General features: G+C 58.8%; 58 protein-coding genes and 1 pseudogene (1 of these 59 only partly in view). 26 read left to right on the top strand and 33 right to left on the bottom strand.

What is annotated here, in order from left to right; genetic code table 11:
- Positions 1-183 (top strand): annotated as a pseudogene (locus N5D22_RS21650) (hypothetical protein); the annotation flags it as partial.
- A 40-nt stretch (positions 184-223) separates the two neighbouring features.
- On the opposite strand, the gene N5D22_RS21655 reads toward N5D22_RS21650, so the two are convergent.
- Both N5D22_RS21655 and N5D22_RS21660 read right to left on the bottom strand, forming a co-directional pair.
- Positions 224-568: a thermonuclease family protein gene (locus N5D22_RS21655; RefSeq protein ID WP_151686695.1), complete on the bottom strand. Its 345-nt coding sequence runs from the start codon at positions 566-568 to the stop codon at positions 224-226.
- 171 nt (positions 569-739) lie between these two features.
- Positions 740-1015: a WGR domain-containing protein gene (locus N5D22_RS21660; protein ID WP_279658007.1), complete on the bottom strand. Its 276-nt coding sequence runs from the start codon at positions 1013-1015 to the stop codon at positions 740-742.
- A 252-nt stretch (positions 1016-1267) separates the two neighbouring features.
- Between N5D22_RS21660 and tnpB the strand changes: the two genes are divergently transcribed.
- The 9 genes from tnpB (at position 1268) to N5D22_RS21705 (ending at position 9712) form a co-directional block, all read left to right on the top strand.
- Positions 1268-1462 (top strand): IS66 family insertion sequence element accessory protein TnpB, encoded by a 195-nt coding sequence (gene tnpB / locus N5D22_RS21665; RefSeq protein ID WP_006473174.1) that lies wholly within the window; start codon positions 1268-1270, stop codon positions 1460-1462.
- A gap of 208 nt (positions 1463-1670) precedes the next feature.
- The gene (gene phnC, locus N5D22_RS21670; protein WP_006473175.1) at positions 1671-2480 is read left to right on the top strand and encodes a phosphonate ABC transporter ATP-binding protein; all 810 of its coding nucleotides are present in this window, start codon (positions 1671-1673) and stop codon (positions 2478-2480) included.
- A complete protein-coding gene (gene phnD, locus N5D22_RS21675) occupies positions 2477-3325 on the top strand; it encodes a phosphate/phosphite/phosphonate ABC transporter substrate-binding protein (protein ID WP_003501103.1) in 849 nt (282 codons plus the stop codon). Before phnC ends, phnD begins: the two co-directional genes overlap by 4 nt.
- Positions 3326-3395: 70 nt before the next feature.
- Positions 3396-4202, top strand: a complete 807-nt coding sequence (phnE, locus tag N5D22_RS21680) for a phosphonate ABC transporter, permease protein PhnE (protein WP_006473411.1) — start codon at positions 3396-3398, stop codon at positions 4200-4202.
- A gap of 13 nt (positions 4203-4215) precedes the next feature.
- On the top strand, positions 4216-5214 hold the full coding sequence (locus tag N5D22_RS21685) for a phosphonate dehydrogenase (RefSeq protein WP_003501101.1): 999 nt from the start codon (positions 4216-4218) through the stop codon (positions 5212-5214).
- 12 nt (positions 5215-5226) lie between these two features.
- A complete protein-coding gene (locus N5D22_RS21690; RefSeq protein ID WP_003501100.1) occupies positions 5227-6147 on the top strand; it encodes a LysR family transcriptional regulator in 921 nt (306 codons plus the stop codon).
- A gap of 346 nt (positions 6148-6493) precedes the next feature.
- Positions 6494-7090 (top strand): recombinase family protein, encoded by a 597-nt coding sequence (locus N5D22_RS21695; protein ID WP_024710158.1) that lies wholly within the window; start codon positions 6494-6496, stop codon positions 7088-7090.
- Entirely contained in the window at positions 7083-8735 is a 1653-nt protein-coding gene (locus tag N5D22_RS21700) for an IS481 family transposase (RefSeq protein WP_003501095.1), read from the top strand. The genes N5D22_RS21695 and N5D22_RS21700 overlap by 8 nt, the downstream gene beginning before the upstream one ends.
- Positions 8732-9712, top strand: coding sequence for an AAA family ATPase (locus tag N5D22_RS21705; RefSeq protein ID WP_003501092.1), 981 nt, complete (start codon positions 8732-8734; stop codon positions 9710-9712). Before N5D22_RS21700 ends, N5D22_RS21705 begins: the two co-directional genes overlap by 4 nt.
- A 109-nt stretch (positions 9713-9821) precedes the next feature.
- Here N5D22_RS21705 and N5D22_RS21710 read toward each other — a convergent pair whose 3' ends face one another.
- Positions 9822-11378, bottom strand: coding sequence for a transposase (locus tag N5D22_RS21710; protein ID WP_279658005.1), 1557 nt, complete (start codon positions 11376-11378; stop codon positions 9822-9824).
- A 344-nt stretch (positions 11379-11722) separates the two neighbouring features.
- On the opposite strand from N5D22_RS21710, the gene N5D22_RS21715 reads away from it, so the two are divergent.
- The 4 genes from N5D22_RS21715 to N5D22_RS21730 all read left to right on the top strand — a co-directional run bounded on the left by N5D22_RS21715 (position 11723) and on the right by N5D22_RS21730 (position 15059).
- A complete protein-coding gene (locus N5D22_RS21715) occupies positions 11723-12727 on the top strand; it encodes an IS30 family transposase (protein ID WP_107341211.1) in 1005 nt (334 codons plus the stop codon).
- A gap of 172 nt (positions 12728-12899) precedes the next feature.
- Positions 12900-13640 (top strand): autoinducer binding domain-containing protein, encoded by a 741-nt coding sequence (locus tag N5D22_RS21720; RefSeq protein WP_072492875.1) that lies wholly within the window; start codon positions 12900-12902, stop codon positions 13638-13640.
- Between the two features lie 74 nt (positions 13641-13714).
- The gene (locus tag N5D22_RS21725; protein ID WP_072492874.1) at positions 13715-14380 is read left to right on the top strand and encodes an acyl-homoserine-lactone synthase; all 666 of its coding nucleotides are present in this window, start codon (positions 13715-13717) and stop codon (positions 14378-14380) included.
- A 100-nt stretch (positions 14381-14480) separates the two neighbouring features.
- The gene (locus N5D22_RS21730; protein WP_072492873.1) at positions 14481-15059 is read left to right on the top strand and encodes a hypothetical protein; all 579 of its coding nucleotides are present in this window, start codon (positions 14481-14483) and stop codon (positions 15057-15059) included.
- A gap of 33 nt (positions 15060-15092) precedes the next feature.
- Here the strand turns inward: N5D22_RS21730 and N5D22_RS21735 are convergent, their stop codons facing one another.
- The 5 genes from N5D22_RS21735 to N5D22_RS21755 all read right to left on the bottom strand — a co-directional run bounded on the left by N5D22_RS21735 (position 15093) and on the right by N5D22_RS21755 (position 19074).
- A complete protein-coding gene (locus N5D22_RS21735; RefSeq protein ID WP_072492872.1) occupies positions 15093-17108 on the bottom strand; it encodes a hypothetical protein in 2016 nt (671 codons plus the stop codon).
- A complete protein-coding gene (locus tag N5D22_RS21740) occupies positions 17074-17466 on the bottom strand; it encodes a hypothetical protein (protein ID WP_072492871.1) in 393 nt (130 codons plus the stop codon). The genes N5D22_RS21735 and N5D22_RS21740 overlap by 35 nt, the downstream gene beginning before the upstream one ends.
- A gap of 5 nt (positions 17467-17471) precedes the next feature.
- Positions 17472-17873: a hypothetical protein gene (locus N5D22_RS21745; RefSeq protein WP_036588673.1), complete on the bottom strand. Its 402-nt coding sequence runs from the start codon at positions 17871-17873 to the stop codon at positions 17472-17474.
- Between the two features lie 3 nt (positions 17874-17876).
- On the bottom strand, positions 17877-18626 hold the full coding sequence (locus N5D22_RS21750; protein WP_036588675.1) for a ParA family protein: 750 nt from the start codon (positions 18624-18626) through the stop codon (positions 17877-17879).
- Positions 18627-18690: 64 nt separating this feature from the next.
- Positions 18691-19074 (bottom strand): hypothetical protein, encoded by a 384-nt coding sequence (locus tag N5D22_RS21755; protein ID WP_234905336.1) that lies wholly within the window; start codon positions 19072-19074, stop codon positions 18691-18693.
- 124 nt (positions 19075-19198) lie between these two features.
- Here N5D22_RS21755 and N5D22_RS21760 point away from each other — a divergent pair, with 124 nt between their 5' ends.
- From N5D22_RS21760 to N5D22_RS21785, 6 genes are read left to right on the top strand one after another with little or no spacing between them, the layout of a single operon-like run.
- Positions 19199-19879, top strand: coding sequence for a nuclease (locus N5D22_RS21760; RefSeq protein WP_036588678.1), 681 nt, complete (start codon positions 19199-19201; stop codon positions 19877-19879).
- Between the two features lie 17 nt (positions 19880-19896).
- Entirely contained in the window at positions 19897-20532 is a 636-nt protein-coding gene (locus N5D22_RS21765) for a nuclease (RefSeq protein WP_036588681.1), read from the top strand.
- On the top strand, positions 20529-21152 hold the full coding sequence (locus N5D22_RS21770; protein ID WP_036588684.1) for a thermonuclease family protein: 624 nt from the start codon (positions 20529-20531) through the stop codon (positions 21150-21152). Before N5D22_RS21765 ends, N5D22_RS21770 begins: the two co-directional genes overlap by 4 nt.
- Complete coding sequence (locus tag N5D22_RS21775) at positions 21153-21467, top strand: hypothetical protein (protein WP_036588687.1); 315 nt, start codon at positions 21153-21155, stop codon at positions 21465-21467.
- Between the two features lie 8 nt (positions 21468-21475).
- Positions 21476-21847 (top strand): hypothetical protein, encoded by a 372-nt coding sequence (locus tag N5D22_RS21780; RefSeq protein ID WP_036588689.1) that lies wholly within the window; start codon positions 21476-21478, stop codon positions 21845-21847.
- A gap of 32 nt (positions 21848-21879) precedes the next feature.
- The gene (locus N5D22_RS21785; protein WP_080692112.1) at positions 21880-22371 is read left to right on the top strand and encodes a hypothetical protein; all 492 of its coding nucleotides are present in this window, start codon (positions 21880-21882) and stop codon (positions 22369-22371) included.
- A gap of 2 nt (positions 22372-22373) precedes the next feature.
- Here N5D22_RS21785 and N5D22_RS21790 read toward each other — a convergent pair whose 3' ends face one another.
- Positions 22374-22715, bottom strand: a complete 342-nt coding sequence (locus N5D22_RS21790) for a helix-turn-helix transcriptional regulator (protein ID WP_036588693.1) — start codon at positions 22713-22715, stop codon at positions 22374-22376.
- 303 nt (positions 22716-23018) lie between these two features.
- Here N5D22_RS21790 and N5D22_RS21795 point away from each other — a divergent pair, with 303 nt between their 5' ends.
- Positions 23019-24365: a hypothetical protein gene (locus N5D22_RS21795; protein ID WP_279658009.1), complete on the top strand. Its 1347-nt coding sequence runs from the start codon at positions 23019-23021 to the stop codon at positions 24363-24365.
- Between the two features lie 185 nt (positions 24366-24550).
- On the opposite strand, the gene N5D22_RS21800 is transcribed toward N5D22_RS21795, so the two are convergent.
- The 4 genes from N5D22_RS21800 to N5D22_RS21815 form a co-directional block, all read right to left on the bottom strand.
- Positions 24551-24982 (bottom strand): type II toxin-antitoxin system VapC family toxin, encoded by a 432-nt coding sequence (locus tag N5D22_RS21800; RefSeq protein ID WP_036588695.1) that lies wholly within the window; start codon positions 24980-24982, stop codon positions 24551-24553.
- The gene (locus tag N5D22_RS21805; RefSeq protein ID WP_036588700.1) at positions 24979-25233 is read right to left on the bottom strand and encodes a type II toxin-antitoxin system Phd/YefM family antitoxin; all 255 of its coding nucleotides are present in this window, start codon (positions 25231-25233) and stop codon (positions 24979-24981) included. The genes N5D22_RS21800 and N5D22_RS21805 overlap by 4 nt, the downstream gene beginning before the upstream one ends.
- Positions 25234-25337: 104 nt before the next feature.
- Complete coding sequence (locus tag N5D22_RS21810; protein ID WP_080692113.1) at positions 25338-26561, bottom strand: glycosyltransferase; 1224 nt, start codon at positions 26559-26561, stop codon at positions 25338-25340.
- Entirely contained in the window at positions 26488-27399 is a 912-nt protein-coding gene (locus N5D22_RS21815) for an ATP-grasp fold amidoligase family protein (RefSeq protein WP_187306673.1), read from the bottom strand. Before N5D22_RS21815 ends, N5D22_RS21810 begins: the two co-directional genes overlap by 74 nt.
- Before the next feature lie 294 nt (positions 27400-27693).
- On the opposite strand from N5D22_RS21815, the gene N5D22_RS21820 reads away from it, so the two are divergent.
- Positions 27694-29139 carry an oligosaccharide flippase family protein gene (locus N5D22_RS21820; protein ID WP_036588702.1) on the top strand — a complete coding sequence of 482 codons (1446 nt, stop codon included), beginning with the start codon at positions 27694-27696 and terminating at the stop codon, positions 29137-29139.
- 283 nt (positions 29140-29422) lie between these two features.
- Complete coding sequence (locus N5D22_RS21825) at positions 29423-30529, top strand: hypothetical protein (protein ID WP_155269260.1); 1107 nt, start codon at positions 29423-29425, stop codon at positions 30527-30529.
- On the opposite strand, the gene nadE is transcribed toward N5D22_RS21825, so the two are convergent.
- From nadE to N5D22_RS21925, 20 genes are all read right to left on the bottom strand, one after another.
- Positions 30522-31493 carry an NAD(+) synthase gene (gene nadE / locus N5D22_RS21830; RefSeq protein ID WP_036588707.1) on the bottom strand — a complete coding sequence of 324 codons (972 nt, stop codon included), beginning with the start codon at positions 31491-31493 and terminating at the stop codon, positions 30522-30524. The two genes, N5D22_RS21825 and nadE, sit on opposite strands and share 8 nt — an antisense overlap.
- Positions 31483-33042, bottom strand: coding sequence for a class I adenylate-forming enzyme family protein (locus tag N5D22_RS21835; RefSeq protein ID WP_036588711.1), 1560 nt, complete (start codon positions 33040-33042; stop codon positions 31483-31485). The genes nadE and N5D22_RS21835 overlap by 11 nt, the downstream gene beginning before the upstream one ends.
- A 15-nt stretch (positions 33043-33057) precedes the next feature.
- A complete protein-coding gene (locus tag N5D22_RS21840; protein ID WP_318282853.1) occupies positions 33058-33315 on the bottom strand; it encodes an acyl carrier protein in 258 nt (85 codons plus the stop codon).
- Positions 33312-35264 (bottom strand): asparagine synthase (glutamine-hydrolyzing), encoded by a 1953-nt coding sequence (gene asnB / locus N5D22_RS21845; RefSeq protein WP_036588713.1) that lies wholly within the window; start codon positions 35262-35264, stop codon positions 33312-33314. Before asnB ends, N5D22_RS21840 begins: the two co-directional genes overlap by 4 nt.
- 302 nt (positions 35265-35566) lie before the next feature.
- Positions 35567-38422, bottom strand: a complete 2856-nt coding sequence (locus tag N5D22_RS21850; RefSeq protein WP_279681069.1) for a type IV secretory system conjugative DNA transfer family protein — start codon at positions 38420-38422, stop codon at positions 35567-35569.
- Positions 38334-39383, bottom strand: a complete 1050-nt coding sequence (virB11, locus tag N5D22_RS21855) for a P-type DNA transfer ATPase VirB11 (protein ID WP_279658001.1) — start codon at positions 39381-39383, stop codon at positions 38334-38336. The genes N5D22_RS21850 and virB11 overlap by 89 nt, the downstream gene beginning before the upstream one ends.
- Positions 39380-40714, bottom strand: coding sequence for a type IV secretion system protein VirB10 (gene virB10 / locus N5D22_RS21860; RefSeq protein ID WP_036588719.1), 1335 nt, complete (start codon positions 40712-40714; stop codon positions 39380-39382). Before virB10 ends, virB11 begins: the two co-directional genes overlap by 4 nt.
- A 10-nt stretch (positions 40715-40724) precedes the next feature.
- A complete protein-coding gene (locus N5D22_RS21865) occupies positions 40725-41546 on the bottom strand; it encodes a TrbG/VirB9 family P-type conjugative transfer protein (RefSeq protein WP_234797306.1) in 822 nt (273 codons plus the stop codon).
- Positions 41547-41554: 8 nt separating this feature from the next.
- Complete coding sequence (locus N5D22_RS21870; protein ID WP_036588721.1) at positions 41555-42289, bottom strand: type IV secretion system protein; 735 nt, start codon at positions 42287-42289, stop codon at positions 41555-41557.
- A gap of 105 nt (positions 42290-42394) precedes the next feature.
- Positions 42395-43468, bottom strand: coding sequence for a type IV secretion system protein (locus tag N5D22_RS21875; RefSeq protein ID WP_036588777.1), 1074 nt, complete (start codon positions 43466-43468; stop codon positions 42395-42397).
- Positions 43468-43686, bottom strand: coding sequence for a hypothetical protein (locus N5D22_RS21880; protein ID WP_036588724.1), 219 nt, complete (start codon positions 43684-43686; stop codon positions 43468-43470). Before N5D22_RS21880 ends, N5D22_RS21875 begins: the two co-directional genes overlap by 1 nt.
- A complete protein-coding gene (locus tag N5D22_RS21885) occupies positions 43683-44474 on the bottom strand; it encodes a hypothetical protein (RefSeq protein ID WP_036588726.1) in 792 nt (263 codons plus the stop codon). Before N5D22_RS21885 ends, N5D22_RS21880 begins: the two co-directional genes overlap by 4 nt.
- 25 nt (positions 44475-44499) lie before the next feature.
- Positions 44500-45672, bottom strand: coding sequence for a lytic transglycosylase domain-containing protein (locus tag N5D22_RS21890; RefSeq protein ID WP_036588781.1), 1173 nt, complete (start codon positions 45670-45672; stop codon positions 44500-44502).
- Positions 45650-48169 carry a VirB4 family type IV secretion/conjugal transfer ATPase gene (locus N5D22_RS21895; RefSeq protein ID WP_036588729.1) on the bottom strand — a complete coding sequence of 840 codons (2520 nt, stop codon included), beginning with the start codon at positions 48167-48169 and terminating at the stop codon, positions 45650-45652. Before N5D22_RS21895 ends, N5D22_RS21890 begins: the two co-directional genes overlap by 23 nt.
- 3 nt (positions 48170-48172) lie before the next feature.
- A complete protein-coding gene (locus tag N5D22_RS21900; protein ID WP_036588732.1) occupies positions 48173-48499 on the bottom strand; it encodes a VirB3 family type IV secretion system protein in 327 nt (108 codons plus the stop codon).
- Positions 48500-48501: 2 nt separating this feature from the next.
- The gene (locus N5D22_RS21905) at positions 48502-48861 is read right to left on the bottom strand and encodes a TrbC/VirB2 family protein (RefSeq protein ID WP_051517880.1); all 360 of its coding nucleotides are present in this window, start codon (positions 48859-48861) and stop codon (positions 48502-48504) included.
- Positions 48858-49916 (bottom strand): lytic transglycosylase domain-containing protein, encoded by a 1059-nt coding sequence (locus N5D22_RS21910; protein WP_051517881.1) that lies wholly within the window; start codon positions 49914-49916, stop codon positions 48858-48860. Before N5D22_RS21910 ends, N5D22_RS21905 begins: the two co-directional genes overlap by 4 nt.
- 216 nt (positions 49917-50132) lie before the next feature.
- Positions 50133-50594, bottom strand: a complete 462-nt coding sequence (locus N5D22_RS21915) for a hypothetical protein (protein WP_125269948.1) — start codon at positions 50592-50594, stop codon at positions 50133-50135.
- A 10-nt stretch (positions 50595-50604) separates the two neighbouring features.
- On the bottom strand, positions 50605-51336 hold the full coding sequence (locus N5D22_RS21920) for a hypothetical protein (RefSeq protein WP_234797305.1): 732 nt from the start codon (positions 51334-51336) through the stop codon (positions 50605-50607).
- A gap of 510 nt (positions 51337-51846) precedes the next feature.
- Entirely contained in the window at positions 51847-52911 is a 1065-nt protein-coding gene (locus tag N5D22_RS21925; RefSeq protein WP_062653253.1) for an XRE family transcriptional regulator, read from the bottom strand.
- Between the two features lie 193 nt (positions 52912-53104).
- On the opposite strand from N5D22_RS21925, the gene N5D22_RS21930 reads away from it, so the two are divergent.
- The 3 genes in view from N5D22_RS21930 to N5D22_RS21940 are tightly spaced (each overlapping or abutting the next) and all read left to right on the top strand, a layout consistent with a single transcriptional unit that may run on beyond the window.
- Positions 53105-54337, top strand: a complete 1233-nt coding sequence (locus N5D22_RS21930; RefSeq protein WP_279703370.1) for a nucleotidyltransferase — start codon at positions 53105-53107, stop codon at positions 54335-54337.
- Positions 54334-56043 (top strand): ThiF family adenylyltransferase, encoded by a 1710-nt coding sequence (locus N5D22_RS21935; RefSeq protein WP_062653229.1) that lies wholly within the window; start codon positions 54334-54336, stop codon positions 56041-56043. Before N5D22_RS21930 ends, N5D22_RS21935 begins: the two co-directional genes overlap by 4 nt.
- Positions 56040-56361: the 5' portion of a Mov34/MPN/PAD-1 family protein gene (locus N5D22_RS21940; protein ID WP_107341216.1), read on the top strand. It continues 140 nt past the right edge of the window; only the first 322 of its 462 coding nucleotides appear in the window; it begins with the start codon at positions 56040-56042; the stop codon falls past the right edge of the window. Before N5D22_RS21935 ends, N5D22_RS21940 begins: the two co-directional genes overlap by 4 nt.

Consider the following 56361-nt stretch of genomic DNA (forward strand, 5'->3'; position numbering starts at 1 on the left):
AGAAATCACATGCAACAGCTCGCTAAGTTCCTCAGAGCTACCGGCCGCCGGCTCCGTATCCTCGCCAAGGTGATCTGTCACTTCTTCCGCAAGGGCAAGCTCGGTATGAAGATCGCGATCAAGATCCCGTTCTTCGTCGAAGTCGAGGTCAATTTCGAGACCGACTGGAACCGACGGCGGTAACCGCCGTGCTGGCCCGGCTCGCCGGGCCAATTTTCCTACCTCAGCACCATGGCTCCCGTCGGCCGCTCCATGTCCTGGCGAGGCCTTCCGACACGAGAACATCGCCCAGACTGCGGCCGTCTCTGATCAGGACACGAAGCTTGCGGCCATACCGGTCGGCATCTCGGCCGGGCCACGCTTTGATCTCGAAGGGACCCTCGTTGATCAGCTCAAGCATCCTGTCCGTGGCGCGGTTACCAAGTGCCAGCTCCGACGAGCACTTCGGTTCGCCCACCTCCGGCGTGTCGATATCGGCGATGCGGATCTTCTGGCGGTTCAGCCAGATCGTGTCTCCGTCGACGACGCAAGCCTCGCGCGAGCCCGTGGCGCATTTCTGGAATTGCATGCCTACCTTGGATCTGTTGTCGCTCGCGTAGGCTGAAATGCTGGTTGACGCGTTGAAGGCTGGAAAAGCTGCGAACAACGCCAACAGTGTCAACCGGATTGATCTCGACGTTCGCCTATCAGCACCAATTCTGATCTCGTCTTCATTCTTGCCCTTCAAATTCACAAGCCCTTAAATCAGTTGCCGGCACGCTTTACGCGCCACGGCTGAGTAGCCACGACGCTTTTTCTGGCGGAGGAGTTCGAGAAACAGAACGACGGCTTCACGTTCGGTTTTGAAATGATGGCTCATCGTCTGGCCGCTCGTTCCGATACGACCCCAACATCGCATCAGGCAAATTTCCCCGAACAGGTTTGGCTCGATGGACATCGCATAGAAGCGGGCCATGTTTTTCGTGAGGTCTGTCCTCTCGACATAAAGATGATAGGTGTAGCGGCTTGCCAACATAAGCGCCTCTGCTCGCAAACATCGGCATTTTCTGCTCGAATTATCTGACAATGGAGCGGGCGTCGTGCTCACGCTCTTTGCCAATGTGCTCGCAAACATCCGGGTCTGCTTGCAAACATCCGCCACGTGCTCAGATTAATTGCCAGCGACGGCATGGTCAAACCGGGACGCCTGCCTGTCGTAGTTGCTCGGTCAGCTGACGGGAATATTCGGGATCAAGGGTGCCCGCCAGGAAGGCGCGGATATACGGACATGCGCTGTGGCTTTCCCTCCTTGGCGCTTCGGGTGCAGGAGGTTCTGCAGCATGATCCGTTGTCAGGGCATCTCTTCGTCTTCAGGGGCCGCAGATCGGATATTTTGAAGATCATCTGGCATGATGGTCTGGGCGCCTGCCTTTTTACCCGGCGGCTGGAGAAGGGCCGGTTTATCTGGCCGAATATGGGATAGCATCCGTCAAGGTGGTGTAGAATTGGGACCGGGCCGTCATGATCAGGCGGCTCTGGGTGAAATTTCTCCATCGCAGCTACGCGAGGAGGTAGAGCTGAGTTTAAGTGCTGTCATTGAAGTTTCACGAGCCTGATAAACGGACGTCATATGTCGCCCATAGTGATGCAAATATTCAATCGATGCACCACTAACGATCAGGATTATTGTGATGCTGGCTCTGAACGGAGTTGCCGTGACCTATGCCAACGGCACCCAAGCTTTGAAGACAACGACATTGACGTTCAACCAGGGTCAGTTCGTCGTGCTCCTCGGTAGATCCGGCGCAGGCAAATCTACCCTCATCCGGACACTCAACGGCTTGGTTGCGCCGACGTCTGGTTCGATCACTTCTAACGATATTGGTGCTCTGGATGCGGAAACTAAGCTTCGCATTCACCGAAGGCGAACTGGGATGATATTCCAGCAGCACCAACTCATAGGGCGCTTGAGCGCGCTCGACAACGTCATGACGGGCCGCCTGGGCTACCACTCTGGCTGGCGTACGTTGTTCCCTATGCCGCGTTCGGATCGAAGGCTGGGGTTGGAATGCCTTGAACGCGTAGGCCTTCTTGATAAGGCTCTCGTCAGGGCGGATCAACTATCCGGCGGTCAGCAGCAACGGGTGGGCATTGCGCGCGCGCTGGTCCAGAAGCCCCAACTGGTCCTTGCAGATGAGCCCGTTGCAAGTCTGGACCCTGAAACGGCTGTCGAGGTCCTGTCGCAGCTTCGCGAAATATGCACAGCCGACGGCATCACTGCTGTGATCAGCCTTCATCAGATCGATCTAGCTCGCCGGTTCGGCGACCGGGTCATTGCTATGCGCGACGGGGAAGTGGTTGCGGACGCCGCTGTCGACGAACTGACCGATCAAATGTGTGCGTCGATCTACCGCAGCGCCCCAAGAAATCCGACCACAACACAAGATTTGTCCAACTACGAGTATGATCAACCTTTAGCTGCCATGGAGGCCGCATTATGAAGAAGCTTCTGTCCCTCGCATTCCTCGCCGTTCTTGGCTGGAGTTCGTTGGCGCATGCTGGCTCAAATCCAGAGACATTGCGCGTCGCGTTGCTACCGGACGAGAACGCCGCCACTGTCATCAAAAACAATCGTCCTCTCGAGGAGTATCTTGAGAAGACACTCGGTCGGGAGATTGAACTGATCGTAACGACCGACTACTCGTCAATGATCGAAGCGATGCGTTTCGGCCGGCTTGAGTTGGCTTATTTCGGGCCGCTCTCTTACACGCTCGCGAAAACCAAGGCTGATATCGAGCCTTTCGCAGCACTTATGAAGGATGGCGAAACTACCTATCGCGCTGTAGTTGTCGCCAATGCAGAGGCTGGCATCGAAAGCCTTGAAGATGCAAAAGGGAAAAAGGTCGCGTTTGGGGACGTGGCTTCCACCTCAAGCCACCTTATCCCGAAATCTATGCTGCTTAAGGCCGGAGTTGAGGCTGGAAAAGACTATAGCGAGAACTTCGTAGGGTCGCATGATGCCGTGGCTATTGCAGTGCAGAATGGCAATGCTCAGATTGGCGGACTTTCGTTGCCCATCTACAATTCAATGGTCGCTCGTGGCACCATTGATCCTAAGAAAGTTATCGCCCTCGCCGAGTCCGATCCGTTCCCGCAGTACCCCTGGACCATGCGGTCGGATCTTGACACTTCGTTGAAAGAGGCGATCACCAAAGCCTTCATCGACCTTAAAGACGAAAAGGTATTGGCATCCTTCAAAGCCGATGGGTTCGCTCCGATCGATGACAAAGCCTACGACGTCGTCCGTGAGCTCGGTAAAGTGCTGAACTTGGACCTGAGTCAGTAAGGCGCGTTCGAGACAGTTTCTCACCTTTCGACGCAGGCGCTGGCCTGCGTCCTTTCTTCCAGGATATGTGATGACACAGCCGTCGGCCGACTACGACTCTATCCTTCAACATCAAAACAAAGCTTGGACCAGAGCTGGCGTGATCGCGTTGGCAATTGCGTGTGTGATCATTGTTAGCAGTTATCACTCCGGTCTTCTTGATCTGGAGCGTCTGGGATCTGGGTTTCCTGCGCTCTGGCAGCTCGGTACGGAAATGTTTCCCCCGGATTTCAACCGAGGCTTGGAGTGGATCAGCCCTCTCATCGACACTCTGGCGATGAGTATAGCTGGGACTGCGATCGCGGTACTGATATCACTTCCAGTTGGCTTTTTCGCCTCAGGGAAAACAGCACCCAACGCTGTCATCTATATGATCTCGCGTGGATTGTTGAATGGTCTACGGTCGATCCCGGAGCTGATTATGGGCATCGTCTTCGTGGCGGCAGTGGGATTTGGAGCGCTCCCAGGCGTGCTGGCTCTTGGTCTTCACTCGGTTGGCATGGTGGGCAAGTTCTTTGCGGAGGCGATCGAGCATTGCGATAATGCGCCTATAGAAGCCGCACGCGCAGCTGGTGCGTCGCCGTTCCAGATCGTGACGCGGGCGATCTTGCCACAAGTTCTACCGCAATTGGCCGATGTGACCATCTATCGGTGGGAGTACAACTTCCGCGCCTCGACAATCCTGGGCACTGTGGGAGCTGGTGGTATCGGTTTCGAGTTGATGACATCCCTCCGGATCATGAATTATCAGGAGGTTCTTGCGATCATGCTCGTTGTCCTTCTGATGGTCACCATCGTTGACCAGGTCGGCGCTCTCCTCCGCCGCCAGCTGCAATAGAAGGATAAATTAAATGCTCCCAAAGGTAGTAATCACCCATCGCGTCCACGAGGAGATTATCTCAAAGCTATCTCCCCACGCTCGTTTAGTTTGCAACGATACTGATGATACATGGCCCCGCGAGAAACTGCTCGCAGAATTGAGCGACGCCAAGGCGATGATGGCGTTCATGCCGGACATGATCGACGCGTCTGTACTCGCGCACGCTCCCGATCTTCAACTTGTGGCATGTGCGCTGAAAGGCTTCGATAACTTCGACATCGAAGCCTGCACGCAGCGTGGAGTCCACGTCACGATAGTGTCCGATCTTCTCACTGACCCGACAGCCGAACTTACAATCGGTCTGATGATTGCTCTTGGGCGGCACATTCTGCCAGGCGACAAGAGCGTCAGGAGGGATTACAAAGGTTGGCGCCCTCGGTTTTACGGCCTTGGGCTGCAGGGCACAGCAATCGGCATTTTAGGGATGGGAGCGATCGGAAAAGCTATAGCACAGCGCCTAAGTACCTTCGGCGCCATTGTGTCGTACTGGGATCGTCAATCCCTGGACAAAGCCGATGAGATCAGACTGAACGTAAAGCCTCTTGAATTTGACCAGTTGATCTCGTCGTCTACCTTTCTTGTGTGTGCACTCCCGCTTTCGGCCGAAACGAAGCATCTCCTCGGCGCTGAACAACTCGCCAAAATGCCCAAAGGAGCACTTCTTATTAATCCTGCACGCGGAAGCGTGGTTGATGAAGAGGCTGTTGTCGCTGCATTGCAGGCGGGGCGCTTGGGAGGCTACGCCGCTGATGTTTATGAGATGGAGGACTGGGCCAGACCCGACCGGCCTGACAAGGTCCACGGGGGTCTCCTCAATCGCGAACATGATTCGATCTTGACACCCCACATAGGCTCAGCAGTGGCGAAGTCGCGTTTGGCTATCGAGCACGAGGCTGCTGACAACATTATAGATTTTGTCCAAGGCCGAAGACCTCGTGCGGCAATTAACGAGGTTCAACTAATTCCTTGATTAGAGAAAGTAATGTTTAGCCTTTCGCATGTCGCAGCATTCATAGAGGTAATCGAAACTGGCAGCTTTCACGAGGCGTCGCGACGGCTTCAGATATCCCAACCGACTGTCTCACATAATGTGAAACGATTGGAGGATATACTAGGGGTGCGGCTGGTCGAGAGGAGGAAGGACAAGTGTGTGCCGACTCGGCAAGGGCTCGTATTCTTGCCATTCGCACGCAGCCTTTTGACCGTCACGAAGAGATCTCTGGACCGCCTGCACAGCGGCCGGATTACGTTGGGTGCCAGTACTAACATCGGTACCTATATTTTGCCAGTCCACTTGAAGCGTTTACAGGATGCTCAAGGCCGGCCACCTGAGGTGGCCGTTGCCTCAAATCCTGAAATCATCGAAAAGCTCTTGAGGAAGGAGATTGATCTAGCCTTTACCGAATGGTGGGACGATCGAAAAGGATATCAAGCCCGCCTTTGGCGGAAGGAAAAGCTGGTAATAATCGTATCCCCACAGCATAATTGGAGGACGCGAAAAACAATTGAAGCGGCAGAGTTATTTCAAGAGTCCCTCATTGGCGGAGAACGTGGAACCGGTACCGGATCCGTGCTCCGCGAGGCCTTCGGCCAAGCGGCAGAGCAATTCCCAATCTCATTCAATGTCGGGAGCACTGAGGCTGTGAAGCATGCAGTTCGAGCTGGTCTCGGCATTTCGATCGTGATGAGGAGCACTGTCCTCGATGAGCTCGCGTCGGGTAGGCTTTATGAGGTTTCTGTTGAGAATGTGGTTCTCGAAAAGTCTGTGTGGGCTGTACATCCCGTACATATGGAGGATGGTTCACCGGAAGCAATCGCGCTTAAGGTTATACTCGATGCGAGCGCCCCTCTGGGTGACCTAGAGCACGTCCACATTACTCGGGGTCATATCCGCAAGATTTGAAGTAGTTGGCGCATTCCTGCGGCTCGAACATGGTAACGGCCTGGCCGACCGCATCCTTTGGTATCGCCGCCTCAATTCCCGGAGTATCCCATACAAGGGGGACAAGATCGGGGACCGCCCGATTTTCGATGCGTAAGGTTCCCTGCTCCATGTCGCGAATATTCGGCCGTCAGACACATAGTTGGTTTCCATGGATCGTTTGTCATAAACGAGGGTTTTTGAGCATGCCATAGCGCATGCCGTCACGCCCCTTGAATGGCGCGATGGAATCTTCTCAAAACTGTTATAGAAACGGTTGTCGCAAAATGCTATGTGTCCAACGACTTTCAAGAACATTTGGATGGCTATGCGGGTCGGGTACGCCAGGGTCAGCACGATCGATCAAAATCCGGAGCTTCAGCTTGAGGCGCTGAGACGCGCCGGTTGCGAGAAGGTGTTTACCGAGCGCGGGTCAGGCGCTCGCGATGACCGCCCGGAATTGGGCCGAATTCTCTCCGACGTGCTTCGCACTGGTGACACGCTCGTTGTCTGGAAACTCGATCGGTTGGCGCGATCGCTAAAGAAGCTCATCGCGACGGCGGAAGAGTTGGAGCGCGCGAAGATCGGGCTCGTGTCCTTGACCGAGAGCATTGATACGACGACGCCGGGCGGCATGCTGACCTTCCATGTCTTCGGTGCGATCGCCCAGTTCGAACGTGCTCTGATCCGCGAACGCACGACGGCTGGACTGGTCGAGGCGCGGCAACGTGGCCGCAAGGGTGGCCGCCCGCCCGCGATGCGCCCGGGCGATATTGCCGCGGCGCGCGCCCTGATGAAGGAAGGCAGCATACCGGTACGCAATATTGCGCAGCGCATGGGGGTTTCTGTTGCAACCCTCTATCGTCATATCGGCAAGAAGGGTGGCTCTCCCAAAACAGTGGAATCCGAGGACGTCCATGGCTGAGCGGAGAAAGCGGCCGCCCGGAGAGGCTCTTGTCGATCTTCGACGCCGATTGTCGCTGCTTTCTCCCCGTGATCCAGGCCGTACCGAGATTGTTGCTCGTGCCGCCGATGCCTACGGCATCTCGATCTGGACCCTGTATCGGGCGCTGCGGGAGTTGAACCGCCCGAAATCCGTACGGCGCGCCGATCACGGAACCTCCCGGATCGCCCCGCAGCCGGAGATGGAAACCTATGCCGAAATCATCGCGGCCCTGAAGATCAGAACGGCGAACCGGAAGGGGCGGCATATCTCCACGGCGCGCGCCATCAAGCTGCTTGAGGAAGACGGCGTGGTGACGCCCGATGGCCTGGTCCGTGCACCGCCCGGCATCTTGAAACGCGCAACGGTCGATCGGCTGCTGCGTGTTTCCGGCCTGGATTATGCGCGCGTCACCCGCCCGGTGGCTGCCGTCCGATTCCAGGCGCGGCGTTCCAACGAACTCTGGCACTTCGACATGAGCCCGTCCGACCTGAAGCAGGTGGAAGCGCCGCTTTGGGTCGAGGAAGGGCGCGGCCGGCCGACGCTGATGCTGTTCTCCGTGGTCGATGATCGCTCCGGCGCGAGCTATCAGGAATACCGCTCCGTCTACGGCGAGGACGCGGAGTCCGCCTTGCGCTTTCTCTACAATGCCTTCGCCGCCAAGCCTGAACCGGAACTGCCGCTTCAGGGGATTCCAACGACCATCCATATGGATAACGGGCCGGTGAGCCGCTCGCGCGTTTTCCAGTCCGTCATGGGTAGCCTTGGTGTCCGGGTTCTCACGCATATGCCCCCGTCGGACAGCGAGCGGCGCACGCCGGCGCGAGCGAAAGGCAAGGTCGAGCGGCCGTTTCGCACGATCAAGGAAGTGCACGAGACCCTCTATCATTTCCACAAGCCGAAGGACGAAGAGGAAGCCAACCTTTGGCTCAGGCGCGCCTTGGTCACCTACAATAACGGCGACCATCGCACAGAGTCTCATGCACGCATCGAGGATTGGCTGCGGCATCTTCCTCCTGACGGGGTGCGGGCGATGTGCTCCTGGGAGCGGTTCTGCGCCTTTGCGCGCGAACCGGAACGACGGACGGTTGCTGGAGACGCGACCGTATCGGTCGAAGGCGCATCCTATGAGGTCGAGCCCGAACTTGCCGGCGAAACGGTGACCTTGCTCTGGGGCCTGTTCGATCAGGAACTGTTCGTCGAGCATGAGGGCAAGCGCTTCGGTCCATTCCAACCTTCGCGCGGGGCGGTTCCCCTCTTTCGCTATCGCAAATACCAGAAGAGCAAGCTCGAAGAGCGGCTCGACAAGGTGGTGCGCCTGGCAGACCAACTTGGGCTCCCCCGCGCCGCGGTCACCGGCGGGGATCGTCCATTGCCTTCGCTGCCCCCGACCACGGCTGGGCTGAGTGTACGGCGGACACCGTTTCCGGAACCCGCAATAGAGACCGCTTATCCAAATGGCCTCGCAGCCCGTGGGGCCATCGCCGACCAGCTCGGCCGGCCGATCGGCGCGATGAATGCCGGTGACCGCGCCTTCATCAATGAACTGCTTGGAGAAACACTCGACAAAAAGATGATCGCGGCCCGTATCCGCGAACGCTTCCAGGCGCGAAGAAAGGAAGAATGATGCTCGCTGACGTTCAATCCAGTTACGGCCTCGACCGGCCTTTCCAAGGGGCCGGCAACTTTGAGACCGAGCATCAGCGCACGATCATCCGCGAGGTGTGTGCGGCCGTCCAGACCGGTCGGCTTGTCGTGGTCTCCGGCCTGGTCGGTTCGGGGAAAACCCACCTTTTGCGCCGCATCGAGGCCGAACTCACCAAAGCCGGCAAGGTCGCACTCGCCAAATCGCTGGCGGTCGACAAGCGGCGCACTTCGCTGCCATCGCTCATTGAAGCCCTGTTCTACGACTTGTCTCCCGGCGATCGTGCGCAGGTCAAGATCCCCAAGCAGGCCGAGCGCCGGGAGCGCGACCTGCGCGACATCATGAAAAAAGGCAAACGGCCGATCGTCCTCGTGGTCGACGAGGCCCATGACCTGCACCACAAGACCTTAACCGGCCTGAAGCGACTGATGGAGGTGGTCGCCGACGCCGGCGTGCTCCTTTCCGTACTTCTTGTCGGGCATCCCCGGTTGCGCAATGATCTGCGCCGGCCGCAAATGGAGGAGATTGGCTACCGCACGACCATTTTTGACTACGAGGGGATCGGCTCCGCGCGCCGCGACTATGTTGCCTGGCTGCTTGGCGCCTGTGCGGCCGAAGGCGTAAAGGTTGGCGAACTCCTCGAGGAAGAAGCCATCGACCTCATCGCCGAACGTTTGCGCACGCCGCTTCAGATCGAGATGCATCTCACCCTCGCATTCGAGCAGGGCTTTCGCCTCGGCGCCAAGCCGGTTACCGCCGAAATCGTCGAGCAGGTCCTGTCCCGCGCCATCGACGATCTCGAACCGACGTTGACCCGAAATGGTTACGATGCGACGGCTCTGGTCACGCACCTCAATGCTCGGCCGTCGGATATCCGCGCCTTCCTGGCGGGCACCCTTGATCCCGAATATTCCCGTCAGCTGACCGAGCAACTACGACAGGCAGGCGTCCCGGTTTGACCATGCCGTCGCTGGCAATTAATCTGAGCACGTGGGGGATGTTTGCAAGCAGACCCGGATGTTTGCGAGCACATTGGCAAAGAGCGTGAGCACGACGCCCGCTCCATTGTCAGATAATTCGAGCAGAAAATGCCGATGTTTGCGAGCAGAGGCGCTTATGTTGGCAAGCCGCTACAGGTAGTTGTTCATCTTCGCCAGGCTCGTTTCCGAATATCATTCTATGCGCGCGATCGCGACGCCAACCTTTCACCCGTCGTTGCACCGTACGGATTAGTCCATCAGGATACTCGCCGGGATAAATGCTTTGAAGTCGCTCTAGTAGCTCGCGGCCGGTTCTCCATGGCTCTGCTTCAAACCAACTGTAAAGATCATTCGTGACGTTAACCAGCGGGTCAGGCCGCCGTCGCTCGCGTTTTAGTTTTGGCTTTGCTTTCGCGGTCGGACGAACTTCGCCCTCCGTCCACGCGATACGCAGGCTTCGTAAAAAGCTCTCGATATCAGGAGCTTCGCTTAAGGGTGTTCCCTGATGCGCAATGTCGGCAAGCCGCTGTTGTCCTGCACGAATGTTTCGGAGAAGCGTTACAGGATCGAGTTGTTCGCTCATGCGCACCAAGCGGTCGCGTACCTCCAGTCCCGTCCTTGCATCCGACAAAATCCGTTGATGTGGCGTCGCGGGAGAAGAGTAGAGCTTCTTGACCATCGCTCCGTTTCGCTGCTTTTCGAGCAACTTAAACGACGGCTGAAAGAAGTTCACGAACAAGCGCACCGAACGATAAAGCTCTGCAAGTGTTGCCGCAGCTTCAACTCCCTCATACCGATGATAGCCAACAATGCGGCGGACGACCGATCCGTTTTTCTGCTCCACATAAGCCTGATCATTTTTACGATATGGCCTACAGCGAGTGAATTCTATATCTGAATCAATACAGTAGTCCCTGATTGTCTCGTTGATGAATACGCTATCATTGTCCGTATCAAAGCCAAGCAACGGGAAGGGCATTACGCGGCGAAGCTCGGTCAAAACTTCCGTCAGAAGCTTCTGTTCGCGAACAAGCAGAGGGGCGCATTCGGTCCAACCGGTCGCAATATCTGTAAGGACAAGAGTTTGAATAAAGCTGCCGCGTGCGTTGGGACCGGAGTGCGACACCAGATCGGCCTCGATGAAGCCAGGTGCGGGATCACCCCAGTCGGAGAATTTTCGAATTGGGATACTCCGCTTCAATGCCGATGAAGCAACGGAACGTCGGCGTCGACGGCCGCCTGCTGTTTCTCGCACGCTTTTCAATGCACGGTCGATGGTAGCCGCACTCATCTGTAGCAGAAGTGTGCGGACCTGATCGTCTAACCTCAAATGGCCATGTTGTTCCATCGATGAGATCAAAATTGGCAGCAAGGGCTTCAATCGCTTGCCACAGATGCGGTCGGAGGCTTCCCACAAAACAATAAGAGCCTGTCGGGTCGCCTCGTCATAAATCTGCGCCCGCGTTCGCGATTGCGGTTGCTTATCCGCCCCCCGCAATAAACGCATCGCGTGTTTGCGATGCATCCCACTAATCGAAACGAACTGATCGAGAATCCGCGATTTTTCCTCCCGCTTTCCGGCGGCATAGCGCTTTGCCAGAGCAGCAACCAATTCCTTCTTCGTCGTCACGCTGATCAGCCTCATCTGATTTGCTCCGCACCCACAAATGCTGGGAGCAAATCAGATGAGGCAACGGCCAACAATCAGGGAACATTTCTAGTGAGGCAATGCGGCGTCTCATCCTGATTGCCGCGCTATACTCAATGGTCTAAAAACCGCGTTTCAGGTTGGTCGTGCTCATTGGGGCTTGCCTCGTGCATGAGGCATTATGGTCATGGGTTCCACGCTGAACCCGACCGCATGTAAGGTTACGCAGCCAAGGCTGCCGCACAGCGCCGCCCCAAACTCGCAATGATGTTCTGAAATTGAAGGAGATAAAATATGGCACGATGACGTTGACACATGAACCCTCATGTAAGGAGGATGGAATGGCCCGCTCTTTTGCGCAATTGAGTTTGGACGAGCGCCGCATCATTTCGCGGATGCATGAGAAGAAGATCAGTCAGGCCGAGATCGCACGCACCCTTCGACGCGACCGGTCGACGATCTGCCGGGAGCTGCGGCGGAATTTCTGGCATGACCGGGAGGTTCCGATCGCCGAAGGATACTGGCACGTCACAGCGCATGGAATGGCATCTGACCGGCGGCGCAAATACCGCAAGCTACTGCGTGATCCCAGCCTATGTGCTGCCGTTATCGATCGTCTCAAGGACGGATGGTCGCCAGAACAGATTTCCGGTCGGTTGCGGCTCGCCAGTGGCGCAGCCGCCCGGTTGAGCCACGAGACAATCTACCAGTACGTCTATTCCCGGGAAGGTCAGGATCAGCAGCTGGGCCGGCATTTATCTGAGCGCCGCCGCAAGCGCCGACCGCGATATGCACGCAAACCCAGAAGCCTCGTCTTTCCAATGGAATGCGCCATTCGCAACAGGCCGGAAGCGATCAATTCGCGAAGCGAGTTCGGTCACTGGGAAGCGGATCTGATGATCTTCAGGAAGGAGCATGGTGCCGCCAACATTGCGACCGTTGTCGAGCGCAAGAGCCGCTATACCCTGCTGTTTCGCAACAATGACAGGCGATCGAAGCCAATCATGAGCCAGTTGATCCGCCATCTGGCGCCCCTGCCCGCGCTGGCCCGGCAGAGCCTGACATTCGATCGAGGGCTGGAGTTCGTCTCATGGCGTGAGTTGGAGCACGGCATGGGAACGGCAGCCTGGTTTTGCGATCCGCAGGCACCTTGGCAGAAAGGGACGGTGGAGAACACCAACAAGCGCGTCCGCCGTTACCTGCCGCCGGAAACGATTGTGCTTGAGGTCAGCAATCAGGAGATCCGATCCCTCTGCGACCGACTGAATGACACGCCGCGCAAGTGCCTGGGGTTTCAGACGCCGAAGGAGATGTTCAGCCAGCATCTATTGGCTCTCGAACGGTGATGCGTGTAGATTTCCGACCAGCGTTGCATTCAAGCTGGAACCAGCAACGTTGTAGTATCCCTATCCACGCCGCGGCACCTCTGTCGTCGGAACACTCGACCGCCGCGCTCGATCTGAGCAACTTTGACCAAGCGGCGCGTCGAATACCTGCATCGTTCTGAAGGAGTTTAGAATGGATTCGGAAACCCAGTCAGCGCCTTTCCAAGCCGCTTTTCACGAGATCAACGCAGCGCCGGACGTCGAGAGCGCTCTCCACATGTTCAATAAGGTGTATCGGATCGATTTTTCCACCTATCATCTTGCTCAAACGATCGCCGATGTCATCGATATACCTTTTGTAAGGACCACATATCCAGTTCCCTGGGTTTCGCGCTATCTTCTGAGGGGTTACGCCAAAATTGATCCCATCCTTCGCGACGGGATCATGCGGCAAATGCCGTTCGACTGGCGCGAGGTCGACATCCCAGGAACAGCCCATGAGTTTCTGGCTGATGCTGCGGAACACGGCGTTGGCGCAAACGGTTACTCCATTCCGATCATCGACAAATCGCGCCGCGCCCTCCTGTCATTGAACTCCCACAGGCTGCCAGAGGAATGGAGCGGAATCGTCGCGCATCATCGAAATGAGTGGCGAGAGCTCGCCTTCCTCATACATCACAAAGCGATATTCGAGCTACACGGTGAACATGATCCGGTTCCTCAGCTCTCAGCACGCGAAATCGAATGCCTGCACTGGACGGCTCTGGGCAAAGACAGCATCGACATTGCGGTTATGCTAAAGCTCTCCGAACACACGACAAGAGCCTACATCAAATCGGCGCGACACAAACTCGGGGGCGGCTCAATTACATATACGATCGCGCGGGCCATGCAGCTGCGATTGATCAATCCGTTTGGCAATACCCCCTACTAGGCGTGCCATTCTGGGGAGTTTATCGTTCCCCACTCGATCGTCATTCTGTTCTCCATCAAACGATGGAGGCATTCATGTATCTTCTTGTTCAGGCTCACGAATATCGCAAGCACTCTTCCCTGCTTGAGCAATCGTTCCGGCTGAGGAAAAGGGTCTTCGCTGACCAGCTCGGCTGGGATGTTTCAGTGTCTGGCGCCCACGAGCGGGATCGATATGATGATCTTCATCCTGCCTATCTCGTCTGGTGCGATGACGACAGGAAGGAGCTCTACGGATCGGTCCGGCTCATGCCGACCACAGGTCCCACACTTCTCTACGACGTCTTTCGCGAAACATTCCCCGATGCCTGCGACCTTATCGCGCCTGGAATATGGGAGGGAACCCGCATGTGTATTGATGAGGAGACCATCGCGCGCGACTTCCCCGACATACGTCCTGATGGTGCCTTCTGCTTGCTGCTTCTGGCGCTATGCGAAGTGGCCATCGACAACGGCATCGATACTCTGATCTCGAACTATGAGCCGCATATGAAGAGGATCTACAAGCGCGCTGGGGCAAAATTCGATGAGCTCGGTCGAGCCGATGGCTATGGCAAATACCCGGTGTGCTGCGGAGCCTTTGAGGTCTCGCAGCGCGTCCGGACCCAAATGCAGCAGAATCTGCGGGTTGCCGATCCGTTGTATGCGGGCCGTTCATTTTTCAAGCGCGAGATCGAATTGCCGGTGCTCATGACCGCTTAAGCCGAAGAGAGCGGCAACCAACACGACCGAGGAGACAACCCGGACTGAGTATCGAGGTTTCGAGAAGGCAAGGCTCGCTTCCAGCCTTGAGCGCCAGCCAATGAACAACGATGACAGCAAATTCCGGAGCATCGGCTCCGCAGGCCTCGTCATTTTCGAGAGAGATGGCACCCTGTTGAGACGGAATAATCCGCCCAGGGATTTCATGCTTGGAGACATCAGCAACGAATTCGTCCAAATGCTGCAGCAGTTGCGAGAGATGAACGTTCGCTTTGGTTTCATCTCGGACGCAAGAGGAATGGACGCTGGCTCCCACGGCAGATCAGAATTCGCAGCCCTGACGCAGCTACTCGACAAGTTGCTGCGGGTCCGAGGTGCAATGCCGGATTTCTGGATGGCATGGAACGGTTTCCCGCAGACAAGCGGATCACCACGACAGGATCCAGGTGATCGCCGCCGGAGAGATGGTGCCGGACCGATCCACCAAGCGATTGAGTGGTACGGCGTGGACAAGAAGGAGGCCATGTTCGTTAGTAGCACTGCGGCGGGTCTGTTTGCTGCAAACGTCGCAGGTGTCACGAGTATCCAGTATCCCTCCCCGTCTGGAATTACGGACACCCAACGGCTTCGGGCCGAGATCCAACGGATTTTGGGGCTGGGCCGCCGTCGATCAGCCTAAAGTCAGGATCGGGTGGGAATGACGATCGGAGGCTCAGCGACTGCGGTCCCGATCTTTTTCCTGAGGCGGGCGAAGCTTGACCGATTTTTGCGCCTCTCGCGTGCGTTGTTGGGTCTTGTCACTGTCGCGATCGGCTTCCGGCCTGTCGTGCTCGGCATTGGACCGGGCAATGCGCGTTTGATCGAACGTACGGTTGTTCGAGCTCTTGTTGATGACATCCCGCTCTGCAACGTGATCTCGACCGGCCGCCGACTTCGTCGCCAAACTGTCCAGGCTGTTTTTGTCTTTGCCGACTTCACCGCGATCGCGGTTTTTGGCCACACGTGAGTCGAGTTGGAGCCCAACGACCTTCCCAATGATCTTCGTCGCCTGCTCGAAGATCAGCCGATCGGATGGGTTGGCAATCTTTGTGGCCAAATTCACGGCGGTGTTCGCCAGCGTCTCCTTCGCTGCCTTTGCTTGGGACGCGCTGATAGGTGTCGATCTCAGCATATGCTCTTCTCCTTTTTCGTTTGTTGGGTCACGACCGGCACGGACTGCCGTCTCAAGCCGGCGGTATTCACGTTGGAGCCCTATCGACAGGTCCTGGCTAAGCTCGCGCGCCGTACTGGGAGCAGACCGGTCCTTCGCTATCCCGTCCAACATCTTCAGAACAAGTCCGACTGAGCGCCGGCTCTGATGGAGCCGCTTTTGAGCATCCCGCAATCTGGGAGCAGTCGGTGTATCTCGAACCTTCGCCAGGACTTTGTCGACGACGTTGCTCGGGGCCATGGCTCCCATCCGCCGGAACATCTCCCATTCCCAGCGCTTCACGGGAGGCGGACCGGCCCGCTCGAGGCGCTTTTGACGATCGATCAGGATACCACGTTCACGCGCCTTGTCGGCGAAACGGAGCCGCCATTCGGTAAAGTCTCGAATATTGGGATTGAGCATCTTGCCAGTCGAATTCCGCAGCGCGACGATCACATGCATGTGTGGATGCTTGTCGAGATCGTTGCGATTGTGGACTGCATAGGCATAGCGGTGCCCTGAAAATTGCTCTCTCAGGAAATCACGGCCGGCATCAATAAGCTTTTCGCGATCGACATTTGCCGGTCCTGACAGCAACAGGTGCATGAAATCCCGCGGCTGACGGGTTTGCATGAGGGCACCGACGATCTTCCCCTCCGCCGTCAGCTGCTTGTGATCCGCAGTAGTGATTTCGCGCCGCTCAGCGCCGTGGAGGTAACGTCCGCTCCGGCCTGGACGCTCCTCGACATGCGTCGTCGTCGAAAGCGTTACCTCCGCGCCCCTGCGCTGCATGGCGTGCAGCGTCGCCGTTAGCCCTTTCGGGCCTGACGAGAACTCGGCCGGGTATCGCGAGATCGGTGTGAGCCCCTCTTTCCGGAAAGCTTGATCCAGGCGTGCATCGATCACATGCGCCACATCGAGCTCTCCTGGAATGCGATTGCCGGTGCTTCGATCCGACCTGTCCTTCTTCTCATGGGCAATAACAAGTGCGAAATGCACTCTTGTCTGGCCGTTCACACCGTCGCTCACACTGAAAGCGTAGGTCCGGCTGGTGTCGCCGGCTTCATGGAAACCTTCGGCGGCGAGCGAAGCAAGCGCGCGGGCTACGCCTTCCCGATCGGTTTTCTCAAGCTCATAGGTCAGACGCAGCACGTCGCTGCTCCCCTTTCGGTTGCGGAAATCCCTTTCCCATGATCGCACCGCTTCGTTCAAATCCGATACTTCGCGACCGTCCTGATCCTGAGCCTTTTCTTCCTTGCTCTGGTAGGCAAGCACGTTACGGGCGGAAACAGCACCGGCACCATAGGACAGGACCTTGACCACCACAGCATTGTTGCCCGCGGCCCGGCTGATCGCCGAGGCCGCGCCGGGATGCTTGATCGACGGTCGCTTGCTCTGGCCAGCCGGCGGTCGTTTTCCGCTGCCGCCACCGCCGCCGCCGCCACGTCGGCGCAGATCGTCTTCGATCAGATCAAGGTAACCCGGCAGTCGCCGACCCTCGGGTCTAGACTTCGAGGGATTTCTGGAGACCTCGTTCATCGTGTTTCCTGATGAGCTCGACAATGTAAGACGACGGCCGAACAAAGGCGGCATCGCGGACGGCGTCGATGGCCCCCATCACCTCGTCCAGCTTCTGTGCAATCAATCTGGTGCCCTCGGCGTGTCCGACCTCTTGCGCTAAAAATGCCTCATTGCGCCAGGCAAGTTCGCGGAGAAACTGATGCATGTTCGCCATTTGCCGATCATGTTCCTCGATCATTGCGGGAACGTGCATGATCTCCCTGGTGACGATCAGCTTGGCGACGATGTTGACGGAGACGTCGAGCCGCCCGGCGAGAGCGTCGACATTCCTCAGGACGTGATCTGGTAGGCGAAACATGATGGGCGGCTGTCGCATGCGATCTACAGCCCCCTCGCCTTCAGCGCCTCCAGGATGAGCCTGTGCGTTGCCGACGACAGTTGCTCATGGCTCTCCAACGAAACCCGGAAAATCTTCGTCAGCACGTCGTCTTCGAGATAGAGCGATATCCGTTTTCGTTTGCTGGGCACGCCATCCGCCTTGACGGACGCCGGCGCCACAGGTCGCTCCTTGCGTTCTTGCCTGGCTGGCGTGGGGGCCTCAGGCACATCGGCCTCAGAAGACGCTGTTTCCGCTCCTTGTCCATCACGATCGGGCATGAGCGTGTCGAGATCGATAGTCGTCGGCATATACGATGTCGCGGCGTCCTCCACGTCCTTGGCCTGCTCTTCACGAGATCGGGCAAGGGCGAGAATGTTTCCGGCAGGCGTTCTTTCCCTCGACATCGTTTAGGCGGCCTCCGCCTGCAGAAGTGCGATGAACTCGTTGTTGATCCTTTTCACCAGATCAATCGCATCGAGCACGCTTTCCGAGGCCCGCCGCTTGGCCGACGGCGTCAACGAAGGATTGTCTGCAATACCAGCAAGCTTGGAGTAGAGCGAACCATAGCCCGCCCCGACATCGCTGAAATGGTTGCTCTTGCGGATGACTGTCTCGACCATCGGAATCCGGCCGCTCGTCAGGATGGCGTGGACCTCGGGAAGGGATCGATTGTGTTTGAGGGCAATCATGTCCACGTAGTTCCAGATCGCGGCATAAGGGATAGGTCCCCTGTCCCGCTTCCGGCCGATTTCCGTCAGGATCGTGGCCACCTTGATGGCTGATGTGGCAGCCGTCGGCTCGGGGATGACTGGAATGAGGATCGCATCGCACTCGTGGTAGACCTCGATCGCGCGCTGATGCACGTAACCACCGACATCGTAGATTCGGATGTCGGCGTCGGGGGCATTGTCGAGGCGCTCACGAAACCTGTCTCCGGGCGCTACGCGTAGATGCAACAATGTCCCGTCAGTCGGCAACAGTCCCCGCTTCATAGAGACATTGTACCAGCGCGTTGACGATTCCTGCTCGTCGCAATCGATCAGAAGGGTCCTGTGCCCCTGTTGCGCGAATTCCGCAGCGAGATTGACATTAAGGGTCGATTTGCCGGCCCCGCCCTTGAAGGTCGAAATTGCGAGCGAAAGAGGTTTGACTGTCATGAGGCTCCTCAATCTCCATCTCTATTTGAAGCTTCTCGCCCCGGCGCAGAACAGGATGGCGCACTCACCGCAGCCCACGGCGTCTGGCTGCGATGAGCTCGTCATTGAAGCGTACCATCTCCCGCTCATGAGCCGCCTCGGCAATCGGATCCCTTGCCGGCCAGAAGCGAAGGATCGGCAGGACGAGCAGCAGGAATGAGGTGATTGTCGCGGCCTTGAACCATGGGGATTGAGCGTAGAGATCGGCTGCCCATTGCCAAAGGTTCTCCGTCGTTTCCAGCGGCAGAAACGCATAGGAAAACGTCAGTACGATCAAGTAGCCGACGAAGGCCGCGACCAGGATGCACGCCGCTGACAGCAGCAAAAAGCACGCAATCTGAAGCAGGAGCAACAGGGCACGGAATGGAACAGTGAAGGCTATCAGCGCCTTCCGATACATCGCCATCATCTTGTCTCCACATGCAAATTGAGGACCGGACCAACCTTATCTCAATCTTCGCAGCGTTTCCATACTTGCACTCCAGTACAATTTCGGGCATGTTCAAAAAAGTCAACAGGCGACGGATGCGAACATGAAAAATGGCGCATGGCGATCTTCTCGCCACCTCATTTATGGCCTTTTGGGTGCTTTGATCTCGTTACCCGAGACGGCGTGGGCGGATACTGATGCCGGGTTCGTCAGCTACTACCAGCAGGCCTATGTTCAGGGGCGAGACCTGGTCCCGGCATCACCGAAACCACTTGATACAGCTTCGATCGCCACACGGCTTGATCTCCAGAGTGTCAGCCCGGAAGCAGCCTTGAGCGGCAGCGCATTTCTCGCAGCGGATGGAACGATCATCAAACTCGCCGGCGTGCAAGGCTGCCTTTCGACCGAGCCACTCGAATTCTCGGGTGTCATGGCGACTTGTGCCATGATCTCGCTGGCCGCGATGACGGCGACCATCGGCGAGATACAGGATGTCGACGGACCTGCAATTCCTTGTCATGAGCTCGGGCGGACCCCAGGCCAGCCGACGGTTCGGTATGCGGAATGCTTTTTCATGGACGGAGACACGGTGCGATCGCTCTCTGAAGTGCTGATCAGCAAAGGAGTGGCGTTTGCTTTCCGTGATCGAACTGGCCAGCCCATCTTCCCGGAATATGCTCGGGCGGAACAAGGCGCGCGAGGAACGAAAGCCGGTATCTGGGCCAGCGCCCATTTCCTCCATCCCTACGGTGAGCGTTACCGCGCCAATCCGACAATGCACTGATGCGGATCGGAACTTTGATGCTTATTTCCACGATCGCAGTCTCCGGCTTCTACGCAGGCTTCGTCATAATGCCGATGCTCACCGGTGGAGAGTTAACGCAAATGCAGCCTTCCAGGCTGCCGGTCGTTCCCGTTCAGGCATCGCAAGCTGACGCTCCTCCCACGGAAGACGCGGCGCTTCCGCCATCTTCCGCATTCACACCATTCCCAACGCATGCGCAGTTCGAGACTGGCGATAGCTGGGTCTCAAACGGGCGACGGCATCGGCTCTATGGTCTACAGGCATGCCTGCGCGGGACCACCGTTGCCGTATCTCCGGGGACCTCGCGCGACTGCGGTGAACTCAACGTAATCATGATGCAGGCGTTGGTCAGGGACACAAAGCCGGTCTGCGCCACCATTCAGATGGTTGACCAGAACAATGTGGTGGTCGCATGCCAGACGACGGCAGGCGAGCACCGGTATGATCTTGCGACCTACGTTATCGCGCAAGGATGGGGATTTGCGGCCGTCGACAGCACCGGCCAGGTGATTGTTCCCGGATATAGGGTCGCTGAGGAAAGCGCCCGCACCGCGCGCGCGGGTCTCTGGGACTATTCCGATATGCCGCACCCCGTCTCTGTGCTGATGCAACAGGCCGGAGTGTCGCGATGAAGCTTGCCACCATCACGTTAATTGTCCTCGCCCTCATCCCGACGGGGACGCTGGCGCAAGCCCGCCCCACAGACGTTCCGCGTCAGATATATGGCAAGGTTCAGGTCATCGATGGCACCACATTCAAGTTCGTCAAAACGCGTCAGCTCATCCGTCTGGCTGGATATGAAGCCCCCAGGCTGGCGCAGAACGCAACGACCGAAAGTGTGACATGGCCTGTCGGTCAGGTCTCGCGTGCCTGGATGATCCTTCAAACGCTCGGTCAGGACGTCAACTGCGCGCCTATCGGTCGTGACACCAACAAGAACCTGATCGCGCATTGTTTTGTTGGTGAGACAAATCTGGCAGCGACGGCAATCGCGGAAGGGATCGGCTACGCCTTCAACTATCGTAATGAACCCCAAGTCCCTGCCTATTTCGATATTGAGAGGAGGGCGAGAGGGCTTGGTTTCGGCATCTGGTCGTCGCCGGACCTGTCTCCTCCCTGGCTCTACAAAGCATCGCCAGAGCCTGGTGAGCAGTCCGATGGTGGCGCGCCAGCCACCGAAGAGGGGCTTCCTCTGCCCCTGCCCGTCACTCCCGACAAAGCACTGTCGTTCACGCAGGTGCACGGAGGTTAAATGAAACGCCCTTTCGAAACTTCGACCATTACTGCCATTCTACTGGCTGTTTCTCCGGTTGCCGCCGGCGCGCAGGACGGGGCCACCCAAACCCAGATCGAGCAACGCGATCCGGACTTTTGCGGTGCGGGCGGTGCTGGTTGTGATCCGGCAGACGTGCAGCAATGGAAGGCGGTTGGCAACAGGCTTACAGACCTGTCTTCGGCCGACCTTAGCCAATACGCCTACGCCTGCGCCAAGCATCGCGAATGGAAATCGGAGTGCGAAACCAATCCGATCGCTATCCTGAAGCGCCTCGGGATCGAAGGATATTGAGGTTGCCGATGAAGAAGCTCGACTACGGATCGCTTGTCGCCGCCGGCATTGCTTTCGTCGTGGGATCTGCCGGCGGGTACACGATCAACGCGTTTGAACGGGCCGACAGGATAGCGGAGCTTGAACAGGAGGTCGCGCGGCTTGAGAGTGAGCTTCAACGGCAGCCGGCGTTTGACTTTCCCGACGACAGTCAAGCGAGTGCCGCGATCGCCAAATCGGGCCGCACAATCCGCATCTCGGAGTGCAAACCCCGTCAGAACGCACCCGGTGTCACCTGTACCGGCATCATCACAACAACAAGCGGTTCCTTCGCGGGGACGACGCAGCCCGGCACCCTGTCCTTTGCGAAAATCGACGGCACCTGGGTGCAGATCCAATAGCCCCCTAAAGGAGACGGACGGTGAAAGCGATCATGTTCTTGGCCGCAGGCTTGATAGGCACGTTTGCGGGGGTGCCAGCAAAGGCACAGGACGCCGAATGGGGATGTCGGGTTCTGCTGTGTGCAGCATCGAAAAACCCATCCTGGCATGGCGTCCCCTATTGCGTTCCGCCCATGCGGAAACTCATCACCGCCATGTCCAAACCCGGCTTCTCCTGGCCGGTTTGCCATGAAGCAAAATCCGGAAAGCCGGGCCACGAAACCTACGAGGATTGCCCCGTGGGAACGACTGTCGGCTACTCATCGTCAGGCGGCGACAATAATTGGCGAGGCGAACCCGACCAGTGCGTCAAAACGGTCAATGTCTGCGGAACCTCCGGCCACTACTTCAACAGCAATCGGGATGGCGAAAGCTGCATCCAGCAGGTCGCAACTCCGCGCCCGCGGCGCGCGGATCCCTACTATTTCGATATTCCAAACGAGGACGGGGGGAAAGAGAGGTTCTGGTTCAACCTGAACCACTAGCGCTACTGGTCTGTCTCGGCAGATTTCTGTTTCTTGCGGCGGGCTTTCCAGACCGCTACCCGAGGGAGGTCGGCTTCGGTGATCTTGAGCAAATCCTCAATGAGGACATTCCACTCACGCTGCATCTTGTCGAGGGTCGACAACTTGACGTCCCGCATGGCCCGCATCACCTGCGATATATATGCCTCATGCACGCCGAGCTGCTCGGCCAGATCCCGGTTCGTCAATTTGCGCTCGGACTTCAACCGTCCGAGGCCGATGGCAAGCCTCTCCTGGAACGTCAGGGAATCGAGTGTCGAAATGTCAACGGCCTCGACCGGGGGCTGGCGTTTTACACGAGGCATCGACCGCCATCCCCAGACCCGATCAGGCCTACGCAGCGACAGACGGACATGCTGGCAAGGCAACAGCCAAGCGCGCGATCTGGGCGAGTTAAAAAAATCCCTGAAACCATTTTGCTCATCCGTCACCCGACATCGACCGCGAGCCCACACGCCCAAGCGTAAACCAATCGTCGCTCATGTTCTAAACCGGGCAGTTCACAAGCTTGTTACGCTTCCTACACCGGCACGATCCACCCATGCAAGGGGAGTTGATCGGGCCATCGGACAGGGGCAAAGCCGAGACCCCAAATGCTCGCATACCGCATGCGTATAGTCGTCCGGAATAGCCCCACTCACAGTCTGGCAGAGCTTACCTGGGAAGACGCCGCCGCGCTACGAGCCTGGTATGGCAATGCTGCTTCCAACGCGGAGAAGGCGATGGCTCTCGCAGTCATCAGGCAAGCCAAGGTGATGAACGGCTGGATCGAGTGCGATTGCCTCGCCGGTCGGCCGCAGCCACTGCTCGCCCCGATCCGGCAGGAGCACACCTATACGCTGCGACGATTGACGTCGAAGGACGAGGATCCCCTCCGGCACGAAGAGCGGCCGAACCATGCGAGCACCTGTCCGTTTCACGTTGACAAGGACACCTCGCCGGCACTTGTCGATCGCAGCTACCACATTCGACCGGTTCGAAAATCCGATCGGAGCTACATCGATGCATTGCCGGCCATTCCCGACCGTTTGGCCGACGCCGCAGACGACGACATCTCCCGTTCGACGGAACGGAACGACCGACCGTCCAGACTCGGTGGCATCCTGTGGAGGCTGCTCGACGACGCCGGGACGAACGTCGTCCAACCGCTACAGGATAATCCCGATCTAACGCTTCGAAACCAGCTTTCGAGACTGCGCGCAGCCGCCAGGGACCTTCGGGTCTTGAGAACATGGTCCCTCAACGCACTGCTATCGACCTGGGCGGCCGATTACTGGGAGACCGACAGTCGCTGGCAACGTCTGCTCGAAACCTCACGTCCGGATTGGCCCGGAACGCTCCGCCGGACGGGCTTCATGCTGCTGTTTGCGAAGTCCGTATCGGCTCAAGAGATCATGCCGGCATCGTCCTCACGATCGATGGACGTGCTCGGAAAGGTAAGACAACCGTTGCGAGGCGATCCAAAACAACGTGGCCCATTCGTCAGCCTGCTGAACGTGGACTTTGGCGACGATGACGAGGGGCCGGTGCGCGCCGTACAAGCCTATGCCCAGCCGGTCTATAATGGCGACACGTTGTTTCCGGTGGAATCCGGTTTCGAAAGGGACGTCTCCCATCTCCTGTTCTGGCTTCAGGAATCCCTGTTCGAAGGCGTTCCTGAACTTCGCATCAAGATCACCAAACCGCTCTTTGCGTCCGAAACACCGCTTGGACCTTGCCGGCCAGATTTCGTCCTGGAGGCGAGCTATAAGGACCACCGACCCACGACGCTGATCATCGAGGCCTTTGGTATGGAAACCGAAGAGTATCGCGAAGCCAAGAACAAGACCGTGCCTCGCATGAAGCATCTTGGGCCGATATTCGGGATCGTCCCCGACGATCTTGCTGAAGCGAATGCACAGCATACGGCCAAGCGCCTCCAGGACTGGGTACTCGACAAGGTGCGGCATGCGTGAAGTCAACGGGGTGGATGGCAACTTCCTGGCTTCAGTATCGCGTCCCACTTCCGGCGGGAGGAAACTGTGCGTCGAGCCCTTCGTCGTCGCAGAGCCTGTCTGAGAGCGTTCGCTGTGCGGTGCCATCGGTCAGGTCGCACCGGTGCTCAATTCCGTTTGTCAATCAGTGAAACCTCACATTCATATCAAGCGTATCGGCCTTGCCAGGGGTCGATCACGACGACACCAGTTCCTTCGAAGTCTCTGAGGTTTCGCGTCACCACTGCCATGTTATGAACCAGACCGGTCGCGGCAATCAGGGCGTCGGCCTCGTTTCGCCGATCCGGTATGTGAAGATGTGCACAACGTGTCGCGATGGCGTCATCAATCGATAGAATGCGACCGGCGAATTCCTTGCGGACATGATCGTCGAGCCACGACCGCAAACGGCCACCCTGTACCGCGTCCCGGCGTTGAACGCCGAGAATGCCGCGCTCAAGTTCAAGGATGGTGATTGCGGAAATATAGAAGCTGGCCGCATCCTCCGCCGTGATCCACGTCACCACATTGGAGTCAGCCTTGCCGTCACCGATCTTGCGCAGTTCGGAAACGACGTTCGTATCCAGGATAAATGTCAAGAAAGATCCACTCCGCGAGCCGCAATCTCGGTGCGGGGCGGATCGAAGTCGATATCCGACAGGCCGGGCATGGCCAGCGCATCGACAAGGCTCCGACGCTTGCCGGTAAGGCGGGCGAACTCATCATAGGTCATCAGGACATGGGACGGTCTGCCACGGTCCGTGATAATGACGGGACCATTTCTGGCGGCCTTCTTGGCGTTGCTGACGTCATGGTTCAGCTCGCGGCTGGTCAGTGTCGTGATGCTCATAGACACCTCCATGTAGGTATTTACCTACATATAGCATTTCGGCCCGACAAGACAAGCAGGATCCGGAATGGGATGAGCACGATCTGTCCCCTAACGCCGCGATTTCAGCCTTTGACTTCCGTTTCGAACCGTGCGGCAACCTCATCCCACGACAATATGTCCTCCTTCCAAGCGGCAAGGTGGAGCATTGTTACGGCTCTGTTCAGCTTGCCAGCCCAGTCCGTTTCGTGCCGCTGTTCGTAACCCACGATGTTCGGACGCGAATTCGTCATCAGGTCGGGAGCGAGGATCGGGAGCTCACAATAGGAATATTGCTGAAGCTTCAGGCTCGATTCTACGAGATAAAGCTCACGCTCCTTCAGTCTATAGGGGGCCAGCCCGAAATCAGCGAACTTGATGTAGGGAATGATCTCGTTGAAGGCGCGTTCGCCGTAGACCCGGACATTCGGTGGAAAATCGACTGGAATCCCTTCGCCGAAAAGATGAAAACTCACATCAGGTGCATGGGTCGCCATGGCCATCACGGCATTCCTGTCGAACAGCATGTTGCCAACGGCAACGCCGTTGCGGGTCCCGACCGGATAGGGCGAGTCCTTACAAGAATCGAAACCCTTTTTGTCGATGCCTTGCGGAATGATCACGACCTTGCCAGCTTCCCGGAAACCCTCGGCCATGTGGGACGAGGGAACGACGATCCGGTCAAACAGCGGCACAATTCGTCGTTCCAGCCGCTGCAGATATTCTGACGCCCCCACTGTGTCGAGCCGGTCGCGGGCGAAGTAGACCATCCGCGCACCTGGATTGGCTCTGCGGATCGCGTCTAAGAACACGATGGCCGTCCCGGATTCGATGGCGATCACATCGGCCTTCACGATGGCCTCCCGCATGAACCGTGGCAGAAGGGTGCCATATAGCTTGAAGAACGGCGCGGTCAGCGTATTGAGTAGCGTATTTCCAGAACTGAAGGGGTGAATGAGCGGCAGGTAGCAGGCTGAACGGTAGCGCGGATCTGTCTGCACGAAACGGTTACGCTGCTGTGCGGCTAGTTGGCTATAGATCGCCCGTTTCTTGAAGTACGACAGATGGCTGAAACCAACACTGATCGTCTCGACTTCGTGGCCGCGGTCCGCAAGCGCCTGGCTGACAAAGTGCACACTTGTCTTGCGTGTCGTCGGTAGAAACGCATGCGTGGAAAGGAAGAGAAAATTCACACTGCTGCCCAACCCTAGCAATGCACTGTCCGAAAGAACGGTATCAGTGCTCCTTCGACAGATCCTGCTTCCATTGCGCGCCGAGCGGTTTGTCCAACGCGTCGGGCACACACCCATTGAACCCGCCGCCTGGATAAAGCGTCAATTCGCCAACGTGAATCTGCCCTTCGGCCAGATAAAGGTCCACCCGCATGAAGTCGCAATTGCTCGCGATTTTTTTTGCCACGCTGCACATTTCCTCCAGTTTTTCCGGCTTCGACAACTCGCCGGGAAAGCTGACATAGTAACTGCTCACGATGTCGAGACGTTTCCAGTCGGGATCGAAATAAGCTTCATACCCGATTCCATTCCGGCGAATCCGCAGCTCGATCAGGACAACCCTGCCATCGAAGACAAAAAGGCGATAATCGTCCGGGACTTCGTGATCATCGATCAGCATCGTCTCAATAATGATTTGTGGCACGAACTCGCCATAGGCCCATTCGCGGTTGAAACGGTGGTGCTCCAGAGCCATCCATTCGGCGCTGGGATCGTCATCCATCAGCGTCCTGATGTCATCGGCGCCGCGAAGAAAGGCGCCGCACCCTGATGCGTGGGTCGGCTTCACGACTACGGGAAGTTCGATCTTAGACCAGTCAACGGTGGAAAGGTTGCGACCTACCCATTGCGTCGGGATGACATATTGCGAACCGGCGCGCTCGCGGATCAATTCCTTGGCAGCGTGCTTGTCAACCATAATTGGGTACAGCGGATTGCGGTCATAAAGCTTGCGGGCCTGAATTTTTTCGGAAAAAAGTTCAGGCGCATTGAGCCGTGGGAATCGTCCCGACATAGACCAGTATTTTAGCATGATATACGCTTTATCTGGCAAGCCAGATATCAAGCGCCAAAATAAGTGTAGCGCCTTTTCTCTGAGCCAGTTTTTCTGATTTGATGGAAGCGTGATATTGGACATGACCATACTAACCGGACTTACATTTCCGACCGGCAAAACGTAGCGGATGGCACTTACCAACATCTTAACCGAGCGCCGAAAAGCAACCCAAAGGCGTAGGATGCATACGCAATCTTAAACTCCTGTCTGTATCGGTATTCATGGAATATGATCCTGCCATTGCGCATGGCCGACCTTAATCGATCTTTCCGGATCAGGATGCCTGTTCCGGGCGTCTCGGGTTGACGGGCGCCGGCTCACGGCAAAACAGTTGGCAGTAGGTCTTGGATTCAGTACCGGTCAGGAACATGCATCATGTTTGGCGCATCAATGATGAACACGGCCGCCGGGTTGGCATCGTTGATCGCCGGGTTCGGCAGTAGCATTATCGTTGCCCGCGTCCTTGGCGTGAATGGCTCAGGGATCGTTGCCTACGCGCTGTGGATCATGACTGCCGCGACCCTGGTTTCCGACCTCGGCCTTCCACAGGCATTACTCCGCTTTGCCGCGAAGGGGAGTGATAGCGAACGCATTGCGCTACTACGAGCGCTCACAAGGCGGTTCGCGCTCTCGACCGGCCTACTGGCAACTGTAATGGCCGGCTTCGCCATGTGGCGATATTCAACCGGAAGTCCGGCAACAGCCTGGGTCTGGATGGCGACGGCCGGGCTGTTCCTGTGCTACGCCTACTCAACACTTTCCCTCGGTGTCGCCCAAGGGCTGGGTCACTTCCGCCAGACCAGCGTGAACACCGTCGCAGGTTGCCTCATTCAGCCCGTTTCCGTCGCAGTAGGCGCGGTTTTCCTCGGCCCCGCGGGCGCGATCCTCGGCCAAATGGTCCGCCACCTGCCACAGGCGCTGGGGTTGCGACGCTACTTCGCATTCGAAGCCGCTCCGGCGGATTACAGCGTTCCCTCAGCCGTCAATACCTATGCGCGCAACAACTGGATGTCCGGCGGACTGGCGGCACTCTTGAGTTCCCGTGTTGAACTGGCGGTCATCGGCGCATATCTCGGCGTCACCGAGATTGGACAATATGCCGCCGGCGCGACGATGGCCAGCATGATCGTGCAACTGACCTTCTCACTTGCTGCCGTTCTCGTTCCGCTTTTTTCATCCTATCAGGACAGAGAGGATTCTGCCGGCCTCATCTGCGCCTATCAGCGCAGCCTTTTGGGGCTCTCCCTTCTCCTCGCGCCGATATGCTTTGGGGGGGCCGCGATAGCGCCCGTTCTGGTGCCAGCCATGTTCGGCGAGGCGTTCCGCCCGGCTGGCGAAATAGGCGCCGTTCTTGTCGCCTTCGCCTTTGCCCAGGTGCTGACAACGGTTCCCTATCGGTTGATGCTTGCCAGAGAGCGCACCGGCGTCGTTCTGCACCTGTCCGTCTGGGAAGGCGTTGCGAGCATGGCCGCCCTTCTGGTCGTGACTCCGCTCTGGGGAGCGATGGGCGCGGCCTTCGTCAAGGGTGTGACCTCAACCGTAACCGCTATAATATATTTGGCCTATTGCCGCGTTGCGCTCGACACCCCGGTTCGGATATGGCCCCTGCTCAAGATCGTTCTCTCCGCCGCGCTCTGCGCGAGCGCAGCTTGGGCCTTGCTCATGTGGAAAAACGATCTTATCGGCCTTACACTGTCCATACCGGTGGGTGCGACGACCTATATTGTTGCGCTCATCTGCCTCTCCGCGATACCGGAGGAAGATCGGAGGCTGGCAAAGGGCTGGGCCGCAGAACGTCTTACCTTTCGGAAGGGTCAATAACGGCTCTACATTTACTTGAAATTTTCATGAGCAAGTTCGTAGTTAGGCCAGGTACAACATTGAAAACATCACAACCATCCATTCGTCCCTTTTGCTATGGTGATCTGGATGAGGCCGCCCTGACCGTGCCGAGTTTACCGGAGACCATTCGGTTTAAGTTATGCGACCACGGCTGGCGCATCCAGTATGATGTAGTAGGGGTCAGGACAAGAGCAGTTCAAAATCGATGGGTTGGGAGGCTCTCACCGATACAAAGTCGTTATGCGTCGATCTGGGCAGGCCCTTGAAATCTAAACCGCAAATCATTCGTGCTCTTCACAAGGATGACCTGGACGACGTTGCCCGTCTCTTCCAGAAGACGTTCCGCAGCAGCGCCGCGGCCTCGCCGGCGGTCAAGGCTGCGCTTTCGGATACGTTTCTGAACCATCCTCACGCTGACGACGAACTGACTTCTCAAGTGCTGGCGGATGAAACCGGCAAGGTTGGCGGCTTTATCGGCATCATTCCAGTAAAGATGGTCATTGAGGGCCGCCCCGTTCGGGCGGCTTGCGCCGGTTCAATGATGGTGGAGCATCCGAGTGAGAATCCGCTGGCAGGTGTGCGGCTGCTGCGCTCCTTCCTTTCCGGCCCGCAAGATGTATCGATCAGCGAGACGGCGAACGCCACCGCGCTGCGAATGTGGCGTGGCCTCGGCCACGGCCCCCTGACTGCCTACAGCCTGAATTGGCTGCGGCTTCTGCGGCCCGGCGCGGCGGTCGGTGCAATCACGGCGAACGTGCATCCAGCCGGTAGGCTGTTAAAGCCCTTCGGAAAGCTGGCGGACGGGGTCGCGCGTCTTGCCCGGATCGAACCTTTCCGCTTGCAGACCGCGAATCCGAGAGCGCCCGTCTTCCGCGACGCGGACGCACCGGAACTGGCTGAGGCGCTGTTGACCCTTGCGACCGCCCACACGTTGCAGCCGGACTGGAATGAAGGAACGCTCCGCTGGCTGCTCCGACAGGCGTCGGAAAAGCCGCTCTATGGGAAAATCGTCCGGCGCGTCGCCTATGAAAAGGATGGCTCCCCTCTCGGCGCCTATGTCTATTACGGACGGCCCGGCGGAATCGCCTGGACACTCCAGCTGCTCGCCCGGCCGGAGCGCGTGGATGCCACCCTCGACGATATGCTTCATCATGCCCATGATGCCGGTTGCGCGGCCATCCGCGGCAGCGGCCAGCCCTGGCTGACAGCGCCGTTACTCAGCCGCAAAGCGCTGTTTCTCGGGCGCAGCTTCACCGTCGCCCACACCCAGGATGCGGAGATACGCCGGGCGCTCGACGGTGGCGCGGCGCTGATTTCCGGCCTTGCGGGAGAAACCTGGTCGCCGCTGATCGGAAACCGTTTTAACTGACCGGAAGCAGGGTCAGCGGCGGCGCGCCGAGTGAAACAGCTACCCGGCGCTTGGCCGCAATCGCCTGCCACGCCGCCTCCACCTCGTCAGTCTGCATGCCTGTGGCGGCGGCGGTTTCTGCCGCGCTCCTGCCGTGGTTCAGGGCATAGAGACAAATATCCATCAGGCCATGCGGCAACGAGAAATAATATTCGTCCTGCGTCTGCGGCAGCGACCACGTATCGGTCGTCGGCGGGCGGCGACGGATCGCCTCCGGAACCCCGAGCGCCTCGGCCAATTGATAGACCTGCGTCTTGTAAAGATGGGCGATCGGCTTCAGGTCAGCGGCGCCGTCGCCGTTCTTGACATAGAAGCCCTGATCATATTCCAGCCGGTTCGGCGTGCCCGCCACGGCGTAGTTCAACCGGTCGGCGTGGTAGTATTCGAGCTGCTTGCGGGTGCGCTGCTTCATGTTGGCGGCGGCGATCATGCCGAGATAGACGGAAGCAGGCATGCGCTTCTTGACCTCGCGCCCGGCGGGGTCGGCGGCCACCAGCCACGAAAGCGCCAGCCCGCGCCCGGAAAAGGGCGATTCGAGAACCACCTTGCAGCGCCAGCCCTCGCCATAGTCGGGCAGGATTTCGCGGATGAATGCGTCCCGGCGCTCGTAGCAACCCGCGGCAGCAAGGATGGGGCCGATCGTCTCGACGACAGTGGCGACACCGAGCGTTTGCGCCAGCTCCCGCCCCAGCGCCAGGCTCTGCGGATCGGATTCGTCTTCCGGCATGAACAGGCCGAACACCCGGTCCGCCCCGAGCGCCCTGACCGCCAGCGCCGCCGTCACCGAACTGTCGATGCCGCCCGAAAGTCCGACCACGACGCCGCGCCGGCGCAACGGCGTACGCAAGGTTTCCATCATCCAGTCGCCGATGCGGGCAATTTCCACCTCGGCATCCAGCCGCAGATCCTCCGCGCTAAAGCTCATCGTCTATTTCTCCCTGCATTTTGGGCGACGGCATCCGCTCTACCCGCACTTTTCCGCTCGCCGTCTTTGGCAGGACGTCACAGAATTCGACGATCCTGGGCAGCATGTAGTCTTCAAGCGTTTCCGAAAGCCGCAGCAGGATGTCGCGCCGACCCAGTTCCGAGCCCGGAGCGAGCACAACGAAAGCCTTCACCGCCTCACCCAGAAAGTCATCCGACACGCCGGCCACGGCGGCGTCTCGTACGCCCTCGATCGCATAGAGCGCCCGCTCCACCTCCTGCGGGCTGACCTTCTCGCCGCGCGACTTGATGATATCGTCGGAACGCGAGACGAAGGTCAGGAACCCGTCGGCGCTGGCGGTGAAGAGATCGCCGGTCAGCAACGTGCGCACGCCGTCACCCCCCACATCTCTGAGCTTAGCGTTGCTCGCCGCGGGGTCGTTCCAGTAGCCGGCCATGACATGCGGGCCGCGCACCGTCAGTTCTCCCACCGCGCCCGGCGGAGCGACCTCGCCGCTCTCGTCCAGCACGAAGGCCTGCGTGCCGGGAATGGCGAAGCCCACGGAGACCGGATGCGTGGCGGTAGCCTCCGGCGGCAAGGTCACGGCGCGGATGCATTCCGTCTGGCCGTACATCAGATGCAGGCGCGCAGCGGGAAAGAGCCGTTGCAGCTTGTCCGTGACCGTGGGCGGCATGGCGGCAGCGGCGCTGGTGATGGTGCGCACGTCCGGCAGGAAGCCGGGAACAGGACCATCCATCGCGACAATCGTCGAGGCGATAGAAGGAACCAGCGGAAAAACGCTCGCCCGGCTTTCCGCGAGCCGTTGCAGCGCAAAAGCCGGAAAGGCAAAGGATTTCTCCAGATGCAGCGTGGTGCCCGTCATCATCACCATCAGCACCTGCGTCAGACCGTAGCCGAAGGAAAGCGGCAGCACATTGAAGACGCCATCGTCCTCTGTCAGACCGAGATAGGCACAGATCGCGACGCAGGCCGCACCGAGGCTCGCATGGGTGTGCATCACGCCCTTCGGCGCGCCGGTGGAGCCGGACGTGTGGAGGATCAGCGCCAGCCCCGCCGGAACCTCCGCCGGTGCTGACGGCGGCCCGCACGCGGCCACCGCCTCAAGGCGGAAGAGCGGCTCGCCAGGGGAATCTCCCTGCTGGTCCGCGGCGAAAAGAGAGACGGACAGGCCGCACGCGGCGATAGAGGCATGCGCCACCGGCAAAAGCCTCGCCTGCGTCAGCAACGCCACGGCACCGAGGTTTTCCAGGATCGCACCGAGTTTCGCTACCCGTGTAGATGGATGCAGCGGACAAGCGACAGCCCCGGCCTTCCAGATGGCGAACAGCCCAGCGACATATTCTGCGCCGTTGTCGAGGAAAAGAACGACGCGATCACCAGGCCGAACGCCCGCATCGCGCAATGCGCCGGCAAGCCGGTGACTGGCCGCATCGAGAGCGGCGGCGGAAAGCTTTGTGCCGTTCGCCGTCAGCGCCGTCTTTTGCGGCAGCCGCCGGGCATAGACGCGCAGATGATCCTCAAGCCGCATCTTCCGGCCTCACTCTCAGGCCGCCTGCTTGCGCTCGACATAGGCGGCGATACGGCGGATGGTGTCGAGATTGTCCGGCACGATGTCGCTGTCGGCCACCGTTACCCCGTGCGTTTGCTCAAGGAAGGCGATGATCTCCAGCACGCCGGTGGAATCGACGATGCCGCTGTCAAGCAGGGATTCGTCATCGCCGGGCGCCTCGTCAGCGCTGCGAAAGAGGAAGTTGTCGGCAATAAAGCCGCGAATGGACGACAAGAGTACGGGATTCATCATTGACCTGCCATTTCCCTGAGCGGCGCTTCCTTCTCCCCGGAAGGATGCGGAAATTGTTCACGCCAAAGCTGTGTCGACAAGATGCCGGTCAGCGCCATAGCGTCGCGGGTGCCGGGCGACGATTGGGACTGGAGCTTGCGCACAAGCCTAGCCGTGGCAGCCGGATCGAAAAGTCCCTCACGCCGGATCGCCGCCTCCGAAAGCGCCTGCGGAACCGGGCCGGACGGCCGCAGCAGAGCCGCGTCCGGCGCGCGATAGGGCTGCTTCGGGCGATTTCGGATTTCGGGGGGCAGAAGATCGGCGGCGATATCGCGCAGGTTGTGCTTTTCGGTCAGCCCCTTCAGCTTGAGACGCGGCGGAATGCGGGCGGCGAAATCGACAAGACGCGGATCGAGGAACGGATAGCGCCCCTCGACGCCGTGCGCCATGCTCATCCGGTCGCCCTGGGAGGAAAGGATATAGCCCGGCAGCAGGCCGGTCATTTCCAGATATTGTGCCTGGTGCAGCGCGTGCCAGCGATGGAACGCTTCCGGCAGGCGGCTGCGCAGGTCGTCCAGCACATCGTAGCCCTTCAACGCATCGCCAAGCGCGCGGGAGAAGAACACCTTCGTTCCCGCCGCAAGGCGGAAACGCGGTTGGTGCGAATAGAGCGGATCGGCCATGTCGGACGTCGCCGAGAAAAAGGCCGAGAGATAGGCGGGCGACTGGCGGCTGAGGCGCGGCAGATAGGGATAGAGCCGCTGGAAGAGAAGCGGTCGTCGGCGCGATCCGGGCTGACGGTGCGCGAAGCGCCGGAGCTTGGCTTCCTTGAAGATGTCGTAGCCCGCAAAGACCTCGTCGGCCCCCTCACCGGTCAGCACGGCCTTCACACCGCTTTTTCGGACATGGGCGGCCAGCATGTAAAGCGGCACAGGCCCAGTGCGCGGCAGCGGCTGCTCAGCATGGCGGATCACCTCCGGCAGCAGGGCGGCGATCGCATCGAACGGGCAGCACAGCGCGCTGTGTTGCGTTCCGAGCGCCACCGCCATTGTTTGTTGGGCTGCACTCTCGTCAAAATCCGCCGCCTCGAAGGTGACGGAGAAGGTGCTCAACGGCTCCGGTGATTGCCTGGCCGCGAGCGCCGCTATCAGCGAGGAATCGAGGCCGCCGCTGAGATAGGCGCCGCAGGGCCGGTCGGCGCGCAGGCGGATGCGCACGGCGTCGGTCAGGAGCGCGGCGAGTTCGTCCTTTACCGCGGCTTCGTCGCAGGGCGCACGCGCCTCGTCGGCGTCCGGAAAGGAGGGCTGCCAATAGCGCGAGACGTGCGCCTCACGGCCCGCCTGCGCCAGCAGCACATGGCCGGGCGGTAGTTCGAGAATGTCCTTGAAGGACGTTCGGGGGGCGAGCGGAAACCAGAGGGTGAAAATCTGGTCGAGCGCCAACGGGTCCGGCTCCGGCACGATGCCCGGCACCGCGACCAGCGCCTTGATTTCCGAGCCGAAGAACAGGCCATTGCTACGTCTTGCATAATAGAGCGGACGCACGCCGATCCGGTCACGGGCTAGCATCAGCCGTTTTAGCCGCCGATCCCACAGCGCGAAAGCGAAGTCGCCGTTGAGATGCTGGACGCAATCAGCTCCATAAAGCTCGTAGAGATGCAGTATAACTTCCGTATCGGAATGGGTGCGAACACATCGTCCCCGCTGCATGAGGTCTTCGCGCAATTCGATGTGGTTGAATATTTCGCCGTTGAAAGAAATGACGGGACCGCCGTCGGGTAGGCTCATGGGCTGGGCGCCACCCGCTATATCGACGATGGAAAGCCGCGCATGGGCGAGGCCGAGGCCGGGTGCGGTGAACATCCCCGTCGCATCGGGGCCGCGATGCGCAAGCGTTGCGGCCATGCGGGAAAGCAGCGCAGACTCCGCCGGCGTCTCCAGCGAGTTCAGGTAGCCAGCAATTCCACACATTTCGATCTTCCTTCCAACGCTTCATGCACTGCCGGACTTTCAAAGTGCCGACTACAGATCGATTTCGTAACCATTACACCCAGGCCGTGAATCAGGAATTAAGACGCTTCTCAATGATCGTTGCCGGATGCGCCTTTCAGAGCGGGTCTCACAGCCAGAGGAGCAAGCGCATCAAGAAATCCAGAACGCCTAATTCGCATATTAGAAACTGTATTTATGCGACCGGGTGAAAGCGCGAAGGTTTAGCCGTTTTGGAGGTGGGATGATGCAGCATGACGCTCCGCCTGACGGTTGGCCTTGGACTATGCGCGGCTCGGCTCAGTGTCGGGCTTTGCGTTATCTTCGCCCAACGGATCCCGCGCCGCGCCAGCGAACTCGCGTAGCCAGACTCTCGAACTGTCCTCCGCCAATCTACCCGAAAGCGTGTCTATCAGGAGTTCGACGTCCGCATTCAACTCTTCCGGCTCAATGACGCTTTTCCCGGCTTGCCGGAAGACGGCATCATTCAAAGCTTGAAGATCGCCCCCGAATGCTTCTCTCACTTCCTGGCGTTTGAGAATGGGCGAACCGGTTGTTTGGTCGGGGAAAGCACCTGCGGAAACGGATGAGCCATCCTGAGGATTGCGCCGTCTCTTCGGAGATCCCGTATAGATGTTCTGGCCAAGCTTTTCTTCATCGATATCGAGATCGATGTCGCTAGAAAGCTTGGCGTGCGCGTCTTTCACCTCGCCCCGCTTTGCTTTCCGGCCGACCGCGTCCTGCGCGGGCTTCCGTCCCGACGGCTGCTGCCCGTCGCCAAGGTCTTCTTCGGCGACACCTGCCGCCCGCGTCTCATCCAGGTCCAGCCGGCGACGCAATTCATCGAGGGAGGAGATATAAACGTGACGAACGCCTTCCTTGACGATGAAGCGCAGGTCCTGGGGCTTGCGGACACGCTCGATCGCAACAAGGTCGATATCAGCTCCTGGTTCGGCACCTGACCGATCGCCCGGCGAGGCCGCATCTGAAGAGGGCGGCGCGGTGGACTCGAAACGGTCACTGTCAGCGATCGTCCACTCAACGGGCTTGATACAGGGCTTCGGCACCATTTTGAACTTGCGCACCTTCGCAAACATCCGTTCGCCGCCCGCGTCCAGTTTCATGATCCGCATCACCGGCATGCCGGTGACCTGCAGGATCGCCTCTTCCGGCTTCATCATCATCAGCGTGTTGACCGGAAGAAGATCGACGGAGACCGGCACTTTCGAGATCGAGCGCTGACGGCGACCGTGGCGATGGGAGTAAGACGATTGCTCGACCCATTCCGTCGTCTTCCCGGCCGCCAACGAGACCGCCATCGCGTCGTCCTGGTTCTGGAAGTTCATGAAGACCTTGATCGTCGACGCCCCCATCAGGATCTTCTGGCCCGATCGCTGGTACAATCGCTCCAACTGGGCGCCGTCCTGAAGAATGAAGACGAAACGCACACCGTTCTTTCGTATCAGTGGCGCGAGCGTCAGCACCGTGTCGATGCGGCCGCCATTGCCGAACTCGTCAAGCATCATCATGACTTCGTGCTCGCCATTGGGCAGCGGACCCATCTGGACCAGCTTGTCGGCCATTTGCTGGATGAACATCGAGATCAGGCGCTCGTAGATCTGAATGGCGTTCCAGTCGGCCTGGATGTAGATCACCATCTTGCGCCGACGAATACGGTCGATCGGGATGGTGGTGATCGACGTCAGTGCCTCGACCAGGGGATTTTGGAGGAAGTTCAGCTTCGCGACGATCTCCGCTGCGATCCCCTCGCCCAGCTTCTCATGGCGTCCGGCAAACTTGGTAAGCTGCATGCGGGTCTGGTCGGACAGGACTTTCTCGTAGTTCTCCAGCAGCTGGACAATCGCTGTGCGCTCGTCGGACATCGAGTTGAGGATACGATACAGTTCGCTGAGCGATTTGCGGGTGTCCGGGCATTCGAGAACAAAGCCAAGCATGGCGGTGAGCAGGATCCGGGCGCTTTCCTCCCAGAAGTCGGAGGAATCCGAGCGCAATCGTTCCGGCAGCAGCATCTGTGTCAGCTTCTGGAGATCGGTGATCCGCTGGTGCGGATCGGTGCTGATCAGGTCGAGCGGATTGTAACCGTCGGTGAATTTCGATCCCGGCGCCAGCAGGAAGGTCTCAAAGCCCTTGTCCCTCAGAAAACCGGAGGTTTGCTCGAACAGCTCACCGCTCATGTCGAGCACAACCTGCGATCCCTCAAAACTCATCATCGAGGGAATGACAAAGCCGCGTGATTTCCCCTGCCCCGGCGAGCCGATCAGCATCACATGCTGGTCGCCGTCATTGCGCAGAAGAAGCCCTTGCTTGAGCCCGAGCACGATCCCGTGCTTGTCGCGCAGGCGAAAGTCAGCCGCATCCTTGAGGGTGGCAAGGCGGGCCTTGCCCATGATCATCTGCTGACGCTTCTGGATTGCCGCACCGATCGGAAACCCCACCAGCGCGCAGGCGGCGGCAAGCCCCACGAGTGTAGCCTGGACCGTCTGCCGGGATGGCCGCTGGTAGCCACCGGCTGCATCGGTCGTCCCGAACGGCGCCTGATACATGGCGGCGAGATGGCTACCATAATAGCTGGCGATATCGGCATGTTCGCCAGCCTTCGAGGCGACGAGATAAAAGGCGAAGCCGTAGATGAAAGCACCAGCCCAGGCCGCGGCAAATATCAGCGCGGTCATCGCAATCAGGCTGAACATCGAACGGACATGCAGGAGATAAAGGATCTTGCGCGACAGCGCCCTTCCGCCCTTGAGCATCCAGATGCACATCAGAAAGAACAGGAAGGGTGATGCAAGCGCGAATGCCAGAAGCGACAAACCAACCGTGTTGCGCGTATGGATGATCGACCAGGTGTAGCGGGCGGCATCAGCGAACCGCGCGTGGCCCACATAGTCGAAATACGACAGTGAACCGAAAGAAACGACATAGGCGTCGTAGATCAAGGTGAAGAAGGCAAGCCATATGCAGACCACGCCAACCAGCGCGACAGGCAGGGTGAGAAAAGACAGTTTCTGGAGGCCCGTCCATTTCGGGCGATCAATCTCTCCGTCTGTGAATACGCTGGCCATGTTCATCAACCTCGTCGGCAAAATAGATCTCGCTGACACCGCGCCCGCCGGCGGCATCGCTCTTCTTCAACTGGACTACGATCGGGATGATCGAGCGGATGTAGCGGATGATATCGTCGCGCTCCATGCGGACATTGCTGTTGAGCACCAGCGTCGAGAGGCGGTTGAAGGCATGGCGCGGCGAGTTGGCGTGGATGGTTGACATCGAGCCAGGGTGACCGGTGTTGATGGCGTTCAGAAAATCGAAGGCCTCGTCGCCGCGCAGCTCGCCCATGAAGATGCGGTCGGGCCGGAGGCGAAGCGCCGTGGCAAGGAGGTCGCCCATCGTCACCCTCGCCTCCCCTTGTCCGCCCTTCGACACGAGCAACGAAACAACATTCTCCTGCAACGGCTCGAGCTCGGCCGTGTCCTGCATCAGGATGAAGCGCTCGTGGTTCGGGATGGCGGTGAGCATCGTGTTGAGAAAGGTCGTCTTCCCGGTGGATGTTCCGCCCGAGATCAGGATGCTCCGATGGTTGGCGGCGGCCAGTTCCAGGAATGCCCGCGCCTTCCCGATCCGCAACAATCGCGAGAGCTCGATATCGACATCATCGAGATAATCGTCACCGGTGACCTTGGTGAAGCGAAAGGCGCCCGCCTCCTCATAGTCGTTGAGGTCGAACCGTCGGATAAACTGCTTGCGGATCGAGAAGGCGTGACCGGTTGCCGAGGTCGGGCTCAAGACAAACTGGACGCGCTCGCCGCCCGTCAGTGTCGCCGACAGAAGCGGATTCTCCGCATTGATCGTCTGCTTTGTGAATGAGGCGGCACGAGCCGCCATGTGGCGGATGACATCCTGGTCCAGTCCCTCGATCTCATGGCGCACCATCCGGAGCTGCCCGATCTTCTCCAGCCAGACCTCGTTGCTGCGCTGGCAAGAGATTTCGACGACAGCGGGATCGTCGAGGAATGACCGGATCGGTTCCAGCGCCTCGGTCAGAAAGTGCTGTTCAGCTGAAATCTGGGGGCGTGCGTTCATTTGCCGTATCTCACCTTGCGCAGTCGCTCGAACTCTTGGCGGACCGGGTCGGGATAGAGGCCGGCAAAATCGAGATCACGCGTCACGAAGACGTTGATATCGGACCCTTGCGGAATATGGATGGTCGGACGGATGTTGCGGGAATCCTCAAATGCCGTTGCTGCCATTTGCTGGATGCCCGATGCGATGGTCTCGGCGGCAATCGCGCGGGCGCGATCTTGAGGCGTCTCGCCATTGTCCTGCGGAATGCGGGTGACGCTGCCGTTGTCGTTGACGATGGTGATGTAGCGATCTTGCCTCTGTCCAAGCTGCGCGATGTATTGTGTCGCGCCGCCGATCAGCGTCATCAGCGCCGGCGGTCCGAACCTCTCCCAGTTCTTGCGGTCGACGATGCCTGTCATGCCCGAGCGGCCGAGGCGATCGGTGCCATAGGAGCCAAGCTGCACGGAAACGCCGTCGCCGCGGATCATCCGCGTCCAGACAATCAGGATGCGCTCCTGCCCCCTTTGGACGCCGGACTTGTACTCGCCGATCAGCGAGGATCCGGCCGGAATGAGAATACGCCGACCGTCGAAGGAATAGACATCCTCGCGCACAATCCCTTTCACCATGCCGGCGAGATCGGAGTTGATGGCTGTTTCGAGCGTTCCGCGGATCATCGTGCCCTGCGGTATCCAGGCATCGATGCGACGGTTCTCGGTTGCGACCGACACCTCCACACCCTGTCCGCCCATCGCCTTCAAGAAGGCACGATCACCATCGACAGCAGCGCCGGCTTCTCCATTCACGGCCGTGGATGCACCCGGCGTGCCGTTTGCCCCGAACAGACCCGATCCCGATGTATCGGACGACGTCGCCGACGCGCCCCTGGTCTGGTCGGATTGATCGAAGACCATCGCGGATGAGCGGACGCGTTCAAGCAATTTGGCCTTCCGCTCCAGCTCGATACATTTCGGGTCGTCGGGATTTTTGCCCCGGGAGCAATCGATCTCGGCGGGCGGTGCGACAGGGGCCGCGGCCGGCACACGCGGCGCCGGTGGCGGCGGAGGTGGGGGTGGTGCTTCCGGAATTTCGACCGTGGGCAGCGGCGGCGGTGACGGCGCCCGGAACCCCTCGTTTCGCGGTGTCTGGACCGGCCGGAATTCCTCGCGAGGCGTCGTATCGATCGGCGGCTCCGCCTCCCCGCCAGCCAGAAGGAAATAAAGGACAGCGCCAACGCCCGCAATGCCCGCGACGACGGCAAACGGGCGCATGAGACCTATGCCACCGCGCCTCACCTCTCCACCGATGGAGGTATCGGTGTCGATCGAATGGTAATTGGGATCGGACATGGCGTGCCTCCTATCTTGACTGCGATTGCTGGTTGGATGTTCCGCTGCCAATTCGCTTCGGCGCGACCGCACCCTCGATCGGTGCGGGCACATCGGCAGGGGCGGTCCGGAGATTGAAGAGGCAGGTCTCGCTCTCGGTGCCAAACCGAAGCGTCCACTGCCGCGACACCTTGTCGATCACGATGTAATCGGCCTCGCGGCGGTAGTTCACGAGGCTTTCACGACGTTTGGCGTCAACAATGAAGATTGCCGGGATGTCGCCGGTGAATTTCATGAAGGTCTTCAATCCATCGTCGAAGACCCAGAGCGGTTTGGCTCCGTCGCTGCCCTTGAACCCGTAGTCGTAATTGACCTTGTCGCGGCGAATGTTCTTGATGTTGGGATTGCGCTGCGCATCCTGCGCCTGTTTCCAGAGTTCTGCCGTGCCTTTGAGACCCGCGTCTTCCGGATAGGTGAAGCGCAACTTGAAGGTCTGGTTCTGCATCGCCTTGGTGTCGTTGACACGCAGGTCGAAGGAGTAGGTTCGCTTCGTTGTGACCACCGACAGATTGGTGGCCGCGTCCTTCTCCATCGGTTTCAGGGTGAGTGAGCGCCGGTCGGCCGAGGTGAGGATCTGCCAGGAGACGGTATCGCCGGCGACAACCTGGGTTATGTCCTCGTCGGCTCCGAAGAGGATCGTTGTCACCAGCCCGTAGGTGCCCGTTACGAGGAAGACCTGCTCGGCCGAATAGGGAAGTGAGCGGATTCTGGGGTCGAGGCGACCCGGCCTGGCAACCAGTTCAGCATGTGCAGCCAGCGGCCCGAGCACTACCAGAAGGGAAATTGCTGCCATCCGCCTCATCATGGCGTGATCCCCGACGGCATGGTTTCGGGAACCCTCGCATATTCGGTCACGACAAAACCGAGAGGATTATAGAGACGGACCCGGTTGCTGGCGGGCAGGTTGATCTGCCGGTAGCGTATGGTCGCCGACCAGCGCGTGACGACCTCGCCGCCACGGCGACGTTCGCGTGTCTCGAAGCGAACGGCCATGGTCGAGGGATTGAGAGGATTGACCGAGAGGATTTCCGGACGAATTTCGCCGGTTGCACCGAGCGTCTTGACCGGCCCCCTCGGATTGGAGGGGTTCATCCAGGCCTCGTAGTCCTTGAAAGCCTGCGAGCCGGGTTCTGACCACAGCGCAATCATGTCGAAATTATCCGACAGATAGCGGGGATCGTAGGTTTCGCGGCGGATGACGTAGTTGCCGGCGAAGGCGGCGCGCACGGCCTGGTTTTCCGAAACCGTCGCACGGTCTTTATTGAGCGTGGTCACCGTCTCCATGTAACCTGTGTTCCGGTCGACGATCAGCGGAACGACCTCGGTGCGAACGAGCGGAAAGAGCTGCGCCACCGAAAACGACAACACGCCTGCAACAGCCCAGCCGGCCAGGGCAAACCCCAGCAGGATGATGCCGATCAGGGTGCGAAGCGAACGGTTCTTCTCACCCCAGGAAAGGTGCTGGTCGTAGATGTCCTGCGGCCCGGCAACCTGGTCGGTTGGTGCGGCTCGCAATTGCCTTCTGAACAATGCCACGTTCTATCCCCAAAATCATGATCGTCATGGATGTTTGCCAATTGTGTTGTCGGCAAATCCGGTTTCCGTACGCAAAACCCAGGCTTGACCAGCGCATATTTCGCCTCATTCGCCGTTCCGCCGGCGCATGGTCAGCATTCGGCCGAGCGCACCAGCGCCAGCCATTCCGCCGCGGCCGGCAAGCGCTGCGGCCGTCAATGCGCCTTTTGGCCCCGCCAGCATGCCAAGGGCCACTGCGGCAGCCTGCCCGCCTCTGGACGTGCTCGAACCGAGTCGCGCGCGCGCAGCGCCATATAACGTACTGGCGCCGCCTCCGCCGGGCGTACCCGACGTCATCGTGCCGTAGGCAAATGTTCGTGCAAAATCAGGAACCTGGAAAATGAAATAGGAGATCAGCGCCAGATAGAGCACCATCGCCAGCACGATCGCCAGTGCGTTTTCCTTGGTCGCCATGTCACCACTGATCGTGTCCATCATGCCGATCAGGAAGCCGAACGACAGTCCTGCCATGACATAGGTGAAGAGCAGCATGAACATCCCGTAGGCGATGCCCCTCACCCACGCATCGAAAACGAAGCGCGTCATGCCGAAGAAATAGGAAAGGATGGCGATCGGGCCGATGGCCAGCATGACGGCGGTGATCATCTTGGCGAACAGTGTCACGCCGGTCAGGATCAGCAACATCGGCAGGAGGCCGAAAACGAGAACGATGAACACCACCACCGCACCGGTGACGTTCGGCAGCCATCCGGACTCGTAGGAATTGAAGAGCTGCATGGCAAAGTCGTAGACCTTGCGGGACATGCTGGCGACCTGGCTCGCAAGATCGGAGCCGGCGGTTTCCCCGCCCATCGCCGAGGAAATGGCAGCACCTAGATCCTGGGGGGAGGTCAGAATGAACTGGCCGATGTTGTCGTAGAAAGTCGCCCAGGACATGATCAGGGCATAGGCAAACGCAAGCTTCGAGGCTGTGATCGCCATGTCCTGAAGAGATACGCTCGAAAGACCGAGTGCCCCCCAAAGGAAATAGAGAATGAGGAACAGTGCCAGGATCGATGAGACCAGATTGCTGTTCTCGGCGAACAGCCCCCATGCTTTCTCCAGCGACGCCTCGTTGATCTTGTCGAAGTATGCGAGTGCATCGCCATAAAAATTGACGGCGTAGCTGACCGGATCCATCATCCCCCCTGGAAGGAATTGACGGGTCGCATCGGACCGCAATCACTGCTGACGATTTCCGCGAGCGCCTGTTGCGGCGCCGTCGGTTTCTGCTGTGCCTCGTAGCCAAGCGCCGGCACTGGGTTCTCGTTGGCGGCGCATTTGGCCAGCTGTTCGTACTTGCCTGCGCATCCGGACAAGATAATAAGAGCGAGGATCGGCACAGGGAGAAATCTCACTGGTTCTGTTCCTCGAATGCCCGCAACTGGTCGCGAACCGAAGCTGCGTCTGCGCCGCCTCCGCCGTCGCGCATCACGCTGTCGGGAAGCGTTGCGAAGGTCTTGAGGTTCTGCGATGAGGTCGCGAGTGCCGCCTTATACTGCTGGTTCAGCAGCATCACCTGGTTATTCAGCGAGCCGACGGCCTCGTTGGCGGTCTGGTTACCCTGGAGCACCATCTGCGTGTTCTGTTCCAACGCGCCCTTCAGATCCTGCGCCGTGCCGATCTGCTCCGTCGCCTGCATGAAGGCGTTCTGCCGGTCCTTGGTGGCGCTGTTCATTGCATCGGTAAGGGCAGTCAGCGTCGTCAGCGCGTTGATCCCTTGCGAATAGGCCTTATTGGCGCCCGACAGCTCGCCGCCCTTGACGGTATCGACGACCATTTTCACCAGATTGAGCCCATTGATGAGCTTGGCGGCCGTGTTCTGGAATTCACCGCTGATGCCGCCGAACAACGCTTCATTGCCCGACAGGATGCTGTTGAAATCAGGCGCCTGGCCCATACTGAACCCATTGCCGGTCGCAAGCTTGGCAAATTGGCTCGCATCCTGTGACCGGTCGCCGGTGATCGCCTGAAGCGTCTTGATTGTGTTGTCCTTGACGATGGACGTGTCGCCCTGGATCTGCTTCGAAAGCTCTTTGATGCTCTCGCTTATCGCGATATTGGCCGCGTCCTTGACCGGGACCTGCGCAAAGGCGTGCGACAAAGTGGTGATGCTGAGCGCCGCGGCGATAATGATTTTTCTCATCTGCCTGTCCTCTCTCTCTTTCTGTTCAATTTGCCGTTGGCGTGGCGTCAACGACCGTCACGAGCCCAAGTGCGGGATCCTCCAACACCGAGAAGGTCGCGACATCGCCACTGGCGCGTGCCTGCTCCTGAAGGTCCTCGAGCCAACGCTGAATCTGATCTGTGGTGGCGGTCGTTGGCACCGCAAAGCATCGGGTGCTGCCGGTATCGATGATTGTCGAGGGGCACTGGACTTCAGCCATGACGGGGGAACCATCGTGGTCCCTGGCGTTGCCGCCTCCCGAGCCGCGCAAGGCCGCAGACGAAGACTGAAGCCCAGCCTGCAGACGCTGCAAATATTGCTGGTTTGCCGCTAGCGATTTTCCGAGCAGCTCGTTCCAGACTGAACCGCGTTCGACCTGCGCCTCAGTATTGCGGTCGACCGCCTTTTTCAGCTGCTCCCCGCATCCGCGCGCATCACTGACGGTTTCCGTTTCGACATCGTCGCCCGACGGGGTCCGGTCACCGTTCTCGGCCTTGTTCCGGCTGTAATAGGCTGAGACCTTTTTGACGTAATCCTGGGTTTCGGGAATATTGGGGATGCGGCCGTTCTGCAGCGACTGGCGATAAGGCCCTGCATTGTACCCGGCGGCGATTAGGTCGTAGCGATTGCCGAACATGCCCTGCAGTTGCTTGATGTATTTGACGCCACCGCGGATGTTGTCCCGCAGATCATAAGGGTTGACGCCGAGACCCGCCGCAGTCCCCGGCATGAGTTGCATGACGCCGGTCGCGCCAACCGGCGAGCGCGCCGATTGGCGGAAGCGTGATTCCTGCTCGGCGATCGCCAGCGCAAAATTGGGATCGACCCCTTGGCGGATCGCCTCGTCGACGACCATACGGGCGACTTCCTGCTGGCTATGCGTGCGCTTCGACGGGCTGGCAGGCATGGTCTCACCGGCCATGCCCTCGGCCGAGCAATCCGCCGGCGCACCGGATCCCTGCCCGGGCGCAACGCTGTCGGTCGTTCCGCCCGACGCGCCCTTCAAGGCTCGGGTATCCGCCTGATAGGTCTTGTACCAGTTCTCCGTCGCCTGCTGGATATTGCGACGAGCATTGTCGATTACCGGGACCTGCGCGAAGCTAGCTACCGGTGTAAACATGCTGGCCAGTACCACGGCACCGACGGTCGCCAGTTCAGGAAATCTTGCGTTGGTCATCGGACGCATCCCCCTCCCAGTCGCAGAATTTCGACAGCCAGTTCTTCGGATCGTTGCCATATTCGTCGAGCAGCATCTCGACCTCGCGCACGGTCTCCTCGCGGCCGGACAGCACCTTGATGAACTCCGGCATATGGGACATATCGACACGCGCGATCACGCTGCTCTTCGCCTGTTTGATCAGCATGAAGCGGGAGGCCGGGTCGCCATTCTTGACCCAATCGAATTCAGCCCTGGAAAGGCCGAAATGCTCCATGTAGGAATTCTCGTCAGCCTTCGGATTGGCGAAGAAGATATTGGTCGACGTCTGCTCGATGATCGTCCGGCTGACGCTCGACTGCACCACGTCGTCGGCCGACTGGGTGCCGAAGATAACGAGACCGTTCCGTTTCCGGATGGTCTTGAAGTAATCCTTCATGGTGCGCTTGAATTCGTCGTCGTCGAGCAGCTTCCAGGCTTCGTCCATGAGGTTGATGATCGGCGCCTTGCCGTCATAGACCTCATCAAGCCGATGGAACATGTAGAGGAGTGCTGCCGTACGCACGGGGGGATCGTCGAGGATCGACGTCATGTCGAAGCCGATCATCGGCCGGGAGATATCGAGATTGTCGTCGGCATTGTCAAAGAGCCAGGCATAGGGGCCGTGATCGACCCACTTGTCGAGCCGCGCGATCAGGCTTCCCTCGGTCCGCTCACTGCCCGCCAGAAGGGCGCGGAGTGATGACAGGCGGCGATAGGAGCGGTCCTTCGTCTTGAGGACCGACTTGATCGCGCTGCGGATGATGGTCTCTTCCTGTGGAGTCAGGCTTTCGCCTTCCTTCGCCGGCTTCAGCATGAAGCTTAAGAGACGATAGAGGAAAACGCGGTTCTCCTCGGTATCGTCGAGGAGCAGTGGGTTCCAACCGGAAGGCTCGCCGGGTTCGAGCGTCATATAGGTTCCGCCGGCCGCCCGCACCATGATGTCGAGACCGCGGTCCTTGTCGAAGACGATCGTTTTCAGCCGTGGGCTGACACGGTAGGCCTGAAGGATCAGGAAGGCCATGATGACGGTCTTGCCTGAGCCGGTCGGTCCGAACACCGTCGTGTGCCCGACATCGCCCTGGTGAAAGTTGAAGAAGAACGGCGTCCCTGACGTCGTCTCGAATATGGTGATCGCCGGACCCCAATGATTGCCGTCCGGCTTGCCATAGGGATAGGCGTGGAAGCTGCTCAGGCCCGCGCAATTGAGCGTCGAGATCACGGCGCGACGGGCAATATAGGCCTGATTGCCAGGAAGTTGCGCCCAATAGGCCGGCTCAGCGTTCAGATCCTCGCGGACATAGGAGGCACCCAACGCACCAAGTTCGTTGCCAATCAGGGCGACGCCATCGTCGAGTTGGGCCGCCGATCTCGCCACCGGCATGACGGTGAGATGATGCTCGGCGAAGGCAACGCGTTTCCTCGCCAGTTCATCGCGCGCAATATCGAGACTGGCTTGAACGCTGGAACCACCCTCGTCTGCCTTCGACAGCTGCCTGTCGAGGCGTTCGATCCTGCTTCTCGCGGCCATGTCGTCAATGAAAGACATGGATTGGGTGAGCACCATCTCAAATGGGAGTTTAAGGATATAGTCGAGCATCCCGGCGCCGGTCTCGGGCGGATATTCCTTCAAGGAAACCATCGCGGCATAGCGGTCATCGCCAGGCGTATCTCCCTGAAGATGAATGGTCCGGTTGCCGATCGATGTGCGACGCGCAGGCAGCATCGCGTCTATGGGAAGGTTGCCGAGGCGGATCGGTCGGACACGCCCGCCATTCAGCAGCGTGTAGAAGAACTCGCATTGTTCCGAAAACCAGATTTTTTGGGCCCCCTCCTCGACCTCCATGCTTTCGGAAAAGTCGCGATGGATCGTCTTGCCGTTGCCCAGGTCCACCTGGACACGCTGCATGTCGCGCAGAACTTTGGGACCATAGGCGGCGAGCGATTTTTCGAGCGCTTTCGTCGCCTCGACCAGTTTGTCTCGCATCGAGCGAAACTGCTCCTTGCGAACGATATCGCCGCCAATGCCCATGATGCGGGAAAGCGCGGATCCTTGTTTGAACAGTGGTCGCACGACGAGCGAGATGTAGGTGTCGTTCACGAACATCTCATTCCTCGAGATGCTTGCCTGATAGACATCATCGAGACGCTGGATGAAGGGGTCGGTGAATGTTGCCGGCAAGGACGGTGCTACCTTGCGCCTGACAACATGGGTATAGAGCGCAAAATTGCCGATCGAGGAAATGGCGCGGAAAGCCGAATTTCGCTGCCGCTGCAGCATGTTGATCGTCTCGATGTCGGCCGTTTCAAACGAGAATCCTGTGAGGCGCAGGGTCGACACCAGGCAATCGCTCTTCAGCCGGATAATGCCGTTTTCGATCGGAACGTAGAAGGGAACGTGGGTCGAGATACCGCGATCGGCGAAGATCTCCCAGCCCTTCGATAAACTTCCCTTCAGCGATCTAGCCATCGTGATCATCGGTCAGGCTCCGTAGGTCCGGATACCCCCGCCGAGTTTGCGGCCGAGGGGATTGACGCCGCACATGCTGAGGCGGCCGAGGATGTCGAAGAACCAGAGATCGAGTTTGACCGTCAGCACATAAAGAATGCCGTGCAGGATGACGAAGGAAACGGGAAACCACAGGATGGAGCCGAGCACCATGAATACCATCAGCGAGACGAAGCATTCCGCCAGGAAGTAGGTGTATGGGATCCCCATCACGGTCGGCGGTCGCGTGAGGGCAAGGATGACGGGATAGGATTCGATATAGTCGTCCCCGCCTGAATTCTTGTTGCCGGAGTTCGACATGATTACGATCCCGCCCCAGCTAAGAAATCTACAAGCTCAGCGGCAGCGAACATGCCGGCGAGGCTTCCACCAACCCGCAGAAGCGCGCCCCAGGACCAGAAGCCAAATGCCGCTGCAAGGAACATTCCGATGAACGCGATCGCCCCGACGGAGCGGCCGAATGCGCCAGTGAAGAACTGTACCAGTCTGTCGGCAGCATTCTCCAGGGCATCGAGGCTCTGCGCTGCCGCCGGCTCGTATTGACTGACGAACAGCACCGAGGCGGCAAGCAGCACCATCGCGGCATGGCCGGCCCACTTGCGCTTGACCAGGGAGCGGCAGGTGACGCTGCCAACAAGAATTGCCATGACCACTATGTTCATTGAAGTACCTCTTCCTTGACTATTTTGACCGGACCGCCGAGTTGCGCCGCGTTCAACGGCTGTGGGAGGCGGCTGTCGGACGCGAGCGGGCTTGCAGCTGAGAAAACAAGCATCGGGGACCTTGCCCGGTCGGCCGGGCCTGATCGGCGGTGCTTATTGGATTGAGAGTCAGGTGTCGGAGCACGTGTAGGGGGCTGGGAGCTTGCCGGCTTGCCGGTGTAGTAGCCGACAACACGCGTCACATAGTCCGCGGTTTCGCGGATCAGCGGCAGGGATTGATGCGCATCAACGCGGGGTTCTCCGGCATTGTATGCGGAGGCGATCAGCACAGGGTTGCTATACTTGTCGATGAGCACCCGCAGGAAACGCGTGCCTGCACGAATGTTCGGTCCGGGATCGGTGAGGTCATGGACGCCAAAGGCCTCGCCGATGTCAGGCATGACCTGCATCAGACCGATGGCGCCGGCCGGACTGACAAATGCGGGATTGAACTGCGCGTTTTCCGCGCGCATGATCGAGAGTACCCAGTTCGGATCGACCTCCTCCTCAACCGCAATTTCCACCGCAAGGGCCGCGTAATCTTCAGGTACGCCGGAAAGCAGGTCGGGACGGGCTTGCGTCCTTGTGCGATCGGAAGGCGTTTGGGGTTCGATGGCCGGATTGGCAGACGGATGAACGGCGTTTGCGTCAGACGAGAAGACACTGATGGGAGAGAGCACGGCGCGGTCGCGCCGTGCTCTCATGCTGCCGGCCGCTTCTCCCGGTAGCTTTGGCGTACTGTCGTCAAGTTCAGTCGCTGGATCTGCAACAAATGACAGATTTGCGGGAACTGCGTTGGTATTGGCCTCTCCCCAAAAACGCTCATTGAAACTGGTGAGGTCGATGCTTGGCGGTGGTTGTGGGTCAGCGTCAACGGCGAGTGCTGACAGCGCACCGGGCTCACTTGAGATTCCGCCCGCGAACCGGAAGGACCAATCGGCATGGTCATGGTTCTCGCCGATCTTGAACGGGTCGCTCTCGGCGGACGTTGCGGCAAGACATGTCGCCAGGAGCACAGACGTTACCGCAGGCCAGACTGCTATTTGTAACACTCTGGGTCGCGGTCTCATCACAGAAGAAAGCGGGCTGTCATCCATTCCGAACCAGTCCATAACTTGTACTTCAATACAAGTTATGGACTGCAATCCGCGCCGGAAATCAACTGAAAAATATAACTGGAGTACAAGTTTTATCCCGAAGGTCGATATCGTCTTGAAAAATATTCCACAAAATCAATCGTGTAAGCGCGACCAACGATCCGGCTTCCATCGATACTCGATCTGGTCTCGATCGCCCAGGATGCGCGCCAAACGAACAGCGGTTCCACCCTTGACCAGCACCGAACCGGCATCGGCACCTGACTGCCCGTGAGAGATTCGGCATGTGAAATTGGGTAGTTCCCGTTGAACTCTCGAAACCGGCCAGCAGGCAGTGATCTGATAGCGAGAACCATCGAGGTTCGTCGCGAGGTCACGTGAGACCTGCTGTACCGGGCCGAGACGATGGCGCCCGAACTGTGTACCGTAGTCAAGTTGGCACTCGACGATATTGCTGGGATAGTGCCGGCAAGCGGTCAAACTAAGATAGGCATACGGTGCTGGCGGCAGCGGGCGTGAAGACTGGGCGTGCTGCCCGCATGCGGCCAATGGAATTGTTATGGCCAACGGCCAAAACAGCGTTTTGATGATTCGCACGGCGTAGCTCCTAAATCTGCTGCTGATATCCGGCATGTTCGAGGGCTTCGAGAAAGAGGTCCCGGGCAAGACCACAATAGGGCGACGAAGGCTGCGCCAGGTGCAGTTGGGTTAACACCAACCCGAGCGTTCCAATGGTGGCTGTCACCTCCATGAGATCATCATTGAGGCCATCGCGAAGCAATTCGTGGCCCTCTTGGCCTTTGACCACAAACGCATAGTCGTTTCGCGCAACACTGTGCCAAAGTTCAAGCGTGCCGGTTTCGCCGCTCTGGGTTTCGGTGTCGCAGATGAGCATCATCGCGTAGTCTGGAAGACGAAGGTCGCATTCCTCGATCGAGGTTCCACCACTAAACTCCGTGAGCGACACCGCAGATGAGAACAGTAGCAAACGTTCGTTGACCAGAAGCCGCCGTTGTCCGAGGCGCACAAAGCCGTTCATGACGCCCGAACGAATAACTTTTGGCGCGAGACTTTCCTCGCAGTGCTCGCAGACCTGCACCAACTGATCGTTCCTGAAAGAAAACGTGTTGTGGAAACGACCGAGAAGGAAGCGCTCGATATTGTCGGTGCGACCGCCGAGCGACTCGACGAATGCGAACGCACCAAACCGCGTCCAGGCTTGCTTGACATCACTCTCAGCCGATAGCCCTGCGATGCTTACCAGGCTGGATGGACCGGCCACGATTCCCGCGGTCCGCGTCTCCACACCGCAATGCGGGCAATCAATGCTGACTGGCACCCTGTACCATTCCTTCGTCAGAAGCGATCGGTGGCTTGTCAGTGGGAAACCCGCCTTGCTATTTTACTGGAAGAACTCGCAGAGATCAGTGCATAGCCGACGCTCGTCGCCTTGCTGCAAGAAAGAAATGTCATCGAACATGCTGAGAATACAGCGACAAAACTTGCACTTCAATACAAGTTTGTAGCAGTCATAATCGAAACGCTCAAGATGGGGAAGTCAGGTTTGGTGGTGGAACCGGCCCAAAGCAATCCGGTCGTGTTCCACTGAGATTCGCGGGTGTTGCGCCGACCGCCTTGGGGCTGGAGAATTACCGTTCGGACACATCCTCGACAGTTGCGCTTTCCGGCTAACGAGGCTCGCCCGACGGAGTTCGCCGGACGTCAATGTCTCGACCTTAAGCCCAAGCTGTACAGCAAATTCAAACGGCAGCAGAAACATTCCTTCCAGAACACTGGGTCGTTTCAGGTCGAACAGAACTAACGCATCGGAAACCAAAACGGACACCGTTCAAGCCGCCACCTGGTCCAGCCTCCGGTCGAGTTCGCGAACGGAAATACCAAGCAGTTCAGCAGCCCGCGTTTCGCCGATAACGCCCTCAGCTAGGGCGCGGAAGCACAGGCGCTCGAAGCGCCTGGGCTCTTCTACTTCAGGAGCCAAGCTTTCCGGCTCCTCATAGGGCGCATCGCGCCATCCTCTTTCTGAAAAGATCTTGAAGAGTCGTGTGCAAGCAGCCTGACTGATGATGCCGAGATCCTGACAACGGTATGCAAGCGCCTGGACGCTCACACCGAAACGTTTCTTCAAAGCAACCAGCTCTCCAATGCTGATCGACGATCGATGCGCGCCAACCTCTGCACGCAAAACATCGGCCGGCATCAGGAAAGCGCCAGCGAAGCGATGTGCGGCTTTTTCCTCGTCAACCCCGTCGCACGGCGCAATGACCATGTGCCCCAATTCATGTGCAAGGTTAAATCTTTTGCGCTCGGACCAGGTGCTGCGCTTGACGACAATCACTCGCGCAGCTTCGCGCTCCTTACGTCGAACCTTGGCGGCGAGCCCATCCACACTGTCGAGATCGAGTGATAAAACCTTTATTCCTCGTTCTTCAAGCAACTCTGCAAGCTGTGGAATCGGATCGTTGCCGAGACCCCAATCGTCGCGGACGGATCGGGCCGCATCCTCGGCATCGCGAACATCGGTGACTGGATGCGGCGCGCTCCGTGGCTGCTCCCACTCTACGCTCCGCAAATGAAGCAGGTCTTCAACGGCAAGATAGCGCTCTAGCATGTGGATGGCACGCGCCTCCAGCGTTGCTACTTCCTTGGAGGACGTTCCTACTTTTTTTCGGAAATCTACACCCTCCAGCGAAAGCTCATCGTCACTGAGAAGGTATTCTTCCGAGACGGCGAGGGCCTTGGCCAACGCCATCAGAATTCCAGAACTTGGCATGTCCTCGTTTCGTTCATATTTTCCAATGGCTTGCGCCGAAACGATCCGCTCCATGGCATCCGCAAGAGCGCGCAACGAGAATCCCGATGCCGATCGGGCAACCTTAAGCTTGTTTCCGATCATGATGGCCTCCTTGTAACTGTCAGTTTCCATAACGCTGGGCATAACTCACATCTGTAAACCAAGTTCCCTTGCAGGTTGAAGAATGCACTCCCATATCCGGAGCGCTGCGGCGTTTGGCCCACCTTTGTAAACCGGACAATAGGGCGCCGCGACTGCTGCCGCTATGGCGAGTTGCAGGCGGACAAGACGACAAATGGAGCTGGATATGGCGGGTACGGACGATCAGGTTGAGAGATTTCTTCAGGCGATGGCGGAGGAACTGGCCATTCCGGAATCCCGGTATGAGCAGGCGGAAAGAAGCTATAGGTCTCTCGGCGACTGGTTTCATCGGCCTGAAAGCACGGTTCGCAATTTTGATCCGACCGTTTACGTGCAGGGATCGTTTCGACTCGGAACCGCAATCCGGCCGATAAACGATTCCGAGGAGTATGACGTCGACTCGGTTTGCGAGCTCAAGAAGCTTGCGAAAGGTGACCTTACCCAGTTCGACCTGAAACAGCTTCTTGGTTTCGAAATCAAAGCCTATCATGATGCCAAAGGCATGACGAAGCCTGTGGAAGAGGGTAGACGCTGCTGGGTGCTTTCCTATGCCGACGGTGCGCAATTCCACATGGATATCGTGCCTGCCCTTCCTAACGGGATGGAACAGCGACTTCTCCTGGAGCGTGCCCATTTCGACGTACGTTGGGCAGATACTGCCATCGCCATCACCGACCGGGAAGTCCCGACCTACAGGCAGAAGACGTATGATTGGCCGCGCTCCAATCCTAAGGGGTACGGGGAATGGTTCAAGTCACGAATGGCCGTGGTCCTCGCGCGGCGGAAGCGGGAGCTGGTGGAATCGTTGCGCCAGCGAGGCGTGACGGCGAGCGTCGAGCAACTACCGGACTTCCGCGTACGCACACCGCTGCAAGCCGCGGTGATGATTTTGAAGCGGCATCGCGACAATATGTTCGCTCACGAGGCCGACTTGAAACCTATTTCCGTCATCATCACGACCCTGTCTGGCCACGCGTACGGTCAGGAGGACACCATTGCCGGCGCTCTCTTCTCCATCCTCAACGCAATGGATCGATATATCCAGCATGACGGGTCCAAATTCATCATTCCAAACCCGACCGACCCTTTCGAAAATTTTGCTGACAAGTGGGAAAAGAACCCGCGCAAGGCCGAGGCCTTCTTTCGATGGCTCAACCAAGCACGGGAAGACTTCGGTCGGGCTGCCCGTGCCGCGACGTTGCAGGGTATGAACGAGGCGGTGTCGGCCCGTATGGGCGCAGCATTGTCGGATCGTGCCACGCGCCGCATCGGCGGCGGCAGCGGGCTCCTGAGGGCGGCGTCGGTGGCTCCCATCGCGCCGGTCGCAGCGATTCCGTCTTTTGGAAATGCCGCTCGGGTTCCCACTACGCCGAAGGGATTTGCATGAGCTGGTGGCTTACCGACGTTGCCCGTGCGAAAGCCGAGCGAACTGCGATCGCGCAATTGTCTGAGCGCGATGGCTGGTTGTCGGGTATCTCCTGGCGGCTGGGAGATGATCTTCATCTGATCGTGGATTTCGACGTGCAACATGGCGCAGAGACGTTTGGTCTCTCCATGACATATCCGTCCACCTTTCCCGACACACCACCAATGGTGCAGCCCCGCGATGAACGGCGCCTTTCTTGGCATCAGTACGGCCCCGGCGGTGAGCTCTGCCTCGAGTTCAGGCCGGACAACTGGGCTCCTTCGATCACCGGCGCAATGATGGTTGAAAGCGCCCATCGTCTTCTGTCAGGAGAGCGGCCAGGCGAAAACGAGCCCGGTATCGTCCGCTCAGCGCATCAGGCATCAATCGGCAGGGAGACCCGTGGGGAGTTTACGCGCTTCATTCTTAACGACAGCGCCGCGACGGTTCTTGCAGCTTTGCCCGTTGATGTTCCGACAGCCATCACCGTCTGGGATCGGCTCGCCAAGCCAACCTGGGTCGCATCGCTCATGAGCGTAGGTGAAGGAGGGATTTTGTGGGCCCAGAATGCGCCGCAACCCTCGCACTCCTCGGTCGCAAATGGGTTCGTTATCCGGACAACGCGAAATGTTGACCGCTTCCGCCTAAGCCCCAAAGATTTCGCCGAAGTGATGCCGGTAGAGTTTCCAGACCTGCTGGCAAAACTTCCCAAGAACCCATTCGATGGTTTTGTGTTGCTTGGAAACGAGAACCATTGGGTCGCGCTAAATCTTTACCCCTATGAGGGCAAACAGAGTGTCTTTGGCTATAAGATAATTGTCGCCCCAAGCGTCTCCGGAAGGCTGCCTGCGGGTTACGCCAGCTTGGCCCAAAAGCGGATCGCAATCGTTGGCTGCGGTTCTGTGGGTTCAAAAATCGCAAGCACGCTCGCGCGATCTGGCGTAAGCAATTTCACGCTGGTCGATGACGATGTCTTCTTCCAGGCAAACCTTGTCAGGAATGATCTTGATGCGCAGGCAATCGGTCAACACAAGGTCGATGCGCTTGCAGCCCGCCTGCAGAATCTGGTGGCAAACGCAGACATTTCCGTTCGGCGGATTGCACTCGGTCAGCAGGAAAGTGCGGGGTCGACAGAGTCCGTTATGGAGGAGCTGGTCCAAGCCGACCTATTGGTCGACGCGACGGCAGACCCCCGTGCGTTCAACCTCGTTGCAGCCATTGCCCGTCGTCATAGCAAACCCATGGTCTGGTGTCAGGTCTTTGCGGGCGGAATCGGCGGCATCATTGCTAGGGTCCGCCCGGGGTTTGATCCGATCCCTACCGAAGCGCGCAGCCAAATCCGCGCATGGTGCGATAATCATAACGTGCCCTGGATCGCCGCAACCGAAACGGACTATGGGATCGAGCGAGATAACGCCCCACCGTTGATCGCCGATGACGCTGATGTCAGCGTGATTGCCAACCATGCGTCCAGGTTCATTCTGGATATTCTCACGCGCGAGCAAAGTGTCTTTCCTTGCTCTGCCTACGCGATCGGACTGGTGGCCGAATGGATTTTCCGTGCGCCCTTTGATACCTGGCCAATCGATCTTCGGCAGGAAGGTGACTGGGGTGGTACCCAGGAACTGGCTTCATCCGAAGAGCTCAAAGAGCTCCTTGCATCGCTGTTTCCGAAGGTGAATGCGTGATCAGGATCACACTCTCCAGGCAGATCCGTGATCGCATGAAGTTACCGTTGAGACGAGCCGGATTGCGTGAAATCGGCGGCATTCTCATGGGACAGGAGATTGCAAGCGGCCATTTCTCCGTTCTAGACTTCTCGGTGGACGAAGCGTCAGGAGCCAATGCCCACTTTGTGCGTGATGCTGATCATCACCGCCATGCGCTGGATGCGTTTTTCGACCGAACAGGTCACAATTATCAAGCATTCAACTACTTGGGCGAATGGCATTCCCATCCAAGTTTCTCGGTTCGGCCAAGCCTCACTGACGTGCGCTCCATGCAGG

Source organism: Agrobacterium sp. GD03872, from assembly GCF_029840625.1.
Classification (GTDB): Bacteria; Pseudomonadota; Alphaproteobacteria; order Rhizobiales; family Rhizobiaceae; genus Agrobacterium; species Agrobacterium fabrum_A.

Excerpts from the sequence above, each read along its gene's own strand:
- N5D22_RS21655 (WP_151686695.1), bottom strand. The coding sequence starts at position 568 with ATGCAATTCCAGAAATGCGCCACGGGCTCGCGCGAGGCTTGCGTCGTC.
- N5D22_RS21660 (WP_279658007.1), bottom strand. The coding sequence starts at position 1,015 with ATGTTGGCAAGCCGCTACACCTATCATCTTTATGTCGAGAGGACAGAC.
- tnpB (WP_006473174.1), top strand. The coding sequence starts at position 1,268 with ATGCGCTGTGGCTTTCCCTCCTTGGCGCTTCGGGTGCAGGAGGTTCTG.
- phnC (WP_006473175.1), top strand. The coding sequence starts at position 1,671 with ATGCTGGCTCTGAACGGAGTTGCCGTGACCTATGCCAACGGCACCCAA.
- phnD (WP_003501103.1), top strand. The coding sequence starts at position 2,477 with ATGAAGAAGCTTCTGTCCCTCGCATTCCTCGCCGTTCTTGGCTGGAGT.
- phnE (WP_006473411.1), top strand. The coding sequence starts at position 3,396 with ATGACACAGCCGTCGGCCGACTACGACTCTATCCTTCAACATCAAAAC.
- N5D22_RS21685 (WP_003501101.1), top strand. The coding sequence starts at position 4,216 with ATGCTCCCAAAGGTAGTAATCACCCATCGCGTCCACGAGGAGATTATC.
- N5D22_RS21690 (WP_003501100.1), top strand. The coding sequence starts at position 5,227 with ATGTTTAGCCTTTCGCATGTCGCAGCATTCATAGAGGTAATCGAAACT.
- N5D22_RS21695 (WP_024710158.1), top strand. The coding sequence starts at position 6,494 with ATGCGGGTCGGGTACGCCAGGGTCAGCACGATCGATCAAAATCCGGAG.
- N5D22_RS21700 (WP_003501095.1), top strand. The coding sequence starts at position 7,083 with ATGGCTGAGCGGAGAAAGCGGCCGCCCGGAGAGGCTCTTGTCGATCTT.
- N5D22_RS21705 (WP_003501092.1), top strand. The coding sequence starts at position 8,732 with ATGATGCTCGCTGACGTTCAATCCAGTTACGGCCTCGACCGGCCTTTC.
- N5D22_RS21710 (WP_279658005.1), bottom strand. The coding sequence starts at position 11,378 with ATGAGGCTGATCAGCGTGACGACGAAGAAGGAATTGGTTGCTGCTCTG.
- N5D22_RS21715 (WP_107341211.1), top strand. The coding sequence starts at position 11,723 with ATGGCCCGCTCTTTTGCGCAATTGAGTTTGGACGAGCGCCGCATCATT.
- N5D22_RS21720 (WP_072492875.1), top strand. The coding sequence starts at position 12,900 with ATGGATTCGGAAACCCAGTCAGCGCCTTTCCAAGCCGCTTTTCACGAG.
- N5D22_RS21725 (WP_072492874.1), top strand. The coding sequence starts at position 13,715 with ATGTATCTTCTTGTTCAGGCTCACGAATATCGCAAGCACTCTTCCCTG.
- N5D22_RS21730 (WP_072492873.1), top strand. The coding sequence starts at position 14,481 with ATGAACAACGATGACAGCAAATTCCGGAGCATCGGCTCCGCAGGCCTC.
- N5D22_RS21735 (WP_072492872.1), bottom strand. The coding sequence starts at position 17,108 with ATGAACGAGGTCTCCAGAAATCCCTCGAAGTCTAGACCCGAGGGTCGG.
- N5D22_RS21740 (WP_072492871.1), bottom strand. The coding sequence starts at position 17,466 with ATGCGACAGCCGCCCATCATGTTTCGCCTACCAGATCACGTCCTGAGG.
- N5D22_RS21745 (WP_036588673.1), bottom strand. The coding sequence starts at position 17,873 with ATGTCGAGGGAAAGAACGCCTGCCGGAAACATTCTCGCCCTTGCCCGA.
- N5D22_RS21750 (WP_036588675.1), bottom strand. The coding sequence starts at position 18,626 with ATGACAGTCAAACCTCTTTCGCTCGCAATTTCGACCTTCAAGGGCGGG.
- N5D22_RS21755 (WP_234905336.1), bottom strand. The coding sequence starts at position 19,074 with ATGATGGCGATGTATCGGAAGGCGCTGATAGCCTTCACTGTTCCATTC.
- N5D22_RS21760 (WP_036588678.1), top strand. The coding sequence starts at position 19,199 with ATGAAAAATGGCGCATGGCGATCTTCTCGCCACCTCATTTATGGCCTT.
- N5D22_RS21765 (WP_036588681.1), top strand. The coding sequence starts at position 19,897 with ATGCTTATTTCCACGATCGCAGTCTCCGGCTTCTACGCAGGCTTCGTC.
- N5D22_RS21770 (WP_036588684.1), top strand. The coding sequence starts at position 20,529 with ATGAAGCTTGCCACCATCACGTTAATTGTCCTCGCCCTCATCCCGACG.
- N5D22_RS21775 (WP_036588687.1), top strand. The coding sequence starts at position 21,153 with ATGAAACGCCCTTTCGAAACTTCGACCATTACTGCCATTCTACTGGCT.
- N5D22_RS21780 (WP_036588689.1), top strand. The coding sequence starts at position 21,476 with ATGAAGAAGCTCGACTACGGATCGCTTGTCGCCGCCGGCATTGCTTTC.
- N5D22_RS21785 (WP_080692112.1), top strand. The coding sequence starts at position 21,880 with ATGTTCTTGGCCGCAGGCTTGATAGGCACGTTTGCGGGGGTGCCAGCA.
- N5D22_RS21790 (WP_036588693.1), bottom strand. The coding sequence starts at position 22,715 with ATGCCTCGTGTAAAACGCCAGCCCCCGGTCGAGGCCGTTGACATTTCG.
- N5D22_RS21795 (WP_279658009.1), top strand. The coding sequence starts at position 23,019 with ATGCGTATAGTCGTCCGGAATAGCCCCACTCACAGTCTGGCAGAGCTT.
- N5D22_RS21805 (WP_036588700.1), bottom strand. The coding sequence starts at position 25,233 with ATGAGCATCACGACACTGACCAGCCGCGAGCTGAACCATGACGTCAGC.
- N5D22_RS21810 (WP_080692113.1), bottom strand. The coding sequence starts at position 26,561 with ATGGGTGTGTGCCCGACGCGTTGGACAAACCGCTCGGCGCGCAATGGA.
- N5D22_RS21815 (WP_187306673.1), bottom strand. The coding sequence starts at position 27,399 with ATGTCCAATATCACGCTTCCATCAAATCAGAAAAACTGGCTCAGAGAA.
- N5D22_RS21820 (WP_036588702.1), top strand. The coding sequence starts at position 27,694 with ATGTTTGGCGCATCAATGATGAACACGGCCGCCGGGTTGGCATCGTTG.
- nadE (WP_036588707.1), bottom strand. The coding sequence starts at position 31,493 with ATGAGCTTTAGCGCGGAGGATCTGCGGCTGGATGCCGAGGTGGAAATT.
- N5D22_RS21835 (WP_036588711.1), bottom strand. The coding sequence starts at position 33,042 with ATGCGGCTTGAGGATCATCTGCGCGTCTATGCCCGGCGGCTGCCGCAA.
- N5D22_RS21840 (WP_318282853.1), bottom strand. The coding sequence starts at position 33,315 with ATGATGAATCCCGTACTCTTGTCGTCCATTCGCGGCTTTATTGCCGAC.
- asnB (WP_036588713.1), bottom strand. The coding sequence starts at position 35,264 with ATGTGTGGAATTGCTGGCTACCTGAACTCGCTGGAGACGCCGGCGGAG.
- N5D22_RS21850 (WP_279681069.1), bottom strand. The coding sequence starts at position 38,422 with ATGCCGCCGGCGGGCGCGGTGTCAGCGAGATCTATTTTGCCGACGAGG.
- virB11 (WP_279658001.1), bottom strand. The coding sequence starts at position 39,383 with ATGAACGCACGCCCCCAGATTTCAGCTGAACAGCACTTTCTGACCGAG.
- virB10 (WP_036588719.1), bottom strand. The coding sequence starts at position 40,714 with ATGTCCGATCCCAATTACCATTCGATCGACACCGATACCTCCATCGGT.
- N5D22_RS21865 (WP_234797306.1), bottom strand. The coding sequence starts at position 41,546 with ATGGCAGCAATTTCCCTTCTGGTAGTGCTCGGGCCGCTGGCTGCACAT.
- N5D22_RS21875 (WP_036588777.1), bottom strand. The coding sequence starts at position 43,468 with ATGGATCCGGTCAGCTACGCCGTCAATTTTTATGGCGATGCACTCGCA.
- N5D22_RS21885 (WP_036588726.1), bottom strand. The coding sequence starts at position 44,474 with ATGAGAAAAATCATTATCGCCGCGGCGCTCAGCATCACCACTTTGTCG.
- N5D22_RS21890 (WP_036588781.1), bottom strand. The coding sequence starts at position 45,672 with ATGACCAACGCAAGATTTCCTGAACTGGCGACCGTCGGTGCCGTGGTA.
- N5D22_RS21895 (WP_036588729.1), bottom strand. The coding sequence starts at position 48,169 with ATGATCACGATGGCTAGATCGCTGAAGGGAAGTTTATCGAAGGGCTGG.
- N5D22_RS21900 (WP_036588732.1), bottom strand. The coding sequence starts at position 48,499 with ATGTCGAACTCCGGCAACAAGAATTCAGGCGGGGACGACTATATCGAA.
- N5D22_RS21905 (WP_051517880.1), bottom strand. The coding sequence starts at position 48,861 with ATGAACATAGTGGTCATGGCAATTCTTGTTGGCAGCGTCACCTGCCGC.
- N5D22_RS21925 (WP_062653253.1), bottom strand. The coding sequence starts at position 52,911 with ATGATCGGAAACAAGCTTAAGGTTGCCCGATCGGCATCGGGATTCTCG.
- N5D22_RS21930 (WP_279703370.1), top strand. The coding sequence starts at position 53,105 with ATGGAGCTGGATATGGCGGGTACGGACGATCAGGTTGAGAGATTTCTT.
- N5D22_RS21935 (WP_062653229.1), top strand. The coding sequence starts at position 54,334 with ATGAGCTGGTGGCTTACCGACGTTGCCCGTGCGAAAGCCGAGCGAACT.